The following is a 57671-nucleotide window of genomic DNA, read 5'->3' as shown; positions in this document are numbered from 1 at the left end:
GTCCGCTGGCCGCGCCCGGCGGTGATGCGGTTGACCCGTCGGCCGGGGTCGTTGTGGGCGGACATCTTCCGCTCGATCTTCGCGCCGCCCCATTGGGCTCCTCCGGAACGCCCTCCGAAGGACACCGCGCTGGCGACCTTGCCGATCAAAGCGCCCAGAGCGAGCACAAGGAACACGGTGAGGGCGTAGAACAGCCAGGGGGGCGGGGCCGGCTGGTAGACGGAGCCGGGGCCCTTGGCCAGGGCCGAAATCACCGTGACGGGAACGCTGTCCGAACTGCCGACCCAGCCGTTGCCGGACAGCAGTCCGGCGAGCGGTCCGGCGAGCAGGACGGAGCCGCCGACGGTGACGACGAGGCCCGCGCCGTACGCGGCGAGCAGCGTGTTGTCGTCGAGTCCGGCGGCGGAGGGCCCGCGCTCGGACATGTCAGATCACCATCCTCTCGTCGGTCTCGAACAACCGTTCCTCGGTGCGGGAGAGCATCAGCTGGACCGCGTGGCCGCCACCGCGGCCGACTTTCCACAGGGCGCGGCCGCGCTGGCCGGCGCCCCAGGAGCCGATGAGGTTGCATTCGGAGTCGGTGAGTCCGATGGCCTCGCGGGTGATCTGGAGCGGCCGGGTGTCCTGGGCGAGCTGGATGCGGGTCTCGCAGGAGGCGATCAGGTCGCGGGCGATGGCGACGGCCTCCGAGCCGGCCGCCCCGACGCTCTCGAAGTCGGAGAGGCGGTGGGTGGCCAGGACCTGGATGGTGCCGGTCGCCCGGGACAGCCGGAGGTCGCTGTCGATCTTCTTCACCATGGTGGCCCCGCCGGAGCGCATCTGGCGCCACAGCTCGTCTCGGACGACGATCCACGGCTTCTGTCCGGGCTGGTCGATGGCCGACTGCGCCCATGTCGAGACGCAGGAGAGCACCATAGCGACGGTTTCGTCGCCGTACTCCTGCAGGGCGGAGATGTCGACGGACTGGATGGGGGCGTCCCAGTCCAGGTCGATGGAGGTCGCCTCGTCGAAGAGGCCGCCGAGGTGGCCGGTGACCATACCGCCGAGGGCGGAGCGGATGGAGGCCATCTGCTCGCGGGCTCGCTGGACTTCCCCGTCGCGGATGCGCAGCTCTCGGGCCATCGCGTCAGTGGGGTCACGCAGTCGGTCGTAGACAAGCGGGATGGTGGGCACGGCGAGGCGGGTGGTGCCGTGAAGTTCGCCGGTGACCTCGCGTACGGCGACGTCGAGTGCCTCCTCCTCCTCGGGCTGCAGGGTGCGCCGCAGTTGGAGTTCGAGCAGGGCCTTGAGCAGGGTCAGGCGGCGGCGGTGGATCTCGGTGAGGCGGGACTTGAGCTCGGCCGGGTCCTTGATGAGGTCCAGGCCGACACCGAGCGGGCCCGCGTCCAGCGGGTTCAGGCGCCCGGGCAGGCCGGGGCCGAGCCGGACGGGTTCCACGCCCAGGTGGCGGCACAGTGCCTGATACTCGCCCTTGACGTCCCCGGCGATCAGCGTGCGGTGGCCGAAGGCCATCAGCCTCAGGGACAGGGCTTTGATGTGGGCGGACTTACCCGAGCCGGGGATTCCCGTGATCATGACGTTGGGGTTGGTGCACAGGCCTTCCTTCACCCACACCGCAGGGTGGGCGCTGAAGGCTTCCGTGGTCAGGACGTTGCGGCCGATGTACGCGCCGATCGGCGGCAGGCTCGCGGCGTGCAGGAACGGGTAGAGGCCGGCGGCGTTCGCGGTGTCGGCCCGCACCACTTCGGTACGGGGCACGGAGGCGGCCCGGCCGGCGAACGGGTGCGTCCACCCCTTCCTCGGGGCGACGCGCATCGCGGTGGCGGGGTCCTCCAGCAGGCGGGCGCGCCGCTGTTCGCGGGCGGTCCGCTGCTTCGGAAGGGCCACGGGCGGGCGGTCGGCGATGCCGGCGGCCTCGTCGATGCCGATGGCCTCCAGCAGGGTGTCGCCAGCCTGGCGGCGGGAGAACAGGCCCATCAGAATCCCATCCTGCGGTCGGGGAGGCCCTGGCCGAGGGGGAGAGCACCGGTGGCGAAGCCCGTGTCCTGCGCGCCCCACATGCGGCGTAACTCCAGCCCGGATGCGGCGGCGTCGGCCTGGAGTTCAGCGCATGCCGTCTCCAGCTCGGCAAGTTCGGTGACGGTGAGGGTGAGGACGGCGGTCATCCGCATGACGCCCTGGCCTGAGGCGCGCGCGGCGTCCTGCTGACGGGAGATGGCCTCCTCGCGGCGCTCGTCCTCGCTCTCGTCGCGGCCGGACTTGGCGCGCAGGTGGCGGGCGGAGGACCGCTTGGCCTTGTCCCGGGCCAGTTCCTGGCGGGCGCGGCGCGGGCCGATCGGCTCGTAGAGCAGGCTCATCGCACGGCGTGCGTTCTGCCGAGGTCGCATCAGCGGCTGGAGGATCGTCGCGTACACGGCGGCCTGGGGCCAGGTGCGGACCTGGTAGGACACCGACCATGCGCCGTCGTGCCGGTAGACGCCCCACGCCGTCTCGGTGGCGGCGGGGCCGGCCAGGTCGGGGTCGACACCGGGGGCGGTGCCGGTCCAGTCGGGGGCCTGTGCGGCCGCGTTGCGGGTGGCGAGGGCCTGCTGGGCCTCAGGGTCGTAGGCGGTCCGTACGGTCTGGGCCACCTTGCGCGGCGGGAGCCACTCGACGACCTGCAGGCTTGCCGTCGACAGGCCCTGGCCCATCGCGTGCAGTTCGCGTACGAGGACGGCCGCGGCGCCGACCTGCCCGCCGCCGGCTCCCTTGATGGCGAGGCGGGCCCGGGCGGCGGAGAGCGTCACCGTCAGGTACGTCTCGCGCGAGGCGGCGGCCGGGCCGGCGCCGTCCATCAGCTCGGTGAGCGCGGTCACGGCGGCGGCCGGTGCGTCGGCGGTGACGTAGCGGGCCGTCCAAGAGGCGAGGGCGGCGCCGTCGTCGGGCAGGCACCGCTGGTGTACGGCGATCCGTACGACCGGGGAGTCCTCGGTGCAGTAGCCGCGCAGGAACTGCGCCCAAGTGGCCACGCGGGCGGCCTGCTTGTCGGTGTCGACGAGGGCGAGGCCGGGGAAGGTGACGCGGGCGATGGCGCTGTAGGTGCCTGCTACGGGGTCGTGGACGACGCCGAGCTGGCCGCCGAGCCCGTCGGGGGCCTCCAGGATCCGCAGGCGGGCCAGGATCCCGGGCAGGTCCATGGGCTGTCGGCCGGTTGCGGCCGAGCGCGGGGCGAATGCGCCGGAGAAGAAGAGGTTGCGTCGGGTAGCCACGGAGAACTGGTGCCTTACTGCGAGAGAGATCCATTCGTCGGCGCTGAGCCCTGACACCCGCCCGAAGGCGAGAGCGAGCAGGAGCAGTGCGACCGGTACGCACACGAAGCTGGCCTGCCAGCCGACGTTGAACGGCAGGAGCGCGAGCAGGGAGGCGGCGGCGACCATCGCGAAGCCGGGCCCGGACAGCCGGCCCATGAAGCCGGTCGTCTCGGACTGCCAGCCTCCGTAGGAGACGGGCTGGGACATGTCATCCCTCCCTTCGGGGGGCCTGTGCGGGCTGCGGATCGAGGGTCGGTGCCTCGGTCGGCGCTCCGACCGGAGCAGGTGCGGAGGACTGCTGCCGGCGCGGCGGGATGACCACGTGCCGGCCCCCGCCCCCGCCCTGGTCAAGGCCGGCGTGGGCGGCCGTGCTGCCCAGACCGGACTCCAGGGAGTCCTTGCCGACCGCCGCGACTTGCAGGCCGAAGGCCGCCACTCCCAGAGCCCGGCCGCCGAAACGCCCCGCGGACTTCCCGGCCCCGCCCGCGCCGGCCGTGCCCGCGGGTGAGGAAGCCGCGGAGGTCGTTGAGTTCTCCGACTCCAGCGCCTTGGTGTAACCGGAGCCGCCGCCGACCGCTCCGGCGCCGCTGGGGTCGGGACGGTAGCCGCCGGTCATGGAGGAGGCGGAGGAGCCCGCGGAGCTGAGCCATCCCGAGGCCATGGCGGCGCCCGAGCCGTTGGTTGTGAACGTCATGAACTTCGCCAGGGCCGGCCAGCACAGCGCGGCGGCGAGGAACATGACGAAGCCGACGAGCATGTTCTGCACGCCCTTGCCCTCGGACATGGCGAAGACGCCGATGGAAAAGCAGGCAACGATCGAGGGCTTCATCAGGACCAGGGAGACGAAGGCGTTGCGGGCCTTGGGCCACCACTCGGACGTGGAATCGGAGAGCTGCCCGGCCAGGGTGATCGGCATCGTCGCGACGATGAGCATGATGCCGACCTGGCGCATCAGGATCTCTACCCACAGGGCTGCGATGACCAGGATGCAGACGATGCCAACGACGATGACGACGCCGACTGCGGAGGCGGTCACGGTCTCGCCGGCGATGAGCGCGCCTCCGGCGGTGGCGGCGCCGCCGCCACCGGTGATCAAACCGCCGAAGAGGGTGCCGAGCTGCTTCTGCATGGCCTGCGTCGCGGCACCCTCGCCGCTGCCGCCACCCTCGAACGTCTTGTTGATGATCCAGGTCGACACCTCGTCCGACCACGCGAGCGCGGTCTGAGCCACGCCCCAGTACACGGAGGAGATGACGGCCCACTTCGCGAGGCCGATCAGCGCTGTCGCGGCCGGTCCGCCGTTGTGGCTGACCGCGACCTTCCCGAACTGGATCAGCAGGAGGAAGACGGCCAGGACCGCGGAGAGCGAGGTCATCATCAGCGTGAACTTGGCGATTCCTGTGCCGTTCAGGTTGATGGTCGAGTTGTCGGTGAAGAGCGTCGCGAACTCCGACAGCAGCCAGACGACCGACTTGCCGATGTAGGAGGCGGCCTCCTTCAGTGCATTGCTGGCGAACTCCGAGAACTTCCCCGCAACCCACTCCAGCGGCCCCTTGGCGGGCACGCCGTACTCCCCCTCCCCTTCGTTCCTGCACACGCTGAAGGGCCGTCCGTCCTGCACGACGCAGTCGGTGATGAACTTGTCGAGGGCCTCGTAGTTCTTCCACTGCTTGTCGGGGAAGTCCTTGCGCCACTGCTCCAGGCGCCGGATTTCGGCTTCCTTCTGGTCCTCCGGGTTGCACTCCGCAGCCCCGTTGCCGTCCGCGCCCTCACAGGGCTTGGTGTGGCCGGGAAACGGCGGATCGTCCGGGCCGGGCAAGTGGCAGATCTTGTAGTCGCCGATCTGGTCGACCATGCAGTACTTGCCTCGGGTGTCGAGGCCGATGCTCCACTGTTCGGCGTCCCATTCCTTGGGGATGGGATCGGGCGGGCCTACGGAGGCGTGGTACTTCGGATCATCGGCGGCGACGGCGATCGACATGGTGGCGCCCGCACTGAAGAAGGCGAGCAGGGCGCAGACCAGGACGAGGGCTCGCGAGGCCCTCTGGAAACGGTCAGCCATGGAGTACCTGAGCCCAGCCGTCAGTCCAGGCGAAGCGGCTGGTCGGTTCGTAGGCGACCGGGAAGTCGCCCAGGGCGTCGTACTGGTCAGTGAAGCGCCAGGCCCCGTCCTCCCACTTCACGACGAAGGCGATGGTGTCTCCGCGCAGCGGATTCTGGTCCGGGCCGCCCTTCGGCCCGGTGGCAAAGCGGTCGTAGGAGAGCCAGACCTGCATGACCTCGCCGACGGGCAAGCCGGGCACCTTGAGGGATTTGGCCCGTGCGGCGGTGACGGCGGTGGTGAAGGAGATGTCGGCCGGGATCCCGCCCGAGGGAGGAAGCCCGACGGCCTCGCGCATCTTGCGGATCTCGGAGACGTGCTTGTCGACGTAGTCGGGCGCGCCCTTGGATGCCACTGCGGTGAGCTGCTGGGTGGCTTTCTCGTCGTCGAGCCAGGCGTACTCCTCCCAGAAGTACACGGCGGCGCTGATCCCGCCGACCGGGGAGGCCGGGAAGCCGATGGCGACGCCGTCCTTGTGCCCGGTGGGCTTGGACAGCGTGATCTTCTTGCCCTTCTCCGGGGTCATGGGACCCTCGGAGGACGCGCTGCCTGTCGGCGCAGGACTGGCTGAGGCAGAGGGACCGGCCTCCGCCTGCGACTTGCTGTCCTTGGCATCGTCCTGCATCAGCCTGGCCGCGGCGAACCCGCCCGCGGCCAGGAGCGCCGCTAACGCGACGACGATCGCGGCCAAGACGAGTCGGGCTCTGCGGGCCTTGAGCCCGTTCGAGGAGTCCACGCTCAGGCGCTCGTCATGGTGAAGACGGCCAGGACCAGTGAGGACGTCAGTCCGATACCGCCCGCGCCGATCAGGCTCCACAGCACACTCTGCTTGCCGCGGGCCGCCAGCGCCGCGCGCTCGGTGTTATGGCCGACCGCTACCAGGGCCCAGCCGCTGAGGCCGCCGAGCACCGCCAGCGCGAGACCCCCGCCGGCCGTCCAGGCCAGGATCGTCTTGACCGGGGTGTTGACCGCGGTGGGCAGCGACGGGTCGAAGTCGGGCACCGGGCCGACGCCATCGGCCAGGACGATCAGGCCGGGGTCGCTCGCGAGGGTGTGGAGGGTCGTCAGGATCTGGCTCATGTTCGGTGGTTCCTCGTCAGACGGCGGTGACTGCAACGGCAGGGAGCGGTGCGGGCTGCGGAGCATCGGGCAGCGGGTCGCCGAAGGCTTCACGGGCGGCGGCAAGCACGGCGGTGGCCAGCTCACGGGCCGCCTGCCGGGTGCGCGTACGGATCCGGGCCGGCTGGGCCTGGAGTCCGTTGGCGCGGATGTCCGCGTCGTGGGGCAGGTGGACCACGGCGGCGGCGCGGGCGGAGAGCATCGTGGCCGCGGCCCGGACCACGGCGGGTGGCCGTCCATTGGCTGTGCCAGCCAGGACGACCACGGAGCGGTGCAGCGGCAGGCCTTCGGCATGCAGCACCATCACGGCCTGATGAAGGGTCTGAATGCCCTCGGCGGTGGCCTGCGCGCACAGGACCGGCACGCTGAAGGGCAGGTCGCACCAGGCGCGGGTGAGGCTCGGAGATCCTTCACACCGGGCCAGGAGGATGTCGTGCGCCACGAGGTGGGCGGTGTCCGCGACCAGGGCCTGCCAGCCGCCAGCGGCCGCCAGTTGGTACCACGCTGCGGGCGGGGCGGGCAGGGCCAGCGGGGCCGCATGCCATTCGCGCCCGTCGGTCAGCACACGCCAGTCGCCCTCGGCCGCGCGCCGTACGGCGGCGGCGCCGCGGATCCGGGCCCGGGTCAGCGGGCGGTCATGCGGCAGCGCGGCGAGGCCTTCCGCCTCCGTGCCGCCGTTCCATGTCGGCCAGGGGGAGGCGAGGCGCGGTGCCAGGTCGAACACCACGGTGTCGGCTGCGGCAGCCAGCGCATCGGCGAGGACGTGCGCGACGGTCGAGCGCGCGCTGCCGCCGGTCGCTGCCATCACGGGCACGACGAGGCGCGCGGTCTCCGGTAACGACGCCAACGGCGCCGAGTTGCTCCCTTTACTCATGAGTCCCCCCGATAACGCGCTGCGAAGAGCCATAGCTAATGTGAATTTCACACGTTTTGCCAGCTCCTTCGCAGTGAAAGGCATCGGCACTTTACACCGGGATGCGGCAACAGCTGATGGCCTCTCACCAGCCCCTCGCTCAAGCCGAAATAGCATAGTGTCACGATCCGTCACGCAATCGCAGCGAGATCACTCCCGGCCACCGTGGCCGAATTGCATCTTCGTGGGCGCAAATCAGAGGGACTTTCGAGGGGGGCAGGTGGGGGCGGCGAAGCGGTGGCTGGGGGTGGCCGCTGCGGGCGCGGCGGCTGCCCCTGTGGCGCTGGGAGTGGGGATCGTCATGCTCATCGCCACGCTTGCAGAGGACGACAGCAAGGGACGCGACGTCGGCACGTGGCCGACCGCGAGCACCCTCAGGATCGGCGGGGCCGACGGCGTACCGGCCCAGTACGCTCCGCTCATCCTGGCTGCGGCCGCCGCGTGCGATCAGGGGCTCCCCCCGGCGATCCTGGCGGCCCAGCTGTGGCGCGAGAGCAACTTCGACCCCACGGCGATCTCCAGGGATTCCGCCGACAGGCCGATCGCGTACGGGATCTCACAGTTCATTCCGGAGACCTGGGCCCGTCAGGGGGTCGATGGTGACGATGACGGCGACAAGGACGTCATGGACCCGAAGGACGCCATCCCCGCGCAGGGGCGCATGATGTGCGACCTGCTGAAGACGGCCAAGGCGCACCCCGAGTACAGCGGTTCCCCCGTCGAGAAGGCCCTGGCCGGCTACAACGCGGGCTGGGGCCGGGTCGAACATTTCGGCGGCGTACCGCCCGCGAGTTTCGCCGAGGGGCAGACGTACGACTACGTCAAGGCGATCCTGGCCCGGTCGGTGAAGTACACCGCGTCGGGGAGCGGCGGCGGCCCGGTCGAGCTGCCGACCGGCTTCGAGCTTCCGCCGGACGCCCCGCCCCAGGTCCGCACCGCCGTGGCCTGGGCCCTGGCCCAGAGGGGCGGCTGGTACCAGCTCGGCGGCGACTGCACCAACGCCCTGGGCTCCAACCCGCAGCACTGGTGCGACTGCTCCTCCCTCGTGCAGCAGGCGTACATGGCGGCCGGGATCACGATCCCGCGCGTCACCTTCGACCAGATCAAGCTGCCCCTCCAGGTCGGCCTGGACAGCCCGAAACCCGGCGACCTGGTCTTCAACGCCGGATCCGACGGCTCGGCGGCCAGCCCGGGGCACGTCGGCATGTACATCGGCTCGGGCCTGCTGATCGAGTCCCCGCGGACCGGGGTCCGCACGCGGATCGTCCCGTACAGCAGCTGGCGCAACTCGACGAACTACATGACCCGGGCGACGGGGATCCGCCGGGTGGTGGCCTGGTGACCGACACGAGCGCAGGGGCTCCGATGCACGATCATTCCTTCTTCCGCCCCTGGGGCGTGGTCGACCCGGCGTTCTGGGCGGGCGCGGAGGCCGAGCAGCCCCTCGCCCCCGACGAGACCTCCCCTCCTCCCGAGGTCGCCGCCAGCACCGTGAGCGGCGACCTCGCGGACCGGCTGGCCGCCATCCAGGAGGCCGCGTCCCTCGACCTCGCGCGCGCGAACGCGCTGGCCGAGGAGCTCGACGCGAAAACCACGGCCGCGCATGGCGAGGAGCACATCGAGACGGTACGGGTCCGCGAGGTCCGCGCCTACCTCGTGCTCCTGACCGGACATCACGAGACTGCGGCGGCCTGGTACCTCCACGTGGTCCGCCTGCACGTCGGCCTCCACGGTCCGCACCACACCGAGACGGCTCTCGCGGTGCGCCGGGCGTACAGCATGTGGAAGGCACTGCCGGCCCCAGATGCGGTCCGCCTCGCAGGGAGTCTGATGGCAACCTTCTCCGAGCTGGAGGGCGCGGGGAAGGAAGCCGTCCCCCGTATGCGCGAGCACCTTCGGCAGCTTCAGGAGTCCGGAGCCCAGCTCGCCGCGCCGATGCCCGCGACATGAACTGGAGCCGCAGGTAGGTGGTCTGCGAATCGATCGCCAGCCTGGTTCTGCCGACCGCGGCTCGTGGCCGACCTGAGCGGCGGGGTTCTCTCGTTGGGAGGCAGACGCAGCCCAGTGCGCCGCTCATCGGCGTTCCAGGATCAGGCCGCCGGACTGCCGCAGGCGGCACCGGAGGCGTCCTGGACGGCCAGCGGGCGGTGGTCGGGGGCATCCCCGCCAGCGCGGGGAGCAGTCGGACAGGCGCCGCAGCGCCATCTTGATCGTGGGCTCATCCCCACGGGCGCGGGGAACAGTTGATCACCGCCTCGTTGCCGAAGGGGCCGAACGGGGCATCCCCGCGGTGCGGGGAGGAGCACTCTTCCAGTCGGTTGACTGCCCAGGTGACGGGTTCATCCCCACGGGCGCAGGAAGCAGATCGCCACTTCGGTCCCGAGCATGCGGCCCTCGGGGTCATCCCCGCAGGCGCGGGGGCAGGAAACCGGATTCGTCCGAGGCCTGCTCTGCCGGGGGTCATCCCTGCGGGCGCAGGAAGCAGCAACCGTCACAAGCGAGCCGGACTTCCCATACGGGGTCATCCCCGCGGCCGCGGAGAGCAACGCGGGTCGCACTTTTCGTCGTCCGCGCACTGGGGGTCATCCCCGCGGGCGCGCGGAGCAGACGGTGAGGCGTGACCGGTTCACAGCCTGGCCGGGGTCATCCCCGCGGGCGCGGGGAGCAGACGTGGCCTCGGCATCCGTCGGGCCCGTTTCGGGGGTCATCCCCGCGGGCGCGGGGAGCAGCGTGACGCTGCAGGCTTCGTCGCCTTGGTGCTCGGGGTCATCCCCGCGGGCGCGGGGAGCAGGCTGCGCTGTCTCCGTGCGAGGTTCTGCGCCAGGGGTCATCCCCGCGGGCGCGGGGAGCAGACTTTCTGACCTGCCACTTTAGAGGGACAAGTGGTCGCGCCACGGCACTTTCGCCGAAACCGACATCCAGCGCATCTCACCCCTCTGCCAGTCCCAAGCGCCGCAGCTGCCTGTCGACATACCTCTCTCGGCGCCTGCGTCGGACAAGCGAACGGGCGCCGCTCCAGCAGGGCAGGGCAGGCTGCCGGACTGCACGACTCGTAGCGGGGACTCCTTCGGCGCCCACCACAGCGAGGAGTTATCCACACCGCAGGGCCTGTCCACAGGCAAGCCCGCCGGCCTCGTCCGAGGTGGGACGATCACCACGTTCCGCGACGAAGGAGGGGATGGCGATGTCCGCAACCGTGATCAACGTGCTCGACGCACAGCTCGATTCCGAAGACACAGCCGCGTCACTGGCTGCCGCCTGGGACGTCCTAGGGATGACCGCCGAGCTCTGCGATGCCATCACGTTCGACGAACACAGCGACGAACTGCAGGCGATGGTCGCCGCACAGAAGTGCTCGGAGGCCCGGGATCTCCTCCCGCTCCCGACGACCGGCAGGCCGACCACGGCTCCGCCTCCGGAACCAGGGGCCGCGGGCCTTGTCCCGTACGTACGGCTCCTCGAGCACGTCGGCGCTGCGCTGGCCCGGCTGGCTGCGGGGCTGTCGGGGGCCGAGGCCCAAGCCCTGGGACGAGCCGGGGAGCTGGCGGCCGGCGCGGCCGCGGCGCTGGCCGTGGTCCGGGGGCAGTGAGGTGACCACCCTGGGAGAGCTGTTCGACGTCGCGATCGCCCGGCTCGAGGAGGTCGCCCAGACTCCGCTCGCGTCGGTCGCCGCCGATGAGCGTGCGGCACTGGCCGCCGAGCTCGACGGCTTACTGCAGCAGGTGCAGAAAGGGCTCGGCCCGCGCGCGTACACCCCGGTCCCGACGGCCGAGGAGCGGAAGCTGACCCCGGCGGAGCAGAACCTGGACAACTACCTGGGCGATGCGCGGAAGTCGCTCGGTACAGCGAGCCGGTACCTGTCGCCGCAGCAGGGGGAGCCTGGGCCGACCGGCGAGCGTATCGCTGTGGCGACGCGGGCCGTGGGAGCCGTACGCGACACGATCAGCAGCCATCTGGGCCCGGACCGGGCCCCCTTGACCCCGTACGCCTACCTCCTTCGACACCGGAAGGCCTTCGACTACCTCGCCCGGCGCTATTCAGTGGTCGCCTGGGCGGCTGGCCACGTGGTGCACCGGCTCTCGCAGGGCGCCGAGCATCCCGGCGCGGTCGACGCCTTCCACGAGGCCCGGAACTCCCTCGACAACGCCTCCGTCTACGCACGGGGGCTCTACGAACGCGCGAGGACCGGCGACGACGATCACGACCTGGCCGCCTTCCCGACGGCCCTGCCCGTCGAACCGGTCCAGGCCACGGCCGCGGACCCGACCACCGCGGTGGTCGGGCGCCTCTCCGAGGACAGCGAACGGCTCTCCCGCGCCGCGTACGCCGCCCTGCACGACCGTGCGGAGCAGCGGATGAGCGGCTCGGACCTCCAGCAGATCTCCCGCTGGAACGCCATGGGCCGACTACTGGCGGGACGGGTGCTCCTGCACGTCGCGGAGGACACTGCGGACGCCTCGGTGCGCGAGAGCCTCAAGGCGGCGGCTGGGGAGTTGAGGGAGTCCTCCCGGGCGTGGAAGGCCGCGGCAGAGGCCTGGCAACGCGTCGTGGACACCGGGGACCCGCGAGAACACCCGCAGCTGCCCCCGCCGGGGTACGCGCAGGCCAAGCAGGGCAAGTCCGTACCGATGCCGTCAACCGATCCCCACCCGGCGGTGGTGATCTCCCGTACGAGCGTCGTACGGCTGGGCCAGCTGCTGTTCGGTTCGCAGTGGACGCCGGAGCAGCCGCCCGGAGCCGCGCGGCCGGCTGCCGAACTTCTCGCGGACTCCGGCGGGGCGGGCACTCTGGCGGCCTCCGCGTACCGCCTCTCCGCCACCGGCTGGCAAATGGCCGCGGCGGCCCCGTGGGTCGTCCGCCGCTCCGAGGCCGGACTGGTGACCGACGCCCCCGACTACCGTCCGGCCGGCCTCGACCGGGACCGTCGCTTCTACCCCGTCCATCCCCGCCAGATCGAGACACTGACGGGGGCATACGGGGCGGTCATGGCCGCCGAACAGAAAAGCGCGGCCGCCCTCCTGACCACCGCGCAACGCGCGGGCACCCCCGTACCGCGGGCCATGCTGGACGCGGCCGCGCACCGAACGATCGCCCAGGAACAGCAATGGGTCACGGCGAAACCGAACCAGGCTCCGCCCCGACCCCTACCCCGAGCCCACGTCCCAACCGACCTGGTCCTCGGCCGCCGCCCGGGCATGCGCCGGTGATCCCTCTGCGTGGCGTACTCCCGCTCGAGGCCTCGCGCGGCCGCCCTATTAGGGTTCATCCCCGCACGCGCGGGAAGCAGGACGCAACCCTTGCCGCGGACCCGGAGGTGGTGGGTTCATCCCCGCACGCGCGGGAAGCAGGACGCAACCCTTGCCGCGGACCCGGAGGTGGTGGGTTCATCCCCGCACGCGCGGGGAGCAGGACGCAACCCTTGCCGCGGACCCGGAGGTGGTGGGTTCATCCCCGCACGCGCGGGGAGCAGGTGGGCTCCCCGGAATCGGTGAGACCGCGTGGGGGTTCATCCCCGCACGCGCGGGGAGCAGCAGCCGTCCGCGCGGCCCTCGGTGCCCCAGATGGGTTCATCACCGCACGCGCGGAGAGTAGAAGCAACTCGGCCTGCGCGGTCACCGCGGCCTGGGTTCATCCCCGCAGGCGCGGGGAGCAGGCCACGGCGAAGGCGCTACCGCTGGTGACCCCGGGTTCATCCCCGCGCACGCGGGGAGCAGCACCATGTGCTGGAAGTCGGCTCGAACACCGGGGGTTCATCCCCGCGCACGCGGGGAGCAGATGGCTTGAAGCGCCGCTTGCGCGGCCGCGGAGGGTTCATCCCCGCGCACGCGGGGAGCAGCCGTGGTCGGAGGCCTCGGCCCCGGAGAGCGAGGGTTCATCCCCGCGCACGCGGGGAGCAGACGGTGACGCCGGTGATCCGCCGGTCGATGCTGGGTTCATCCCCGCGCACGCGGGGAGCAGGGCACGGCGAACCTCCGTACAGTGCAGACTCGGGGTTCATCCCCGCGCACGCGGGGAGCAGGAAGACCTCCGTGACGGATAGCTGTTGGAGATGGGTTCATCCCCGCGCACGCGGGGAGCAGCGCAGCCCCGCCTCCGCGGCGCGCGCCGCCCAGGGTTCATCCCCGCGCACGCGGGAAGCAGTCGATTCCTGAGGGTGCCGAGGGCGACGCCTGGGGTTCATCCCCGCGCACGCGGGAAGCAGGCTTACCGACCTGCCACTTTAGGCAGCGAGATGGATGATCTGAAGCGGTTTCACCCAACTCGACAATTCCGTCATTTCGCGCAACCCGCGATCGACAATTGCCCAAAGGGTACGGGCTCCTTGTCGACCCAGTCAGCACTGAGGACCGTCCGCCCGATCACCCCAAGCAGCGCTCAAGCGACCCACCAGCCTTCCCCGCCGAAACATCAGCCACAGAAGGTGTGCCCAGCCGAAAGCCGCACGCGGTATGCGGTGTACGGGCGCTACTCCGCACCACAGGGAGCCTCAGCCACGAATCTGTTTTGTTCGGCACAGGCGCGGCGCTGTGTGATGGGAATGATGACAAGCGCTGGTGGTATCGCTGGTGCCGGAGGACGAGGACTCGCCAGAGGTCACCATGCGGTCGGCGCTGGCGACCCGATGCAACACGGTGCGGTCGTCCCTGTGCTGCCGGGTGAGCCGGAGGCGCTGGGGTAGCGACGGGGCAGGAAGCGGGTCCCCGCGCTGTCTCGGGAGGCGCGTAGAAGACAAGCCGCTGCTGACGCCTGATGTGGACGACAAACCGGTGCCGCCGACGTGGCGCAAAGCGGTGTACGCCAATCCGGAGCTTCCGCCGCGGCACGCGCCGAGCAGGCTGCGGTCGGCTGACTGGCCCCCACGCTGGCCAGCTGGCCAGCTGGCCAAGAGCAGCTGACCAGCCTGGCCTCATGACCTGCTTCGTTCTCCGAGTCCTCGCGGTCCGTTCGAGGCCGTCCTGCCGACCCCGAACCCGTAGTTGCGGATGGTGTTCAGGCAGCCGAGCGGTCCGAACACAGCGCTTGAACGGGCGGGTACCCGCAAGACGGAGAAGCTGTACGTTCGTGAAGATCCATCCGGCGCCCAGCCTGCATGAGTCCAGTTGGAGGCCTTCCCGCGGGTGTCCCAATTCGCTGGTGCGGATTACCCGTCAAAAGTGCAACGTGGTAAGACTGTTCGATTATTTGATCGCACCCGAACCACGGGGGAACGGGGGTCGCATGTCTGTCACGGTGCCCGACTGGGCCGACACACTGCTGGACCTGATCGGTGTGGCCTGGCCGAATGTGGACGAGGACGCCTACCGGGAGATGGCCGACTCGCTCCGCGAGTTCGCCGACGACCTGCTCGACGACGGCCAGCTCGCCAACAACCACGTCGAACGCCTGCTGTCCGCCAGCAAGGGCGAATCGATCGAGGCCCTGAACCAGCACTGGGACAAGGTCAAGGGCCAGCACTTCAAGGACATCGCGGGCGCCGCCCGCGTCATCGCCGGCGCCATGGACCTGGCGGCCGACGCGGTGGTGGGCATGAAGACGGCCGCCCTGGTCCAGCTCGGCTACCTCGCCACCGAAGCCGGGATCGCCCTCTCCCTCATCCCCGTCACCGGCGGCCTGTCGATGCTGATCGGCGCAGGCGCCATGCGCGCGACCCAGGAGGTCATCAAGCGCCTCATCAAGGAATGTGTCGAGGAGGCCGTCGGCTACATCGTCTCCGCGATGACCGAACCGGCCGTCGCAGCCCTGGAGGGCATGGCCGCCGACCTCGTCGTCCAGCTCGGCTCCATGGCCCTCGGCCTCCAGGACGGCGTCGACCTCGACCAGACCAAGAACGCGGGCAAGGACGGCTTCAACGACGGCGTCCAGTCCGGCAAGGAATCCCTCCACCTCGCCTCCGCAGGCGGCACCGGGGGCGGAGGGGGCGGCACCGGCCTGGTCGACCTCCACATCGAGCACTCCGAACACGCCCTCGCGGGCACCAACCTGGGCAACGTCAGCACCAACATCCACGGCAAGACCACCTCCAAACTCACCAAGGCCAAGCACCACCACGGCCGCACCCGAGGCCGCGACTCCATCGCCCAGGCCATCGACCCCGTAGCCGACAAAGCCATGGCAGCCCTCACCAAAGCCACCAAGGCCATGGGCGACCACGTCGGCAAAACCCTCCCCAAAGCCGTCAAACAGATATCCACCGACCACAAGAAGAACGACCAGGCCATCCACGACGACTTCAACCGCCTGAAACGCAAAAACTCCGGTGAGGGCGGCCGAAAAGACGGCAACCACGCCACAGGCGACCGCAAGGGTGACCACGGGGACAGCAACAATCCCCGGACGAAGCCAAACGGCCTGCGCGACGCCCGCGACGACGCACGCCGCAACTCCATCCCCTTGGACCGCAAGACGTGCAAGTCCGACCCCGTCGACATCGCGACGGGAGAGATGACCCTGCCGCAGGTCGACCTCTCCCTACCCGGGGTGCTTCCGCTCGTCGTGGACCGTACCCACCTGTCGGCGTACCGCTACGGCCACTGGTTCGGCCGCAGCTGGGCCTCGCTGTTCGACGAGCGCCTGGAAGCCGACCCCGTGGGGCCGGGCGTCGTCTGGGCGCGCAGCGACGGTTCGTGCCTCGTCTATCCCCGCCTCCCGCAGCCCGGCGACGACCGGGTCTGGCCCACGGAGGGACCGCGGATCGCCCTTGCCCATGGCGGCGTGCACGAGGACGAGACCACCTACACCCTGTCCGAGCCCGACTCCGGGCTCACCCGCTCGTTTACCGGAAGTCCGTATCGCACCTCCACGGCCTGCTGGCTCGCCGAGCTCAGGGACCGTCACGACAACACCATCAGCCTGGCCCGTCGACCGGACGGAGCGCCCTCCGCCGTGTCCCACAGCGGCGGCTACAGGCTCCAGGTGGATGTCGCCGACGAGCGGATCACCGCCCTGCGTCTGCACAGCCCGCAGGGCCCGGTCACCGTCATGTCGTACGGATATGACCCCGACGGCAACCTTGATTCCGTCACCAACTCCTCCGGCACGGCGACCCGCTTCACCTACGACACCGCCGGCCGCATGACCTCGTGGACCGACCGCAACCGCTCCACCTACCTGTATTTCTACGACGCGGCCGGCCGCGTGGTTCAGACCGTGGGGCCCGACGGCTTCCTGTCCTCGCGGTTCTCCTACGACAGCGAGGCGGGCATCACCCGCTACACCGACTCCACCGGTGCCACCAGTGTCTTCCTTCTGAACCATCTCCTGCAGGTCGTCGCCGAGACCGATCCCCTGGGCAACACGGTCAGCCAGGTCTGGGACCGCTACGACCGTCTCCTGAGCCGCACCGACAGCCAGGGCCGCACCGTCACCTACACCTGGGACGAGGACGGCAACCCCACTTCCGTACGCGAACCGGACGGCTCCCTCGCCACCACGCAGTACGACGAGCGGGGACTGCCCACAGTCGTGACCGCCGCCGACGGAAGCGTGTGGCGCCGTACCTATGACGACCGCGGCAACAACATCACCCTGACCACCCCGGACGGGGCCACCACCTGCTACGCCTACGACCCGAACGGCGCGCTCGCCGCGTTCACCGACCCGCTGGGCAGCCGGCAGACCTACCGCTCGGACGACGCCGGTATGGTCCTTTCCCACACCGACGCCCAAGGCAGGACGACCACCCTGGTCCGCGACGCGTTCGGCCGACCCTTTTCCGTCACGGACGCCGACGGCGCCACCACCACGTGCAGGTGGAGCGTCGAGGGGCACCTCACCTCACACACCCGTCCCGACGGCGCCACCCAGCGGTGGACCTATGACGGGGAGGGCAACTGCCTCACCGAGACCGACGCCAACGGCGGCATCACCCGCTACGAGTACACCCACTTCGACCAGCCGGCCTCCCGCACCACTCCCGACGGAGCCCGCTACGAGTTCCGCTACGACACCGAACTCCGCCTGGCCGAGGTCCACAACGCTGCCGGACTCACCTGGACCTACGCGTACGACGCCGTAGGGCGTCTGGTCTCCGAGACCGACTTCGACGGCCGAACCCTGCACTACGCCTACGACCCATCGGGCCGCGCGCGCTCCCGCACCAACCCGCTGGGCCAGAGGGTCACCACCCACCTGGACGACGCCGGCCGCATCACCGCCCGCGACGTCGACGGCGCCATCACCACATACGCCTACGACCGGTCCGGACGCCTCACCGAGGCACACTCCGCCAACTCCGGCCTCGTCCTGGAATGGGACTCCATGGGCCGCACCGTCGCCGAGACCGTCGACGGGCGCACCAGCCGGTTCAGCTACGACGCCCTCTCCCGCCGGACCCGTCGGGTCACTCCCAGCGGCGCCACCACCCACCTCACCCACGACGAGGCGGGCAACCGCACTCACGTGGACCTCGCCGGCCACGGCATCACGTTCGCCCACGACGCCGGCGGCCGGGAGGTGGCCCGGTCCTTCGGCAGCCCCGGGCAGCCCGTGGTCCTCGGCACCGCCTACGACACCGCGGGCCGGGTCCGGGAGCACCGCCTCACCGCCCAGAACCGGACCGTGAGCTCCCGCCTCTACGCCTACCGTGCCGACGACCGGCTCGAGACCGTCACCGACGGGGTATCCGGCAACCGCAGGCACTACGAACTCGACCCGGCGGGACGACCCCTGCGTGTCGAGGCCCACGGCTGGACGGAAACGTACGCCTACGACAGCGAGGGAAACCAGACCTCCGCGCACTGGCCCGACAAGGCCCCCCACCCCGAGTCCCGCGGCGCGCGCGCGTACAGCGGAAACCGGCTGACATCTGCCGGAGCCCTCCACTACACCTACGATGCGGCCGGCCGCATCGTCGAACGGCGCAAGAAGCGAATATCCCGCAAGCCCGACGTCTGGCGCTACGAATGGGACGCCGCAGACCGGCTGACCGCGTGCACCACACCCGACGGCACCCGGTGGACGTACCGCTACGACCCGCTCGGCCGCCGCACCGCCAAGCTGCAGCACGCCCCCGACGGGACCGTCGTCGCCCAGACCCTCTTCAGCTGGGACGGCAGTCGCCTGGCAGAACAGACCGACTCGGCCACCGGCACCACCCTGACCTGGGAGTACGACGATCACCGTCCGATCGCCCAGGCCGAGCACCGCACGACGCAGGACGCCGCCGACGGCCAGGAGTCCGTCGACTCCCGCTTCTTCGCGATCGTCACCGACCTGGTCGGCACACCGACCGAGCTCGTCGACCACACGGGCGCCACCGCCTGGCACAGCCGGGCCACCCAGTGGGGCGCCACCGCCTGGAACCGGGACGCCGACGCCCACACCCCTCTGCGTTTCCCCGGCCAGTACGCGGACCCCGAAACCGGTCTGCACTACAACTTCTTCCGCCACTACGACCCCGAGGCCGGCCGCTACGTCAGCCCCGACCCCCTCGGCCTGGACCCCGCCCCCAACCCCGCCGCCTACGTCGCCAACCCGGCCACCGAGGCCGACCCCCTCGGCCTGGCGCCCTGCATGCAGGGCCTGGAGGACATGGCACACAAGATCTCCCAGGTCCTGCCCAACAAGCGGCAACGGGAGGGACAGACCGTCGCGATCATCGCCACCCGCCACAAGGGCAAGGACGTCCTCATCGTCGCCGGAACCAGCAAGAGCAAGCTGACCCCCGCCCAGCGGAAGCTGGCCGAGGAGATGGGCCTCTACCCGCTCCCGAACGACCAATACCTCCCCCCGACACCTCCCAAGGTCCCTGGCGGGCATGCAGAGCAGAACATCCTCCACTACCTCAGCCGCCTGCACAGCAAGGGCTCGGATGACTGGCTTCCCACCCACGGCGCGGCCATGCGCAGCGTCTGCCCGGATTTCTGCGCCCCCATCATCCGCATCGAGGGCATGCTGGCGGGGCCGACGTATGGTGACGACAAGCCCACCCACCGGCGGCAGTTCTACTGGCCCAGCCGCTACACCCCGGACACGAATTAGGACGAGCACATGAATTACCCTCAAGTCCCCGTACGGCTGCTCGCCCACGAGTCCCTGCCCGGTATCACCGACGCCCTCGGAGCCATGGACGGCTGGCTCCTGCGCGACGGGGCACACTGGCTCATGACCCGGCACGAAGGCGTGATCACCGGCGGCCGGGTCTCCGCCGATCCGTCCCGGGTTCTCGCAGACCGCGCCGTGTGGACCGACCCGGCACCGGACGGCTCCGACACGTACTGCTCGCCGCTGCCCGGCGGCGCCCTGGCCGTCAGCAGCCGGGGGGCCGTCACTGTCCATGAGGCCGACGGCACCGTCCGCTGGGAGCACCGCCACCGTGACTGGGAGCATTCGCCCGAAGCCGCCGGTGCGTGCACCGCCGACCCGGCCGGGCGGGTCCTTCTGGCGACCATGGCCGGTCCCCTCGGGCCCGACGGGCTCTCCGCGGGCGACATCTGCCGCGCCCTGGACCTGGCCACCGGCGAGGTGCTGGCCGAGCACGTCCTGCCGTCCTTCTCAGCGACGTACGCCTTCCAGCAGTTCCCAGACGCACGCCCCCAGGTCCTGCTCACCGCCTCCATGGGCCAGGACGGCACCCACTGCCTCCTCGTCACCTGCGCGGCCGGCGGGCTCGATGTCCGTGCGGCGGGCACGGCCGAGGAACCCTACGTGGGCCTCGGGGGGGACGGCGTCCTGGTCAGCCAGGACGTCGGCGGCGGATACCTCTGCCGCACGCAGGACGGCGCCGACGACGTCATCATCGAAGCCCGCAACGTCCTGCCCGATGAGTGGGTCTTCGTCGGCTACACCCCGGGATTCATCGACAACAACCGGATCCTGGTCGTGACGGCCGAGGAACAGTGGGCGGAGGAAGGCACCCACCTCCTCCTCGACGGACGCACACTCCAGCCGGTGGCCGAACTCGACTACCCCCAGGCTCCGGGAGTTGCTGCCGTGCCGCTCGGCGACGGTACATGGCTCACTCACGACGAAGAGACAGTGCAGCGCTGGACGACAGCCTGACCCGAAGACGAAACGGATCTTCGGCCTCTCCCGTGGGACTTGAGCCGTGGGACTGCTCCAAGGACGGACGGCTCAGACGCAGGCCCTGACCCACACCGGAGCATCATCTTGGGAAATCCCTTCCGCCCCCTGGCCTGGTGGGCGCCTGAAGGTGCTGGGCGACGGGAGTAGTCCATGTCGGCTGCGGTGGGGGCATCCGGCCCTGAGGTCCTCGCCGGGTGGCGGCGGCGCGCTCGTCGGTTTCGCGGGCGTGCCGGACGGGGGCCGTGGCGCGCATCTCCTCGCGTAGGGCGGTCTCCTGACTCATCCCGTCGGCGGTCGCCCGGTGTCCCGTGGCCGCCGCCCGCTGGGCAGCTTCGTCGGCCCGTAGCCGCTCGATGTCCTCGGCGAGCCGGGCGTCGAGGCGGGCGGCCAGTACGGGTACGCGCCGGCGCATCGCCTCGAGGAGCAGGTCCATCGCCCGGACGTCCCCGGGTGGGGTCAGGGCCGCCCCACCCTGCGCGAGCAGGGAGGTGTGCGGGTGGGCGGCGAGGGCCTGCCAGCCCTCGCGCAGTGCCTGGGCGGAGGCGCGGGAGGCCCGCTGGGCCTCGTCGGCCGCGGCCGCGCGCTGCTGTTCGTACTGGGTGGCCAGCGCCGCGGTCTCCTTGCGGCTGGTGCCGGCCAGTCGGAGTGCGAGCCGGCCCTTCTGCGCGGACTGCTCGATCCGCTCCAGGACGTGCCGCATCGACTCGGCGTGCCGCAGCGCCGCCGCGTGGCGCTCCGCTTCCTCCCGTGCCCGCTGCGTCCAGGCGCCGGCACGGGACAGGACCTCGTACGCCTCGGCGGCGAAGGCTCCGCCCGGGGTGACGGGCGCGTCCAGGCGGCTCTGCTGAACGCCGGCCTGGCGCTCGTGCTCGGCGGCCATATCCTCCGCGCGCTGCGCGGCGGCGCCCGCCTCGGCCGCGCGGGCGGTCAGGTGTTGCGCGGGCAGGTGCCCGTACGGGCGCTGCTGCCATGGGGTGTACGCGGGCTCTTCCCTGACCAGGGTCCGGGCGGCCGGGACTCGGACGCGGGTGAGCTCGTCGGTGACCATGATGCCGTCGGCAACGGCGTCGGCCTGGAGGATGCGTCCGTAGGCGGCAACTGCCCGGTCCAGGCGGTCGGCATCCGTGCGGACCGGTCCGAGAGCGGCGCGGGTGGGGTGGTCCTCCAACTCGTCGAGCGGGAGGTGGAGGTGGCTCTCCCGGCGGGCTCGGGACAGGGCCGGGTAGAGGCTGTGGGAGTCGGCGTGCAGGCCGTAGGCGATGGTGACCGCGGCGGTGAGGCCCTGGGCCGAGCCGATCGTCATCGCGTAGGCGTGGGTGAGGCGCCCCTCTGCAATGTCGCGGGCCGACATCCAGGCCTCGTACATCGCGAACCCGCCGGTCGGACGGGGGCGGCGCCACTGGACGAGTACGCCTCTGCGCTCGTCCAGCGCCAGGACCACGCCCCGGAACCCGTTGAGGACATCGACCGCGGCCTCGTCCCGCCGACTGCGGTAGTCGTTGCGGCGGATGTGGACCAGGTCCCCGGCCGCGAAGTCGATCCGTCCGCCGCCCGCGACCGCGTACGTACGCCCCTGCTCCAGCTCGCCGGAGGCGACCAGGGCGGCGCGGGCGCCCGCGTTGAGGACGGCGACGTCCGCTCGGCGGGCGGCGAGCAGCAGGAGTTCGCAGACCTGGCCGTGCGGGTCACCGGCCCAGCGGGCGCGTGCTTCGTTCCAGGCGGCCAGCATCGAGGTCAAGGCCTCGGTGGCGGTGTCCTCGGCGTGCACACGGCCGTGGTCGGCGAACGCGGCGAGTGCGCTCGTACGGGCGCCGCTGCGCCAGTCCTGCAGGGCGGCCCGCTCGACGACATCGCGCTGACGGCGGTTCTCGGTGAGCTGCAGGCCGTCGACGATGCGGTGGATGCGGGCGAAGCCGCCGCCGATGCCGACCGCGCGGAGCTGGAGCGGGTCGCCGACGGCCACGACCTTGGTGCCGGTGCCGTCCGCGTGCCGCAGGAGCGCGGCGAGCGCCCGGTCGTCGACCATCGCGGCCTCGTCGATGACCAGTACGCCGACCCCGTGCAGGCCGCGGCCGCCGCTGACCTCGTGGGTCCACGCGGCGATGGTCCGGGACTCGATCCCCGCCTCGGCGGCCAGGTTCGCGGCGGCCACGGCGGCGGTGGAGGCGCCCACGACGCGCAGGCCCGCGGCCTCCCAACCGGTACGGGCGGCCTGCATGAGGGTGGTCTTGCCGGCGCCGGCGACTCCGATGACCGCGTCGACCGCGTGACCGGCGGTCAGCAACCGCATCACCACGGCGCGCTGCTCGGCGCTGAACGTGAAGGGGCGGTCGGCGGTGGAGTTGGCGACCTCGACGGAGGCGAGCGTCATCTCGGCGGCCTCGGTGGTCAGCTGGGCCAGGTGCTGGTCCAGGCCGGCCGCGGCGCACTCGATGATGTCCTGCTCGGCAGCCACGACCGTGGTGTGCGTGTACCGCTGCCGGTGAGTGTGGTGCCCGCGGTTGGAGTCGGCCAGGCGGACCGCGTGGCCGCCCACCGCGAGGACTTCGTCCGTCAGGGCGGTCAGCTGCTGCGTCGACAGCAGGTAGGGCAACGTCTTGGCGACGGCCGCCATCACGTGCGTGTGGGAAACGGTCTTGCGGGACGCGGTCAGCCCGTGCTCGGCGTCCCAGATCTGAGCTGCGATCTCGGCCGGGCTCGGCATCTGCGGGCCACCTCCCGCAGACAGCGGCGGAGCCGATCCGCCCCATCCGGGCAGCGCTGCCGCGACCATGGCGTTGACCGCCGCCTCGCCGCCGCCGAGCACGGCGGCCGCCCGGGTGCGCCAGGCCTCCCTCGGCGCGCCCGGGCCGGCGTCCTCCTTGGCCTCCGCGCTCTTACGGGCAGCCGCCTTCTGCTGCTCGCGTGAGGCGCCCTCGCCCGCCAGGTCGATGACCTGCCGGTGGCGGCGGGAGAACGCACCGCGCAGTCCTTCGTCGACTCCCGCGAGTTCCCACGCCCCCGTGGTCCCAGAGCGCTCGAAACGGGCCCCGAACGTCTCCGCCAGCCTCGCCCTCAGCCGTCCCTCGGCGATCTCGTTGACCAGGTGGGCGTAGCGGTGGAGGTCCTCGCCGCCGCCCGCGATCGTGCGCCACTTGCCGTCCACGCACTTCGCCATGTGCGCGATGTTCACGTGGACGTGCAGGTGCGGGTCGCCGGGCGAACCGTCCACCGGGCGCGCGGAACGGTGCAGCGTCGTCCAGCCGATCAGCCCGGACGTCTCCACCCGCTCGGCCTGCCGGCCGTCCCCGTGGTGGCCGGCCATCCCGTACGCCGCCCACTCCTCCAGCGCGTGCACGGCCTCGGTGACGGACGCCAGCCAGTCCTCCTCGATCCGCCCGGCGAGCTCGGCACCGGCCAGCCCGTAGGCCACCGAGATGCTCTTCGGCAGGTCCAGGGTGATGTCCACGCCGCGCAGGCCGACATCGACGCGGTGCCCCATCCACTTGCGGGCCTCGGCCACCGTGTCCGTGCCGTACAGCTCGTCGAGGGCGAGCCCGGCGGCCGCGGCCAGGCGCTCGGCGTCGGCCAGCGGCAGCAGGTGCGTCTCACCGTCGCGCAGGATGCCGCGCTCGGCCTGCCCGAACCGCTTGGCCAACGCGGGCCGACCCAAGTACTCCGAAACCGTTTTCCCTGCGGTGGCCGCGGCCTCGGCGAGAGCGTCCACAACCACCCGCGCGATCACCTTCCCCCGCGGATCGAGGGCCTGCTTCCGCGCGACCAACTGCTCGCCGGTACGCCAGTCCCGACCGTCCATCAGCGCGCGAGCGGCGCCCGGATCGACGCGCCCGCCGGCGACCAGACCCAGCTCGGCCAGACCGCCGCCGATCCACCGAAGGGTGCTCTCCCCGGCGAGCCGGTACTCGACCTGAGCGTCCTCGGCCCGGTCGCATCCGCAGTCTTCGCTCAGCCGGTACTCGACCTGCTCGGGGGCGTAGATGGGTGTCGCGTACCCCACCTTCCCACCCCCTCATCTGGCGCGCCCCTGCATCACGGTCCATGATCGCGTATCAAAGATACCTGGAGTGCTAAAGATCATTCAAAGTCGGAACATCGCCGACTGCAAACACCCCAGCTCCCACATCCGCGGGCCCCTCTTGGCTGCTGGTCCAGGACAGGGCACGGCGCTGGCGCGAGGTGATCGAGCGGCCGGAATCAGGCTGTCGGACGACAGCTGGATGTCAGCGGCTGGCGACATGACGTGTCAGTGGTCGGCGACACGAGGGCTGTCAGTAGGGATTGACGTCGTCGGTGTCGATGGCGCGGAGGCTGTACTGGACGGCGTCGGCCAGGACGGTGTCGCCCTCGGTGGTGACGGTGAGGTATCCCGCGTCGATGAGGCCGGCAACGGCATAGGACCAAGGGCCGCCCCTGCCGGCGCTAACGGAGCCGTCGTGCCAGGCCTGGTAGAGGACTTCGGCGTCGAGGTCGCTGAGGACGTCGTACTGGAGGGGCCGGCGGTGTGATCCGTCAGGCTTCCGCCAAGTCGCGGTGTGGTTGCCGGGGTGGATCGCGTTCATCTGGTCGTCGGTGAGGACGTCCATACGTGGGGCGAGGGTGAAGTGCGCGGGGGCGACCCGGCGCAGGGCGTACGGCCCTCCGAGGCCGGGGTTGGCCCAGGCGTGGTCGAGTGCCTCGATGGTTCGGTCGGTGTCCCAGTGCAAGCAGTCGGCGAGGTAGTCGGCGGTAAGCGGGCGTCCGGCGTACGCGAGAGCGCCGAGGACGGCGGTCGCGTCGGCTTCGGCTGCGGGGTCGTGCGGTTGCTGGACCTGGTGGTGACGCGGCAGGCGGTAGACCTCTTCGGCGAACGGGGCGAGGTCGGCGGGATGGAGGTCCAGGAGCCTGGCTAGTTCGAGGACGACGTGCAGCGGCTGGTTGGGCAGTGCGTCGAGCCGGATGTCGTTCTCGTGGACGCCGAGGAGGTCGGCGAGTTCCCAGCTGGTCATGCCGGCGCTGTGGAGGCGGCGGCGGATTTCGGTTCCCCAGCCGCGGGGCTGCCGCCTGCGCGGCGGTGCCTGGTACCAGCAGTTCACAGGTCTCCGCCCTGGTCGTCGAGGACGGTGACGGTGAGGCGGCGGGCGGTCATCCAGTCGGTGTGGGGGGTGGGGCCGGCGCCGATCTGTCCGTCCTCGCGGCACGCGCCGCGGTGGAGCCAGTGGGGGTGGATGCCGATCCGGCGGCAGGTGCGCAGGATCAGCTCGGTCAGGGTGCGTTCGGAGGCCGCCGTTGCCGGGTCCTGGTAGTTGACGAAGAGGTGGCCGCGGGTTCCGGAGCCTTCGGCGCGGCGGTGGGCGAGTTGGGCGGCGAGGATCTCGGCGGCGTACGGGGGCAGGGGTGTCTTGCCGGTGGTGTGTCCGTAGCTGGGGCACTCGTCGTCCTCGTTGTGGTCGAGTTCGGCGGCCCAGTCGGTACGTAGGTAGACGGCGTTGTCGCTGAAGGTCGGCAGGTACAGGTAGTGGCCGTCCTCGTCGACGTTGCGGCACAGCACGTGGGCGAACCGGTCGGGGGCGGCCGACAGGTGCAGGGACAGGACGGTGACGGCCGCCGCGTCGGTGGCGACAGTGGCACGCAGGGCCCGGCAGACGGTGGGGGTGAGCCAGGTCGGTAGGCGGTCGGCGGGGTCGTTCGCGGCCCAGGCGTTCGGCCTCGGCGCGGGCGTGGGCGCGGAACGCTTCGGTCTGCTCGGGAGTGAGCTGCCCGGTCGGGTACGCGGTGCACACGTGCTCGGCACCGGCGTAGACCTCGATCTGCCGGTCGTCGTGCGGCATGTACCGGATCTGTACCCGCTGGCCGCCGCGCCCGTACAGCTCGGGGGCTACGTAGGTCAGGGAGCGGAAGCTGATGCCGTCCTTCTGGATCGTGCGGTCGGTGGCGGCGAGCATCAGGTGGCGGAAGTCGAGCGGGAGTTCATCCACGAACGGACCCTGACCGGCCTGGATACCGCCGCCGAGAAGGGCAACCACGGCGGCCGCCCGCCAGCCGTCGACGGCGACATGCTCGCCGTCGCGCTACGGCGCCGCGACGCCAACGAATCCGTCACCTCGATCGCCCGGCACCTCGGCGTCGGCCGCTCAACCCTCTACCGGACCCTGGCCGCGTACGACGGAGCCATCGCCACCCGAGAGAGCCCGTAAACCGAAGCCGACCGAATAGCCGCTAAAGGCCGGGCTCGCTCAACATGGTTGGCTGCCAGCGCGGAGCCTCGTCGTCCGGAGTGTCCGGACTCGCGAAATGGAAGGGAACCGAAAGGTGGGCGGCCAGACCGCTACCAGCCCTTTCAGCGGCAGTCGCCGCCGGATGACGTGGGCTACCGTCCTCGTCCTCGCCTAGGTACCGCTTGCCCGTGCTCGCGTAGATGGTGGCCAGCAGATGGTCTTCCGCGGGTTCGGCGGTGATGGCCAGCAGTCTCACAAACCAGTCGTGGACGGTGTCGCCGTCCCAGATCGCCTCGATCGCCACGATGCGGCCAGCGGCGCCGCCAGCACGGTAGGCCAAGGACTCCAGGTCTAGCGGACTGTGCGGGGCACGGGCGATCCTGTCGCCGTAGTGGGCGTAGCGGTCGCCGACGATGAGCTGAGCAGTACCGACCCCCACATCATCACGGACCAGGCCGACATCGACGACGACACGGATCGCCGCGAGCATGGCGTCCTGAAGGACGTACCCGTCGATCTGGTCGCGGATCCCCGCCGGCAGCTGCTCCCACCGGGCGGTCCGGTCCGGTTTCCGCATCATGCAGAGCCTGCCTGTTCCCCACGCGGCCCTCACCGCAGGGCCCCGCGCGTCACTGTACGTCCAGCACCGCGTTCACCACAGCACGAAGATCCAGAGAGGCCCCAGAGCTGCCACACGCCACGCCGCCGACCACTGACTCTCTCCCGTCGCCCGACACCAGGGCGCAGTCTTTGATGCTGGAAGCGTCTGCTTTGATCAGCCCTATGACGGACTGGTCTCAGCTCACCCATGCCTACGGCACCGCCGAAGACGTGCCCGGCCTCCTCAAGGCAGCCGGGCCCGATCCGGAGAGTCCCGCGTGGAACGAGCTCTGGTCCCGCCTGTGCCACCAAGGAACGGTCTACCCCGCGAGCTACGCCGCCCTGCCCGCGCTCGCCGAGAAGGCGCGCCAGTTGACGGCTACAGACCGAACCATGCCCTTGCTCTTGGCCGCTTCCATCGTTGCCAGCACCGACCGGCCCTACGGGACGCCTGATCCAAAAGATGCCTACGCTGCCGAGATCGCTGAGCTGATCGAGCTGGTGGAGCGGGCACTGCGCCATCCGTCGCTGACCGGCAGTCCAGATCGCTATGTGGAACTGCTGGAAGCCCTGCTGGCTTTCGAGGGAGTCGAGGTGTGGGGGGAGGAACTGCACGGTCTCAGCGGTGAGGAGTTCGAGGTTCCCTGCCCTGTGTGCGAGGCCGAGAACTTCGTGGTGTTCGGCGAGTACGGCTACTTCTCAACGACCGACGGCTCCTACATGAACGAGGCTGCTGGGCACCGTAGGGAGTTGCAGCCCGCAGACCCCTCCTCCTTGGAAGGGATGGCCAAGCGGCTTCACGCGCGTGCTCTCGCCGATGGTCAGCACGAAGTCGCGAGCAAGCTGACCTACGTCTTCGGCAGTGCGTACTGCGCGGAGTGCGACGTTCTCTTCCGCGTCAATCACGCCATCGTGGCCCGCTGGAGCAGTTGACCTGCGACGCGCCACTTACGAAACCCTGCGCCGCACTGACATCTACTCTGCGCCCGACAGTCACGGAGCCGTCGTTCCATGCCTGCAGCGGGTGCGGTGTCAGACCCGCCCTATACCCTCCGGCCGTGACGGACATCCAGACCTCTCAGTCGCCCGCTCCCATCATGGTCGGCAAGACATGCACGGCGTTCCCGCCAGGGTCCTCCCTGTACCCGCCATGTGAACGGCCTATGCGCTCCAACAAGCTCTGCGACGCTCACAATCAGCAGCGCGCGGCCGGCAAGGACCTGCGCCCGATCCGGCAGCGGCGGCGGACCATGCCGGAGTTTTGCACCGGGCCGGGGCCGGAAGAATCCAACGCACCGTGCGGTCTGCCCACGGTCGGCAGGGGGCTGTGCAACGCCCACTACCAGCAGGACGATCGAGGCCGCGAGCTGGTGCCCCTGTTCACCCTGCGGATCAGCCAGGATGAGGCGAATTTGCTGCTGGAAGCCGGCCTGAAGCGGTGCCCCGCTTGCAAGGACGTCAAGCCCCTCGCAGAGTTCGGCCGCTCGTCGCCCCAGCTTGGCGGACGGTCGACCTACTGCGCCACTTGTCAGCCGGACTACGTGCTCATGAAGCGGTTCAAGTTCCCGTCGATGGAGGCAGTCCGAGAGTTCCGTGAGTCCCGTGACCACCGCTGCGACATCTGCAAGCGGCAGTGGCAGGAAGGGGACAACGCCTTTCACATCGACCATGACAGCGCCTGCTGCCCATCCCGCGGCCCCTCATGCGGGAAGTGCGTCCGCGGCTACCTATGCCAGCTGTGCAACACGCAAGGGCTGTCCTGGTACGAGCTTGTCGGCCGCAGCGTCACCAACGTGCCGGTTTTCGAGGACTACCTCCGGAGGTACGAGCGTCGCCGCGAGGAGTCCCTTCTGCAAGATGCCACTGACGCGCTCGATGTCGCGGGCCACTGACATTCCCATGTCGCCCGACAGCACAGGTTGTCGCTGTGGAGCCAGTAAGGCAGCCAGCTGCATCCGCATCCACGTCGAGAAGATCGGCACCAGGGAGAAGATCCGCCCCGAGTACATCGCCGCGCTCGCCGACCTGCGCCCGGCCGACACGCTCACCATCACCATGCTCGACCGGCTCGGCCGCAACATGGTCGAGCTGATCACCTCCGCGCAGGACTTGGCGGAGCGCGACCACCGCTTGGAGATCCTCGCCGGCCCGCTCTCCGGCCTGTACGACCCGCAGGGCGCCGGCAAGGTGCTGTTCATGGCCTTCGCCGCGATAGAGGAAGTCGAGCGGGAGTTCATCCACGAGCGGACCCTGATCGGCCTGGACACTGCCGCGGCCGACGGCAACCACGGCGGCCGCCCACCCGCGGTCGACGGAGACAAGCTCGCAGTCGCCCTCCGCCGCCGCGACGCGACGCGAACGAATCCGTTACCGCCATCGCCCACCATCTCGGCGTCGGCCGCTCCACCCTCTCCCGCACCCTCGCCGCGTACGACGAAGCCACCGCCACCCCGGAGGGCCCGTAACAGCAGTCGAACATAAGCGCGTTAAATGCCGGTCTCACTCGGCTTGGGCAGCTGCCAGCGCGGAGCTTCGTCGTCTGGAGTGCCCGGACTGGCGAAGTGAAACGGAACTGAAAGGTGGGTGGCCAGGGCGCTGCCCGCCCTTTCAGCGGCCACCCCCGCCGGGTGCAGCTCGCCACGGTCGACATCTTCACCAAAGTGCCGTTTGGCCGTGCTCGTGTAGATGGTGGCCAACGGGTGCTCCTCTTCGGGGTCAGTGGTGATGGCCAGCAGCCTCACGAACCACTCGCGGACGGCGTCGCCCTCCCAAATCGCCTCGATCGCCAGGATGCGACCAGCAGCGCCGTCGGCGCGGTAGGCCAAAGACTCCAGATCGAGGGGGCTGCCCGGGGCACGGGCGATCCTGTCGCCGTAGTGGGCGTAACGGTCACCAACGATCAACTGAGCAGTACCGATCCCGATGTCATCACGGACGAGGCCGACATCGACGACGACGTGGATCGCCGAGTGCCTGTCGTCTCGAAGGACGTACCCGTCGATCTCGCCACGGATCCCCGCCGGCAGTTGCTCCCACCACTCGGTCCGAGCCGATTTCTTCATGCTGGAGCCTGCCTGTCTCACGTACGGCCCCGCAGGGCCTCGCGCGTCACTGTATGTCCGCACTGCCTTGGCGGCAGCACGAAGACCCAAGGGGGCAGGTCCACCACTGCCACCCGTCATGTCGCCGGCCCCTGACTCTCTCGTGTTGCACGACAACTGCCAGCCACCGAAGGGGATCATCCCGGCGAGTGCGGGGAGCAGGTTGAGTTCACCAATAAGGGCGCGGCTCGTGGCCGGGTCATCCCCGCGGGGGCAGGGAGCAGCGAGCGCGTGCCTGGCAGACATTGCACGCCATGGGGTCATCCCCGCGGGTGCGGGGAACAGGCTTCGTGACCTGCAGGTTCAAGAGCCATGTGGCCGGTCTTTCAGCACTTCTACGGAGTCTGACATTTAGGGTAGGCCGCTCTCTAACAGCCCGCTGAAGCTGCGGCGTTTGGCTGCCTCGCTCCAGCCCGGCGTCACCGGTGGTGGCGATTGGGGGGTGCGGTCCGTGGGGCGACGGATCAATGTAACGCCCTCCCGGTCGACCGGTTGCCACTTGTGGTCGTGGGTCTCGAAGGCGAGTCCTTGTTCGTTGCTGCTGGTGTACGCGAGTAGGGCGCGCCCGTTGCCGGCGTACCGCTTGACCTCCTCCGACAACGTCGCACCCGTGCCGATGGCCTCCGCCGAAGACGCCAGGCGAGATCTCGAGGAGCCAGCGGGTCAGGAACCCGCGGAGGCCAGCCGGGCACTGGGTGAGGATCATGACCGTCACCAGGTGACCTCGTCAGTGTCCGCGTAGTTGCGGTCGGCGGGGACTGCGATACCGCGGCCCGACACGACATTGCGCAGGGCGTACCGACGGCACGCCGGGTCGAAGCTCAGGGGCTGGTCCCGGAGCGTGGTGCCGAGCTGGTCGCCTTATGCAGGCAGGCGAAAAGGAGTCACCCCTGCGGGCCCTCGAAACCAGCGCCTGAGGCTCGCGCAGCGGCCGCCGCCTCCAGAAGGGGCCAGCCGTCGACCTCCACCGCCCGCCGCTCCCCCGGCTGCCACCCGCCGGCCAGCACCACGTCGAGCAGCGCCCGGACCGCGCCCGGTTCGTGCAGGTTCAGGTCTGCGCCCTGGGTGAAGCCCACGTCCCCGGAGCCGAAGGGGGCCCCGCCTGGGACGTACCGGCCTGGCCCGTCGGCAAAGACAATGCGCAGCGGGCCGCCGGTGCCGGCCGGCTGCGGGGTCAGGGTGAGGACTTGGCGGCAGTCCACGGACCGGCCGTCGTGGTCCTTTTGGTGGTTGTGGCGCATCGTCCACATGTACACGCGCCCGTCGGCGACCAGGCGGCGGGGCTTCTTCGAATGGCGAGGCACGCAGCCGAGGGTACGCGGCCCGGGCCACAAGGCGCCCCTGGCGATGATCAAGGTTGGATGAGGCGAACAGGATGGCCATCCGAGGCCGGCGAAAGCGGTCACGGTCCGATGAGACGGGACCTCCAGACACCGATGGCCAGCCTGCCGGAAGGATGCACGGCACGGCCCCGACTTTTGTCCGCGGACAAAAGTCGGGCCTCCCAGGCAGCTTGTGCTCACCAGGGGAGTGAGATGGTCCCGTCCGCTTCGAGCCCGTACTGATAGAGCTGCTCTATGTCCGGGCCCACGTCCTTCCTTCTGCCCAGTTGATGCAGCAGGGAGCTTTCTCCCGCGTCCGCGTTCCGTCGCGCCAGGTGTTCTGCCATCACCAGCTGCTCGGGTGAGGGCGGACGGCCGTGGCTCGGCTTGTCCACCGAGCGCGGATGGCTGGGACCCCAGGTTCTACGCATGAGGCGGACCAGCGGAGCGGCCGCCATGGTGTCGCCGGCATCGGATGCCTGCTGGTAGAGGTGTGCTGCCCGGTCCTCCTCTCCCTCCTTTTCGAAGGCGAAGGCGAGGATGCACAACGGGCTGGTGTCTCCGGCGCGCGCGAGCTCCGCGGCGATGTCTTCAGCCTGTTGCCACTGTTTGGCCTCGATCCGCAGCCGAAGGAGCTGGTGTGTCTGCCCACCGGCCAACTGATGCAGACGCTCCGCCTCGTGCATGTTGCCGGCACGTTCTTCCATCATGGCCAGGTCTCGGAGGGCCTGCGGCTGCATACTTCTCTGCTGAAAAACGTGCGCCAACTCTTGCCGCAGCGCAGCATCCTTGATGAACGGCAGCAGCCTGCGCCGCAAGTGGGCGTTTCTGGCTTCTGCGGCCCGCCGGTACAGCTGAGCGGCTTCCTCGAGCTCTCCGTCGTCCTCCCGTCGTCGGGCGATGTAGCGCAAGGCGTCCGGATCCCCGGTCTCGGCGGCAACTTCGTAGAGGCGTTCCGCTTCCTCGAGATCGCCCGCATCGGCCCGAGAGCGGGCCAGCTCCTGCAAGGGCCCACGGCCTGCTGGCCAGCGCGGACGCTCGTCCCTGCTCAAGCCCCCCTGGAACACCTGGGACACTACTGCGGCCTGCAGGGCGAGATCCTCGGCTTCGTCGTGTCTGCCGGCCTCCTCGCAGAGCAAAGAGAGATCGCGCAGGGCGAGCGTGGAGCCGGCGTCCACCGCGATCCGGTACAGGCGTTCCGCCTCTGCCGGGTAGCCCTCCTCGTGCCAGCGTCTGGCCAGCTCCCGTTGCAGTTGGTGTCGGCCGGTGTCTGCAGCGATCTGCATCAGGTGCGCGGTCGTGTCCGCGTCGAGCGGTGTGTCCGGTCCGAGCAGACAGTCCACGGCCTCTGGATGCCCTGCCCCTGCGGCCTGCCGGGCAACGTCCTCCGCTCCCGCCACACCGTTCTCCTGGAGCTCCAGCAGCACCAGTTCCTCCCAGGCCTGACTGCTGCCTGCGTCGGCCGCAAGGCGGTACAGGCGTGCCGCCTCCAGAGGTGCACCAATCTTCTTCGCACGCTTGGCGGCCACGATGAGGGCGGCCGGGTCACCGGCGTCGGCGGCCCGCTGGTAGAGCCGTTCTACCTCCTCGTGGTTCTTCGTCTGTTGGCGCAGCCGAGCGAGAGCGGTGAGAGCCCGGCTGCTGCCGCCGCCTTCCGCGGCTTGCTCGTATAGCTGAAAGGCCCGGCGGAGACGCCACCGGTCCTCCGCCGCCCCGGCCAGGGCGAGCAGGTCCTGGGTGCTGATGGACTGGGCGTGGTGCAGGACCGCGTCCCAGAAGCTGTCCGGTGGGACCTGGAACCGCCGCGAGGAGCGGGCGTGGTGATCCAAGTAGTCCGCAAGGGTGCATACGCCCGGCAGCGCGCCCATGCCAGTGGGGCGCGGGACGTGTTCGAGGGCTGCGGCAACGCCTTTGACCTTGGTACGGGCGTACGCCAGTGCGTCCGTGAACCAGTCGTCGGAGGCAGCGGCACGTTCCTGGCTGTTGAGATAGCCCGGGGCGGCTTCCTCCAGAAGGGCCAGAGGTAGAGCAGAGGTGCAGCCCAGCCGGCGGGCGTCCATGGCGGCGGTGATGAGCGCGCTGCCGTAGCGGCCGGCAGGTCCGGCGGGATGCTGCCAGTGGGCGATCAGTTGGGGGCCGGCGGCCAGGGTCTGGGTGACCCGTGCGCCGACACTGGTCCGACCGGCCACCCTCAGTGATGGATCGTCTGAGACGCGCAGCCGCGTCAGGGCCTCCGCCGTGAATTCAGGAGGTACATCGACCGCAGCCACAGCCGTCAGGAGGGCGCGCGCGTGCGGATGGGGATCCTCGGCATGGGAGAGGGGGCCGGAGGTGAGGGTCTGGTGGTACTCGGGCCACAGTGTCGCCATCACCACCACAGGCCCGGGCTGCTCCAGCCTGCGGCGCAGCGCCGCCGCGGCGGCTTCCCCGGCCGGGCCCAGCAGGAACTCCTGCGCCTCGTTCATCCACAGCACCGTGCGGGGGCCCAGGGCGTCGGCTGCCAGGAGGGCCAGCAGGCTGTCGGCCCCCTTCGGGAAGACGAGGCGCCAGTCGGGCAGGGTCCTCTTCACGGCCTCGTACGCGGTGCGGGTCTTGCCTGCGCACGACGGTCCGCGCACCACCACCATGACGGAGTCGGCCCCGTCGGCCGCGGACGCCAGATGGGCGCGTAGCTCCGCGTCGTGCGGTCGGTCGACGTAGGCCGGCAGTACGAACCCGGCCGTGACAGCCGCACCGCCCGCGACGGCGGCGTGGACACCCAGCTGCGCGGCAGTCCATTGGTCAAGCGGCCGAGGTTTGTCCGGCAGCGCCGCGGCGCGTGCGCGCAGTTCCTCCTGGCCCAGGGCGGCAGCGGACTGGGCACGGCGCACGCCTTCGCGCACGGTGTGGGTGCGGTGCGCGTGAAGGGCTGCCTGGCGTTGGCGCCAGGCGTCGGCGTCGAGCAGGTCAGGTGGGTCGGGGAGTGCGATACCGGCTGCCGCCGCACAGCTGGACAGGTGACCGATCAGCTCGAGGAGGCGTTCGGGTTGTTGGGGAGCCTGTGCGCCCTCGAGCCATTTTCCGACGGTGGTCGGAGACGCGTTCAGGTGGCGTGCCAGGGCTCGTACGGAGGGCAGCCGTTCCCGGTGCGCACCATGCCAGTCACCGAGTGCGCGCAGAGCCTGCAGGAACGACTGTTCAGGGTCTCTTTCCTGCTGCGGCACGGTGAACGTCATGTGCTCCTCCCCACTGTTCGGTGTCCACCTGGTCATGGGTGGACACCTGCGCAGCCTAGGGCGGGCACCTGCTCCCCGGCAGGGCAACTGTCCAACCTGCGACGGAAGGCAGACGGACACCCGGGCGGACGGCCACGGTCATGACCACTGCTCCGGGTGCATCGGTCCCGGACGCGGCCTTCACCGATCTTCTTCCTCCAGGAGGTTTCCGTGCACTTCGCCGACATCGTCCAGCTGGTGGGCAATGCCGCGCCCCCGCTGACCGCTCTCGTCGTAGCCGCGTTCGTTCTCGTGTTTCTGGGCGTCGTGCTGCCCGCCGTCTGGTCTCGCCACGCCTGGCGCCGCACTGCGGCACACCGCACGCTGGGTGTCCTGCTGCGTGCCACGCGCAGGGCGCGCAGGACGCCGTGAGCGTCACCCTGCCGGTGAGACCCCGGTCCGACGGACCGGGCTCCGCTCCGCAGGTACGCGAGGGGGCGATGACGCGGACCCTTACGACCGCCGCTGGTGCCATCCGAACCACATCCGACAGAGCGTGGTTCGGCTGTCGTCGGCCACAGCGTAGTCACGTGATCGGGCCGAACACGTCCCGGTCGGCGGGGCTCGATCGTGCGTGTGATGTCGGCTGCGTTCGTGGCAGGATGACAGCATGTTGATCAGAAAGGGCGATGCCGCGTAGGCGCCCGAAGGCCGTCCGTGCTGAGCGGTGGCGGCCTCGCAGACACGTCGTAGTTCGGCGGATCCGGGACGTTTCCGCGAGGACTCGTGCAGCTGTCCGCCGCGTCGAGGATGAGCGGATGTGGCCCGGCGCGGTTGCTGACGCGGTCGCCCGTTTCGAGTGGGCGTTCAGGCAACGTGGCCGCTATCTGAACGCATCCCAGGTCTGGCAGCCCGGACTGGAGGTCGAGTATGCCCGCGATGATCTGGAAGAGGTCATGCTTCACCTCCCTGGCGGTGCCCGGCGCGACCTCGGCAGGCTGATTGCTCGCATCGACGATGAGTTCGAGCGTCGCACCCTGCCGAATCCTGGGCCGGTGAACGCCTTCACGGCGGGCGGCTGGTGGTGGTCGAGGAGCCGTGAGCACTGAGGATGCTCACGAAGCCTCGTGCGACTACTCACCAACAAAGCCAGGATCGATGTCTGCCAGGACCTCGTGCAGCCGACGGGCCCCCAGGGCCACGCGATCGTCGGGGTCCAGCAGCATTTCCTCGCAGAGGCGTAGCGCCTCCTCCAGGTCCGCGGAGAAGATGCTGCATACGTCGACGACCGCGGTGTGGATCCAATCGCTGTGGTTCGGTTCGGCCACCGCCAGGGCGGACGCGACGATCGACAGCCCTGCTCTGTCGTTTCGCCGCAGCAAGCCCTGTGCGGTGCGCCGGGTGACAAAGGTGTCGCCGGGGTCGAGCACAAGCTCCAGCAGTGGCCCCAGGGCCTCCGGCATCTCGGCGTACCCTGCCAGGCTGTGGCCGGCATCTGCCCGGTCACGCCAGTCAGCGCTTCGTCCCAGTTCGCTGAGCGCCGCCACAGCCGCGCTCCGCAGGTCACTGCCCACGTGCCGGCCCCCCTTCCGGAATCCCGAGGCAAGGTAACACCGAGGCGCCCTGCCCGATGATCGCCAGGACAGGTCACAGCGGTTCTGCTTGGCGGGTGATCCTCATCCGCCAAGCTGCCCGTCCCCTCCGAGCCTGGCGGAAGAGGTAGGGCCCCAACCGGGCTTCCCCGGAACTTCACCGGAAACCCCGCCATTCCCGTCCTGAGCAGCGCACTTGGCGGGCTGCGGGCCGTCCGGACATCGCCGGACAGTCTCCGGACGCTGCATACCTGTGGGACCGAAGCCCGGCGGGACAAGACCACCGGGCGACTCTCCCGAGGGGGATCCGCATGTCCGTCCTGCCGTCAGTAATCCACGACGCGGCCACGCTGACCGCCGCCACCGGCCTGGCCTACACCGCCGCCATGGTCACGGTGGCCGCGGCCTCCGTCCTCTCCCGCAGCCCGGAGCGCCGGCGCGACGCCCGGGCGACGCTGACGATCCTGATGCGGCGCCGCGGCCCGCGCTGAGGACGTCGGCGGGGGCCGGGGATGTACCCCGCCCCCGCCGGCGGCTCGCCTCCTGTGTCGGACCCCCGTGCCACACTGCGGTCCATGTCTCTCGCCGAACTCACGCTCGACCAGTGGCGGTCCGCCGACCTGCCCACCGCCCGCCGCATCGCCCAGCAGGCGGCAGACCTGGTGGAAGGCCGCGTGACCTCCGTCGAGACCGTCGAGCACCTCGGTGCCCCGCTGCACCGGGTCCGGATTGAGCGTGCCGGTGAGGAGTTTGCCTTGATACCCGGCGGCACAGTGACCCTCGGGTTCGATCTGGACAGCTGGCGGCCGACGCCGGAACAGACCGCCGACTACGAGGCAAGCCTGGAGCAGGACTTCGGGTACGGCCCCGACCTACGGGCCCACCTGGCGGAGGTTCTCAGCCCGTACCGGACCGCCACCCTGGCGACGGTGCTGATGGCCGTGGAGACCGAGGACCTGACCGAGCTCCCCGCCGACATGCCGACCGTGCTGGCGGCGCGCGGCCTGCGGGTGCCCACCTCCGACGAGTGGGAGCACGCGTGCGGAGCAGGCGCTGCCACCCTCTTCCGGTGGGGCGACGACTGCCCGCTCGACCGTATCCCCTATGGCGATCTGACCGGACCGCACAGCAAACCCAACGCGTTCGGCCTGCACATCGCCTACGACACCTACAGCATGGAGCTGACCAGCGACGTTACGGCGGTGCACGGCGGGGACGGCGGCGAGTCGGTGTGCGGCGGGTACGGCAACCTCCTGGCATGGCTCCCCCTGGCCACTGCCAACCGCAACCCCTTCACGGCCGAGTTCGTCTACAGCCCGGACGGCGAGGGCCTCTACGAGGACTTCTCCACCCGGCCGGTACTACCGCTCTGAACCCCTCGACTTTTGTCCGCGGACAAAAGTCGGGGCCTCGGAAGCCCCACGCGTGGGAACAGGACTTCAGGCGCGGGAGTCACACTGGGGCCATGACCTCGGATGACCTCGCCCCTGCGAAACCACCGCTGCTCGACCCGCCGAGGCCGGCTCTTCCCGACATGGCCGCAGCTCGGCGGCGTGGTCCGGCCGAGACGGTGGAGGCGGCGTGGCAGGCGCTTCCATTGGTGTGGCAATGGACGCTCGAGCGGCACTCCCTGCGCAACCCCGGGGCCGCGTTTCCGGGCATCCTCCCTCTCCTTTCGGCAGCTGGGGCAGAACCCCGACTGCGGCAGCTCTACCCATTCACCAGCCACTGGGCCTTGCTCTTCAGCTGCTGCACCAGCTACCCCTGGGACATCCAGGTGCCGTTCGTCGAGCCTCTCCACAACGGACGGTTCCGCGTCCGCAGTCGCCGCCCCAGGGGCACTGTGATCGGCGAGACGGAAACTGCAGACGAAGCAGTGGCCCTCGTCATGGCCCACTTCCCCCCGGAGGTCGGACCTGCCGTGGCAGGCTCGGCCGGCGCTGCGGAGGGGTGATCACTCCCCCAGGCACCAGACATGCGCAGAGTCCGACGCAGAAGGCCCCACCGCGTTCGTCGTACGCGGTGGGGCCCTGGGCGGGGGCTCCGACTTTTGTCCGCGGACAAAAGTCGGAGCGGTTGGCTGCTAGCTGTCCTGGTTCTCGTCCATCAGGAGCAGAGCCAGCTCCTCGCGGTGCTCGGCCGACATGTTGAGGCGGATCGCCTCGTAGACCGCCTTCGGGTCCTTCCACGCCAGCGGGCCGGCCGCCTCCGTGCTCCGCGCCTGGGACGGGATGACGCCCTCCGGCTCCGGCGCGCTCGGCGTCACCGGAACAGGTGCCGGAGCAGAGGCCGGAGCAGGCGCCGCCACCGTCGCCCGCACCGGCTCGGCACTCTCGGGGGCGGGCTGAGCGGGCGCCGCCGGGGGTGCCTCGGGCTCCCGACTTTTGTCCGCGGACAAAAGTCGGGCCGGCTGCGGATCCGGCTCGGGCGTCTGCGCCACTCCCCCGGCCGGCGCCGGCTCGGCCGCCGCGCGGGCCGGTGCGGGCTCCTGTGCCTCCCGCAGGATCTCCCGCTGCACCGCCTTGACCTGGGCTTCCTGGACCTTCGTCGCGTCCAGCAGGGTCAGGAGTTCGGCCGCGCCGGCGCCCGGGCGGTCCTTCGCCGCGCGGGCGAGCGCCCGGCCGTCCCGCTCCGGCATCTCCCCCGCGCTGAGCATCGCCTGGATCTCATCCGGAAGCTCCAGCAGCACCAGCTGGTTCGTCACCCACGACGGCGACTTGCCCAGCCGCTCCGCCGCCCGCGACTTCGCGCCGTGTTCCTTGCCCTGCTCCGCGCAGGTGTCGACGAGCTGCTGCACACCGCGGGCGCGCTCGATGACGTCGAAGTCCTCCCGCTCCAGGTTCTCGGCGAGGAGGTGGTCGATGAAGTCCGTACGGGAGGCCGCGAGGTCGTCCCGTACGACGAAGTCCAGCGACTCCAGCCCCACGTGCAGGGCGCTGCGGAACCGGCGCTCGCCGTTGATCAGGACATACGCGGCCGCCCCGATGCGGGAGTCGTGCTCGGGCCACAGGCCGAGGTACGCGTTCCGGCTGACCACGACACACGCGGACAGCTGCGCCTGCCGCAGCTCCTCGCCGAAGCGCGTCATCTCCTCGTCCGTGCCGAAGTTGCGGCGCGGGTTGAGGGGAGTGGGGGAGACTTGGTCGAGGGGCACCCGGATGAGTTCGTACGCCGGCACGTCGCCCTGGGCGATGGCCTTGGCCCGGCCGCGCTCGCTGCGGCCGCCGGTGCGGCGGGCGTTGCTGAAGGCGGCGCCGGTGCCGAGGAGGTCGCTCTTGCTCATGCCGCGATCCTCCGGGCGATCTCGCGCATGGCTTCGGACTGCTCGCAGTCCGGCGCGTAGTGCAGCAGCGGCAGCTTGACCCGTACCGCTTCGCGCTGCTCCTTCAGGTCGGAGATCACGGTGATGACCGGCGGGTCCCCGAACTCCTTCCAGCTGTTGAGGGAGGAGGTGACGACGTAGCCCTTGCGGCTGTCGTAGAGGTTGACGACGAAGCCGAGCTGCGCGATGTCGATGTCGAGGTCGTCGACCAGGTCCTCGATCTGCTCGCTGAGCATGTCGTACGCGTCGGCGGAGGTGTCCTCGGCCTGGACGGGCACGATGATGCCTGAGGTCTTGGGGGCCTCGCCCTCGCGCGTACGGGCGTAGTAGAGCGCGGTGTCCATGGTGTAGCCGAGGCTGGGCGGGCAGTCGACGACGATGTAGTCGAACTCCTCCTCCAGGTCCTCCAGGGCCTTCTCCAGCGCGGTCTCCTTCGTCCGGACGTGGCGCGTGGTGGCCAGCCGGGCGTCGAGGAGGAAGGCGTCCTTGCAGGAGGGCAGGAGGAAGAGGCGGCCGGCGAACACCCCGTGCTCGATGGGGACGAGGAGCTCACGGACCCGGCCCTCGATCTCGCCGAGCATGTGCTTGGCGAGGCTCGGCTCCTTGATGCCGAGCATCTCGGCGCCGAGGTGGCGGGTGAGGTGGCCCTGGGGGTCGAAATCGATGACGCAGACGCGGGCACCGGTCTCGGCGAGGGCCTGGGAGAGCCCGTTGCTGATGGCGCTCTTGCCGACGCCGCCCTTCTGATTGCAGACCACGATCCGGCGTGCGCCCTCGTGGGACGGACGGCGTCGCCCGGCGGGGGAGGGGTGGGTGTCGAGCCACAGCCGGATGGACTGGGCGAGGCCCTGGTTGTACGGGACCTCCCGTACCCGGCAGTCCTCCTTGAACTCCCCGTAGAGGCCGGTGGGGAGGTAGGTGGAGAAGGAGGAGGCGCCGGAGGTGTCCACGGGGGTGGCCGCGGAGGCGTCGGCACGCCAGGCGTGGACGCCCTCGGTGACGGCGTCCTGGATGTCCACGCCCAACTGGGCGGCGCGGACCTTGAGTTCCTGCCGCAGGGAGGCGGGCAGCTTGGCGACTACCTTTTCCCTGACTTCCGGATCGTATGGAGCGGTCATGCGGGTACCTTACTAACCTTCTTGGGGGAAGGCGAAGAGGCACACCGAAACATCTCAGCTGTGTATGGAAGTTGTTGTCCCGAATTGACCTATTGGCGGTGGCGACCTGCCGGCGCGAGAGGCCATCACTTCCCGACGACCACTGCTCGATCCGGGCTCTTGTCCATTTCCTCCTGACCACCGTGAATCCCAGGGGCCAGCCCCTGGACCCCGCCAGCGCCTAGGCCGCGCTGGACCGGCCGCAGCATGGGGGGCTACTCGCCCCCCAGACCCCCTCGCCAGGCGCTCAGGCGCCCTGGACCCGCTCCCCCTCACGGCCTGCCCCGCCTCCCTGACGGTCGGCGGTGCACCCCTCGGGCGCTGGGCGCCCTCACTGGCCATGAGGGCCAGGAGCAGCAGTGGTTGATACCGGCCGGGGCTGAGGTGCGGGTGCTGAGGCTGTCGGAAGACTGCGGCTCGCGTGAGGTGAAGGTGCGTCGGCTGGTGTGTCAGTCGGGTCCGGTGAGGAGTGTCCCGAAGAGTGTCGGGGAGTCAGGAAGTGGACGAAGTCGGATAATTGTCAAAACAAGGCGGCTGGACCAAGGCCGTCCGTCACCTTGCTCTTTAGTAAGAGGGCGCCGCCGCCGCAGGGCTGTGACCTGCATGTTTGTCGGAGGGGATGTGTCCCCCAGGACACATTTCGGCTCCCAAAATGTGTACCTAGAGAGCACATTTCGCGGAAAACTCAAGCACCAGTTGAGTTTTCGGGGAGCCCAACCGGCTTGGGAACGCCGCAGGTCAGCGCGTTGGGCCGAGGCGCTCGAAGAGCCCGTCCACATCCGTGGCATCTACACGAATGTGACGTCATCACGGCAACCTAAATCAAGGAGTCGTGTACTTTCGGGGCTTGGAGGCGAGAAAACTTCACGTACTGTGTACTTTCCGCGCGCCGTTCGAACAGACCCGGGATCCGGGGCCCTCCGCGACGCGCCGAACCGCCAAAAGACAAGCACTGCTTGATTTTTTGGATAGTCTCGGACCGCCTGAGTAACAAGGAGGTCCTGTGACATCTGATCCGCCCGCCCGTCGCCGGCGCGGGCCCCGGGCTGTACCCGCCCCCACCGCTGCCGGCAACGACGCCGAGTACGGAGACATCCTGGCCGTCCTCGGCCAGCAGCTGGGGGAGAAGGTCGCCGAAGCGGCCGACCCCGGCGGCCGCCGCAAGCTCAAGGGAGTCACCTTCGAGTACGCGGCCGATCCGCGCACCGTCCACGACATGGCCGGGGGCGCCGGGTACAGCCTGGCCAGCAACTGGTTCACGCAACTGCTGGCGCAGCTGGCCGTCGCGAACAGCATCACCAAGTCCCAGCTGTGCGTCTTCCTGTTCGTCGCGGGAGGACAGGTGCCGGGGACCGGCATCACCCAGTACACGCAGCAGGAGATCACGGACGGCCTGAACAAGATTGCCGCGCAGAAGGGCGGCAAGATGATCACGCGGTCCACGGTCAACCGGGCCGTCCAGGCGCTGTGCGGCTACAACTGGGTGGAGAAGGCCGGCAACGGCCGGATCCAGATCAACGTGCGCCTGTGGTTCCACGGCAACAGCACGTCCCAGCAGGAAGTGCTGGCCGACATCGCCGACCGGCACGACCACGACGCCGAGGTGTTCCCCTACGCGGTGGGGCCGGAAGGCGCGCACCAGGAGGAGCTGGACCTCGGCATCGTGCCCGAGGAGAGCTATCGCGCGAGGAGACGTACCGGGTGATAGTTCTGCCATGCCCCTGCGCGGGCGCCCGCTCACGAGGAAGGCTGTTCCATGGCTAACGTCATGTCTCCGATCATCGCGGAGCGCATCTGGGCGCTGCCGTTGTCCGGGTCCGCCGTCAAGTTCCTCCAGTACCTCGTCTCGCGCAGCGAGTTCGGGGGGACGCTGCCGGTGCGGCAGAAGGACATGGCGGCCGAGTACGGGGTCACGCCCCAGGCCGTCAGCGGACTCATGGCGCCGCTGTGCGAGCTGAACATCGTGCTCCGGCCGCGCAGTGAGGAGCGCACCGGCAACTCGTACCGGCTGCACCCGCTGGCGGCGAAGTACGAGACCCCGGAGTCCATGGAGGCGGCTTTCCGCGCCGCCCTCGCCCGCATCCAGGCGGGGGACCTCCCCAACCTGAAGCTCCCGACGTACCACCAGGCCCCGCCGGCCTCGACGGGCCGCCCGAAGCTCCAGGTCGCCTGAGCAGGCGGAACAGCGCACAGACAGAAGGCCCCCCACCGAGGTGGGGGGCCTTCCGCGCCTGAGTAACAGTTGGTGCCCCGAGTATATCCGCCGAGTCCCGGCTCAGGGCAGCTGGATTACGCCGAGCCCGGCGACCGTGTCCCGCTCGAAGCGGTGCAGGCGTCACCGCCGATGCCGACGTGTGACGCAGCAGGGCAGCCGATATGCGCGTCATCCCGGAAATGTCGGATTCCATGAAACTACTCAGAAGCCAGCCTCTTCGGCCATAGAGTTGCAGCTCACGAAGTCTGCTCCCCGCACACGCGGGGATGACCCCGGGATCTCCAGGTACTTCGCGCTGCGCCCCGGCTGCTCCCCGCGCACGCGGGGATGACCCCATGCCGGTCTGGATCGCGGCGAATACCAGGAACTGCTCCCCGCGCACGCGGGGGTGGACCTCCGGAGGGGCGATGAGATTGTCTCGTCCACCACCTCTTCCCTTTGCGGGGAGCGCGGTGGGAGGCGAGCAGTCCGTGCCTACTGCTGTGACCGCGAATGCCGGGTTGACCGTGGCCGAGGTCGCCAAAGCCGCCAACGTCTCGACGATGACGGTCTTCAACCACTTTCCGCGCAAGGAGGATCTCTTCCTCGATCGGATCCCCGAGGCCGTCGAGTTGTTCTCCGCAGCGGTGAGGGACCGCGGGCAGGGCGCGTCCCCGCTCACCGGCTTGCGCGCGCTGCTCCTCCGGCTTCTCGACGAGCGCCACCCGCTGGCGGCCGTCGGCGACACCTTCCCGCACTTCTGGCAGATCGTGCTCGACTCCCCGGCACTTCGAGCGCGGGCACGCGAAGGCGTGGAGGAGGAGAACGCCCTGGCCGACGCGATCGGCGGCCCCGACGCCCGCCTAACGGCGGCTCTGACCGTCGCCGCGTACCGGGCCGCCTACGTCACCACCGCCGGCCGGCAGCTCGCCGGAGAGCGTGCGGCGGACGTGGCCGAAGACCACCGCGCGCTGGTGAACGCGGCGTTCGACGCCCTGGAGCGAGCCCTTGTCCCCGGTCTCTGAGCCCGCACCGCAGCCCTCACTTACGGGTGTCGGAGATGGTTCCGGCGGTGCACTCGCTGTCGAGCAAAGCGGTTTCCGTGAGCCAGGTGGCAACCGTGCGGACAATGTGCAGCCACACGTCGTCGAAGCGGAGGCGCCGCTATGGCGGCCCGGTCGAAGGCCCCCGAGGTGAAGCGCGATCCATCTCCGCCGTCGGCGCTCGTCCCCCGCCCCGCCCATGCGCCTACTCCCCGCCTCGATGATCACTGCGGCCACCTTGTGGCGGTACGAGGGGCGGGTCAGGCGCTTGCGACGTACGGCAGTTGGTCGCTGTATGCCCCGGTCGGTGCGGTCCGTGCTGCGCGGGTGCGGTCGGCCGGGAGGTATGACGGAATTGCCGGATTCGGCGAAAGTGCTCGCGAACGCCCCTCGGCCCGCCTAGAGTCCCAGGTCAATGAGCCTGCTCCCCGCGCACGCGGGGATGACCCCGACGACCAGCTGCCCGGGCTGAAGACCACCGGCTGCTCCCCGCGCACGCGGGGATGACCCCCACCGCCCCGAGGTCGGCACCGGCGGCTTCGCCTGCTCCCCGCGCACGCGGGGATGACCCCAGTCCCACAGCCAGCAGACCGCGCGCCCAATCCTGCTCCCCGCGCACGCGGGGATGACCCTCGTCATGTTGATCACTCCCACTAGCCGCGGTGCTGCTCCCCGCGCACGCGGGGATGACCCCAGGTTGTAGGCCATCAGCACGAGAGCCGAGGTCTGCTCCCCGCGCACGCGGGGATGACCCCGACGGCTTGGCCACGGCCATCAAGCGGCGGGACTGCTCCCCGCGCACGCGGGGATGACCCCAACCCGGAGGGTTCAGGCTCAGGCGGGGCCTCCTGCTCCCCGCGCACGCGGGGATGACCCCGACGTCCAGCGGGCGATGAGCGAGGCCACCAGCTGCTCCCCGCGCACGCGGGGATGACCCCCAGGGATCTCGGATCAAGGTGAGCGGGAACATCTGCTCCCCGCGCACGCGGGGATGACCCCTCCGGCCGGGGTCGTTCTGTTAGGCACGGGCCCTGCTCCCCGCACGCGGGGATGACCCCGAGACTCTGGCCTGGGGAATGCCGGTGCTGCTCTGCTCCCCGCATACGCGGGGATGACCCCACATGGGTGATCGGCGCCTCCTCCGAGGAGGACTGCTCCCCACGCACGCGGGGGATGACCCCGTGATCAGCAGCATGCTGCGCGACCGGTCCGTCTGCTCCCCGCACGCGTGGGGATGACCCAAGTGCCCCGGCCAGCTGGCCCCCTCGGGGCGGGCCTCCCTCTCGGTACCGCTGCCTCAGCGGCCAGGCTGACCGCCGAGACGCCGGGGCTCGATCACCAGGTCGCGGGCCTGCCTGACGAAACTCGACGCTGGGATGATGCGGCCGCCCATGTGGATTCCGGACGAGAGCCGGCAGTCGCGGCCGATCGCCAGGCCGGGGCCCAGGGTGAGGGTGCTGCCCGTCTGGGTGCGGTCGCCGATCAGGGCGCCGAAGGCGGGGGCCTTGCAGCGGTACGGCTCGTCGTCCCCCTCGGCCCGCAGGACGATTTCCGTGATCGGGTGCCGCATGTCCGTGTTGAGCAGGCTGATGGCTGCCACGACGACCTGCGCCGACATGTGGGCGCCGGCGCCGATGACGGAGTGGCCGACGCCGACGGAGTGTCCCAGCCGGGCTCCTTCGCCGACGAACGTCTGCGTCACCTCGCATCCGAACCCGACCGAGGCCCCGGCGCACAGCACCGAGCCCTTGCGCACGGTCGAGAACTCGTGGACCCGTACACCCGGTCCGACGATCACGTCCGGTCCGATGTTCGCCGTGGGGTGGATGACCGCCGAGGGATGGATCCGGTCCGGGAGCGTGAGGAGAGCGTCCTCGTGGATCGCCTTCCAGTCGCCGAGGAACGCGGACAGCTCGTAGTCCTCCAGCCTGCCGTAGGCGGTGTGCGGCAGACCGGCCTGCTCGGGGCTGCTGACGTAGTCGCCGATGCGGATCGCGGTGGGCATGTGCTGCTCCTTCATCGTCGTAGGTGGGGGTGGGCGGGACGGTCGGCGGGCGGGCTAGCATCGGCTGCATTCGTCACGAAATGGGAGGGCAGCCGTGTCCGGTCCGCCGCGTCTCGGTGTTGCCGTCATCACGATGGGGACCCGTCCCGCCGAACTGCTCGCCCTGCTCGACTCCGTGCGCGCCCAGCACGGCGAGCCGGTACGGATCGTCGTCGTCGGGAACGGGTGCCGGCTCGAGGAGGGAGGGCTTGGGCCGGGCGTCGAGACGGTGGAACTGCCGGAGAACCTCGGGGTGTCCGGCGGGCGGAACGTGGCGTGGGAGACGCTGCGGGCACACGGCGACGTCGATGTGGTCGTCGACCTCGACGACGACGGACTGCTGCCCGATCCGGACACCTTCGCCCTGCTGCGCAAGGCACTGACCGACCCGGCCGTAGGGATCGTGAGCTTCCGGATCGCCGACGAGACCGGCTTCACGCAGCGACGGCACGTCCCGCGGCTCCGGGCCGCCGACCCGATGGCGGCCGGCGAGGTGACCACGTTCCTGGGCGGCGGCCATGCCATCCGGGCCGAGGTCTTCGAGCAGGTCGGGGGATGGCCGACGGAGTTCTTCTTCGGGCACGAGGAGACCGATCTCGCCTGGCGGGCCATCGACGCCGGGTGGCAGGTCCGGTACGAGCCCCGGCTGCTGCTCCAACACCCCCGGACGAGTCCGGCCCGTCACGCGGTGTACTTCCGCACGAACGCCCGCAACCGCGTCTGGCTGGCGAAGCGGCACCTGCCCGCCCCCCTCGTCCCGGTGTACCTCGGTGTCTGGACGGTGCTGACCCTCGTACGCCGGCCCCCGCTCGAAGGGTTGAAGGCGTGGCTCGGCGGCTTCGCCGAGGGCGTCCGCACGCCCTGCGGGCCTCGCAAGCCGATGCGCTGGCGCACGGTGGCCCGTATGGCGCGCCTCGGGCGCCCGCCGGTGATCTAACCGGGCCCGCTAGGCGATGTCGGCGCGGTACCGCGCGGCCTCCTCGCGGAGGAAGTCGGGCAGCGCGCCGGGCGTCTGGTCCAGCCAGGCGACGTAGCGGGCCACTCCCTGCTCGACGGAGATCCGCGGCTCCCAGCCGAGCGCGGCTGACATGCGGGTGGTGTCGGCGTAGCCGCCGAGCGGGTCGCCCTCGGGCAGCGGACGGGTCTCGACCGGGGCGTCCGGGTAGTGCTGGACGACCATGTCCGCGATCTCGCGGATCGAGGTCGCCCGGCCGGTGCCCACGTTCAGCACCTGCTGGTGAGCCGCCGGGGCGAGCATGGCGCGGATGGTGGCCTCGGCGACGTCGTCGACGTGCACGAAGTCGCGGACTTGGAGGCCGCCGCCGTTGAGGAGCAGCGGGAGTCCGAGCTTCGCGCGCATCGCCAGCCACGCCACCACCCAGGAGTGACTGTGCTCCTTCACGGTCTGCGGTTCGCCGTAGACGCTGAAGTAGCGCACGGTGGCGTGGGAGACGTTCGCGGCGTTCGTCATCAGCGCGGTCTGGTGCTCGCCCCACACCTTCGTGTTGGCGTACACGGAGAGCGGCGCGAGGGGCTGCTCCTCGTGCCAGGAGCGGACCTCCTGCCGCTTGGGATCGCCGTTGCCGTAGACGGCCGCGGACGACACGAACACGAACCGCCGGACCTTGGCGTTGTGTGCCCGTACCGCTCCCAGCAGGACTTGCGTCCCGTGGACGTTGGTCTCCAGCGCGGCGAGCGGGTTGCGGGTGCAGGAGGCGACGTCGGCGACCGCCGCGGCGTGGATGACGTAGTCGCTCTGCCTGACCATGGCGTTCATCAGGGTTTCGTCGGCGATGTCGCCCACGACGGTGTCGCGGTCGCCGGCGTGGACGCCGAAGAGCTCGCTGTAGACGCGGGCCGGGTAGGCGTCGAGCCGGCCGACGGCGATGACGCGGGCACCGGCGCTCCGGAGGCGGCTGGTGATCCGGCTGCCGACGAGCCCGCCGCCGCCGGTGACCATGACCGTGGCGCCGGATACGGCGGAGCGCAGGTCGTCGTCCGTGTGTGGATCCGTGTGTGGAGAGGGCATGGTGAATCTCCCGTCGTAGGGGCGATGGTGAGGGTCGTCCGGGCTTCGCGCGGGGTGGCCGGGCGGGTCGAGTACGGGCCGTTGCTCCGTATGCGCAGGAGCTGGCGGGCCACACCCGCGAGGAGCGTGAGCTGGGCGGCGGGGCTGCGCATGGAGCCGGCGTCGGCTTGGAGGAGTACCGAGCGGCTGTGGGCGATGGTCGCGCGCAGGATGTCCGCCGTACGGTCGTCGGGCGCTCCGGCCAGCACGGCTTCGGCTGCTGGGAGCAAGCCCCTGACCTGCCGGATGAGCTGGACGGTGACCTGCCGTACGGGCTCCCTGGCCAGGCAGCCCGCGGCCTGCGGGGCCTGTCTGGCGAGCAGTTCGGCGCGTTCCGCGGCAGCCAGAACCGCGGCGGCCGACACCCCGACATGGGCGTCCTGCCTCGCGGACAGCGACCCGGGACTCTTGCGTCGATTCACTTCGATCACGGTCATGGCGTCTCCTCCGTGGGTCGGGCAAGGGCCGGCCAGGGCATGGCGAATCGCCTGGCCGGTGCTCCGCGCGCCGGGCGTGGCGCGTCTTCAACCGTCAGTGGGAAAAGCCCCTTTGAGGCGTTGACGTGCCGAACCTACGGCCGGTGCAATGGCCGGAACACTCACTGTGAGTACGAGATGCGATGCCGGAGCGCGATCGGGGAGTGCCATGGCAGCCAGCACCCGGGGCATGGGGCTCATCGCGGGCTTCGTGCTCCGCACCGCGCGGGAGAGCATCCCCCGTTCGCAGGAGGAGATGGCCGAGCTCCTCGGCGTCGGCGTGGGCACGTACCAGGGGTGGGAGTCGGGCCGTCGGCCGCTCTCGAACATGCGCAGCGGGGATCTGCTGGACCTGCGCCGCCGGTTACCCGCGCTCGGCGCGGATCCGGAGGTCGTCGTCCTCCTGGACGCCGCGATGGACGCGGACCGCGTCATCGAGCGGGCTCTGGGACCCGCCAGGCCGGGTGTGCCCCACCCGCTCTCCGAGTGGGTCCACACCAGGGACACCGCACACATGATCGCGTGGGCGGTCAACGGTTCCGCCCCGCCCGCCCTCCGCCGCCGGCCCGTCCCCGCCCGCCGGGGTCCGGTAGCCACGGCTCCCCGGCTCGCCCCGGGGGAGCGGACCACCTTCTTCGCCCACCTTCGCGACAGCGCAGAGGCCGCCGTACGCAGGGGAGGCGAGGGAGCCCTCCTGCACCGCCAGGCCCTGTACTTGACCTCCTACGACCACGGCCCCGACGCCGCATCGTGGACCGCCCACGCCCTCCACTCCCGCCGCGGAGTCCTTGTAGGACGCGGCTGGACGCCGCACTGGGCGGAGGCGCGTTCCACCGCCACGGCCCTGGCCCGGCTGGGCGATCCGCAGCCGCTGTGGGACTTCATCGAGCGCTCGATGGCGGACAGCGACGACGGCGAGGTCGCCAACCTCAACTACTGGGCCCTGTGGCTCGGCGCGATCCGGCGACCGCAGGCCAGCGACGCCTTCATGCGCGACCGCGCCATGGCGGACTGGGACCCGGTCACGCTGCTGCGCGGCCTGGTGTACGGCCTCCACCCGGCCCCCGGCTTCGTCGACCTCTACGCGCACACCGTGTGGGCCCTGCTGGAGGCCCACGCGTGGCTCCCGCTGGCGGCCGGAGACCTGACCCGGATTCTCGCGGCCCGCACCACCCAACTACTCGACGGAAATGCCTTGTCGGAAAGATCCAGGCGCGAGCTCAGCACCGTGCACTACCGTCTAGGCGAGCACGACTGATCACCTCGGAGGGCACCACATGGCAGACGAGACGGCCCATGCAGAGGGCACCGCGGGTTTCCTGTTCGAGCTCGGCGTTCTGAAGCGCGAGCGCCGGTCGGGGTGGTGGCACACCGGGGTCCGGGATCCGGAGAGCATCGCGGAGCACAGCTTCCGCGTCGCTGCGATCGGAGCCGTCCTGGCCATGATGGAGGGCGCGGACGCCGCCCGGGTCACGCTCATGTGCGTCATGCACGACACCCAGGAGACCCGCATCGGCGACATCCCCCACATCGGCCGCCGCTACCTGAAGGCCGCCCCGAACGAGGAAATCACCGCGGACCAGCTCGCGACGGCGCACCCCGCTGTCGCCGCCGGCATCCAGGCCGTCGTCGAGGACTACGAGAACGGCACCGACCCCGAGGTCGTCATCGCCCACGACGCGGACAAGCTGGAATGCCTGATCCAGGCCGTCGAGTACCGCGAACAGGGCAACGCGAACGTGCAGAACTGGATCGACTCCAGCCTGGGCTCCCTGAAGACGACCTCGGCGAAAGCCCTGGCCGAGGCCGCCCTGAACATGTCGTCACTGACCTGGCGCGAGACCTTCCTGCCGCGCTGACGGGACGGTCCTTCGCCGCTCCCGCTCCCCGCGCCTGCGGGGATGACCCCCACAAGCCGAAGTTCCGTGGCCAGGACGAAGGCTGCTCCCCGCTCCCGCGGGGATGACCCTCAGGTCAAAGGGGGCCTCTGAGAGAAGCCCGAGTACTCCTCGCATGTGCGGGGATGAACGTCCGGTTGCACCGGGCCGGGCCGGTCTCCGGTCGTGCGTTCCCAGTGCACCGCGCCGTCGGGGATGAACCTATCTGGACCGGGCTGATGTACACGCCAGGGTCCTGCTCTCCGCCGCACGCGGGGATGGACTTTGGGCGGCTGCCAGATGGTGTCCGGAAGCGGGGTAGGCGTCCTCGACCGGCGACTCGTGCGCGGAACCCGCGGGCCCTGCCTGCCCCTGCTGGCTGCGTAGGTGAGAACGAAGGAACGGATGTCGGCGGGTTCCAGGATCATCGGCTGTTGGGCCCGCTCTGGAATGTTGCCGAGTTCTGGGAACACCTCACTGATCCGTGTCGGGCATCGGGTCCGGGGCAGTGCAGCATTAGAACGTGCAATCGATAGCATCCCGTCGCGACGTTGTGGTGGCCTGACGAGGTGGGGAAGCTATGAGCGAGGACGTCCTGTCGATCATTCCGAGTGATCCGCAGTGGCAGCCGGATCGCGACGCGGTTGATCACGTCATCGCGCTCGTCGAGCAGCTGACGCCCGGAGTTGCCGACGGCGTGGACGTGGAGATCGACGTGACGTGGCACGACGTGGTGACCGCTGTTGACTGCGGGGCCAACCTGGAAAGGATCGGCTGCCCCTTGTGCCAGGCAGCCATCGACAAGGAGTGGTGGGGCGACCTCCTTGAGGCCCACTGCGACGACGGATTCACCACGCTCGCGATCGAGGTCCCGTGCTGTGGCGGATCAACCACTCTGGATGTGCTGGATTACGACTGGCCGTGCGGATTCGCCCGCTTCGAGATCGCCATCTGGAACCCCGAACACCTCTGGTTCAGCGAGGACGAGCTGACGGCGCTGGCGGACCGCCTGGGCCATCCGGTGAAGCAAATCCGGGCCCACATCTGAACCTCGGCAGCTCAGGCGGTGGCCTGTTGCTCGGCGCGGGCTCGGGTGCTGGCGAGTCGGTAGGAGTCTGCGTGGGCCTGGACGCAAACTTGGTGGGAGCGGCTGAGGGGGTTCCGCTGCTGCCGCGAACCCGCCGCGCCGAAGCCCCATCGCACCGAATTTTCGGCGCCTGTCCGAATCCGCACAAACGCTTCGAAGTGAACTGTCAGCTGCCTAAAGTGGTAGATCGATGAGTCTGCCCTCCCGCGCCCGCGGGGATGAGCCCTGGGACTACCCCAACGAACTCGGACCTTACGACTGCTCCCCGCTCCTGCGGGGATGGCCCCGTCAATACGGTCAACGCGAAGGTTGGCCCGGATTGCTTCCCGCACCCGTGGGAATGAACCTCAGTCCGTGGTTTGGAAGGCGTACTACAAGAGCCGCTCCCTGCTCCCGCGGGGATGACCCACCCACGGCTCCATCCCGGTATGTCCCTGTTGCTGCTCCCCGCCCATGCGGGGATGACCCATGCATGGTGTTGACCGAGGGGTTCGATGCCTCCTGCCTCCTGCCGCCTGCTCCTACGGGGACGGCTCAGAGCACGCGCCGGCGCGGAGCTGCACTTCCACTTCCGGGTCAAGTCCGGTCATCACTGCGGATGTTGAGATTTCCGGAACCTTCCTTATTGCGCCTGTTCGCCTGCTAGCGTCCTGCCTCATTCCAGCAAGGAACCGTTATGAGCAGAGAGCGAACGATGCAACTTGGCTGAATCACGCACTCCGCGCGACGGGGCGATACGCCCCCGGTGGGATCCACGGCAGCAGCCATGCGTACCGGCCCTGACCCTCGACGACCGGCTCGTCGAGCTGAGCCTTGTCGACGTGCTTCACGATGCCGACGGCCTCCGCAGCGTGGAAGGCGCCACGCCGGGGGAGAAGGTCGCCGTCATCGAGTTCTTGCTGGCCATCTGCTACGCGTCCGGCACCTACCCGGCCTCCGCCGCCGCGTGGCCGGCCTGGGTGGACGAGAAGGACGCCCTGCGGCCCGCCGCCGAGTGGCTCGCGCGGCGTCCCGAGGGCGAGGTCTGGGACCTGTTCCACCCCACCGAGCCGCTCGGGCAGAATGCGCTCCTCGCGCCCTTCCTCGACCGGCACGGGGCCGGACCGGCGCAGCTGGTGATCGAGCAGGTCGGCGACTACAACCAGTTCTTCGATCACCACCACCTCGAACACCCCCGCCCGTTGCCGGTCGCGCAGGCCTTCCGGGCCATGCTCACGCAGCACGTGTACGGGCCGGCCGGCCGGGCCCGGATCTCCGGCAAGGAGACGCTCGGCCCCACCATCACCAATCTCGCCGCCACCCGCCTCGGCACCCGGATCCGCGTCATCGCGCTCGGCGAGACCCTCGGTGAAACCCTCCGGCTGAACCTCGCCCCCGTCTCCGGACCGCCCGGCGAGCTGAACCGCTCCTGGACCGCGGGCAAGGAACGCCGCGGCTTCAAGGCCAAGCCCAGCGGCGGCCGCCCGGTCAGCGGCCCCGCGGACCTGCACAGCTATCTCGGCCGCTCGGTCCTCCTCCGCCCGACCCCCGAGGGCGACGCCGTGGACCGGGTGCTCCTCGGCGCCGGCGAACTGCTCGCGCTGACGGACGAGCACCTCCAGGACGCGGTCCTCGCGAAGAAGGCGGACGGCACCACCAAGCCGCTGTGGGCCTCGGCGACCCGCGCCGTGTGGCGCGACGCCCACTCCCTCTACGCCGCCGTGGACACGGCCCGTTCCTCCGGCGGCGCGAACGTCGGCGCGACCCTGTACCAGCGGCTCGCGCTCTTCCCCCCGGAGGACGTCGCCCCCGAGCCCGGCCAGCAGCCGGCCCGCCGCGTCGAACTGTGGACGGTCGGACTCGTGGCCAAGCAGACCACCGCCATCACGTGGGTCGACGGGACCTTCCCCTTCGCCCCGGGCCTGGAGGCGCGGCTCTACCTCGCCTCCTTCCGCGGTTCGGAGATCGCCGAGTACGTGGCCTCGGCCCTGAGCAAGGCGGCGTACGCGGCCTGGACCGTCGCCTATCCGAACCCCAAACCGGCCGACAAGAGCGGCCAGATCGCACGCTTCGACGCGCGCGGCATGCACTGGGCGGCGACGCGGGAACCGTTCGACCTCCTGATGGACGAGACCACCATCGGCGAGCCCGTCCCCGAGTGCCTGCTCGACTACGCCGCCACGGTGGCCGCCTCCGCCCGCAGGTTCCTCACCGCCTGTCTCGACTCGCTGCCGAGGAACGCGCAGGGCGCCAAGGCGCAGGCCGCAGCCCTGAAGCGGTTCGACGACGAGCTGGCCTCGCCGAAGGCACCGGCCGAAATCCGAGGGGAAATGGCATGACCACCCAAGCCGAGTCCAGGCCCGGACCCGAGGCCAGCGAGAGCAGCGCCGCCCTGACCGCCTGGCTCGCCAGCCTCGTGCACAACCACAACTACGGAGCCCTCGCCGACCTCCGGCGCCTCCGCGTCCGCAAGGAACCCCACTTCCGGGCCATCTGGTACAGCCCCAGCCAGGAGCAGGAGGAGATCTACGAGCAGGTCGCCTTCCTGTTCGCGGTCTACCACCAGGGCCGCCACGAACCCGTATACGGCTACGGCAACCTCGGGGAGGCCGCCCGCCGCATCGGCAGCGGAGCCGGCCGGGGCCCGGACGATCCGGGTGCGGCCCGGCTCGTCGACCGGATCGTCTCCAGCCGCCGCATTCCGTGGCGCCACCTCCAGCACACCGTCGCCCGGCTGCGCGCCTGCGGGGAGAAGCCGCCCTCCTGGGCCCGGCTCGCTGACGACCTGAGCCAGTGGAACGACCGCAAGGCCCGCATCTCCTACGAATGGGCCGTGTCCTTCCACATGTCCCGCTCCCGGGCCGCCGGTGCCCGCACCGGCACGACCGCCGCCGACACGATCCAGAAGGGCACCACCACGTGACCAGCAACGCGTCCTCCGCCGGCAGCCAGTTCCTGTCCCTGCACCTCCTGGAGACCTTGGTCGCCGTGCTGCCCGTGCGCGACGAGAACGGCTCTCCCAAGTCCATCGTCTACGGCGGCACCGAGCGGCACATGATCACGAGCCAGGCGCGCCGCCGCGCGGAACGGGTCCACACCCGCGACCGCGCCAACGCGGGCATCGGCGCCCTGGCCGGCCGGAGCACGGGCGTCCGTACCCGCGAATGGGCGCTGATCACCGGCCGTGAACTGACCTCCGCGCACGGCTGGGACGCGGACGAGGCCATCCGTACGGCCCGCGCCGTCATCGAGGCCACCGGGCTGAAGTTCGGCGACCCGGCCAAGAAGAACGTCGCGAACCTGACCAGGGTGCTCCTCTTCGCCCCCTCCGACGCGGGCCAGCGCATCGCCGCCCACATCCACGAGGAGGCCGGGGAACTCCGGCCCTGGACGGCGGAGTACCTGGCGGCGCAGGCGGCGGCCACGTCCAAGACCAAGAAGGGCGGCCGCAAGAGCGCCGACCAGGAGGCGGCCGAAGCGGAAGAGGCCGCGGAGGGGACAGGCGGCCCGGCCGACGCCAAGCTGCCCGCGCTGCCGCCCGCGACCCGCGCCGCTGTGCTCACCGCGCTCGCCCCGCGCGACGCCATCGACATCGCCCTGTACGGCCGCTTCCTCGCCGAGATCGCCGACTCCCCGAACGTCGACGGCGCAGTCCAGAGCAGCCACGCCTTCACCGTGCACGAGGCGGAGCAGGTCGACGACTTCTACGCCGCCGCCGACGACGCGAAGCTCGACCGCAAGAAGAACGCCCTGGACTTCCTCGATGCCGCCGACGACGCGGGAGCCGGCATGACCGGCTACCAGTCCCTGATCACCGGCACGTTCTACCGGCATGCCGTCCTCGACCGCCTGAAGCTGCGCAGGAACCTGCGGGCCGCGGGCATGACGGTCGAGGAGGCCGAGGAGGCATCCGTCGCGGCCGAGGCGGAGTTCGTCACCGCCTTCGTGGACGCCTTCCCCGAGGCGAAGAAGAACTCGACCGCCTCCACCGGCTCGCTGCCCGCCCTGGTCCTCGCCTTCGAGGGCGAGCGCCCGTACAACTACGCGGCGGCGTTCCAGGCCCCGATCGACGAGAATCCTCTCGACAAGGGCGGCGAGGGCCCGGCCGGGCCGGCCGCGGTCAAGCGGCTGCTGAAGCACCACGCCTTCGTCAGCAAGCGCCGCCCCGACATCACCTCCGGCCGCGTCCTCACCTACGACCCCCAGATCGACGAGCTCCTGGGCACCCTCAACGCCCACGGCGCGACGCCCGTCACCTCCGCCGAGGAGCTGACGGCGTGACGCACGTCCTGCTCGTACGGCTCGCCGCCCCCCTGCAGTCCTGGGGGGCGGTGTCCCGCTTCTCCCACCGCGACACCCACAGCCGGCCCACCAAGTCGGCGGTGATCGGACTGTGCGCGGCGGCCCTCGGCCGGGACCGCACCGATCCCGTGGACGACCTCGCCGGACTCGTCTTCGGCGTCCGCGCGGACCATCCCGGCACCCCGGTACGCGACTACCACACCGTCGGCGCGGGGAAGTACCCGCTGCGCCCGCGGGACGTCATCACCGATCACCGGCGGGCAGCGGCGGTGGCCAGGAGCATGGAGGCCACCGAAGGACCCGGCTTCGGGCACCACGAACTGGCCGGGTGGTACGGGGCCCCGAAGAAGATCGCGGCCGATCCCGTCTCCGGAGCCCTGGTCTCCGGGGAGCTCTCCCGTACGGCGTTGATCACCGAGCGCTGGTACCTGTCGGACGCGGCGTTCGTCGTGGGGCTCCAGCACGCGGACCGGGCGCTGCTGGAGGAGGTCGGGCACGCCCTGGAGCACCCGAAGCAGCTGCTGTGGCTCGGCCGGAAGTCCTGCCCGCCCTCCGGCACGCTGGCCGCCGGGATCCTGCCCGGCACGCTCGCCGAGGCGTTCGCGGCCAAGCGGCTGCTGCCGGGCCCGGAGGGACCCGACACCTCGGGCCGCCGTCCCTGGGCGTGGCTCCAGGCGACGTCGGGTGCGCGGGGGGCCTCACCGGTCAACGACCAGCCGGTCAGCTTCGATCCGGCCCGCCGGGCCCACGCCACGCGCTGGGAGACCCGTATGCGCGTCACCATCGCTCCGACCGCCACCGAATGGGACATCATCCCGTGAACACCGTGAACCCCGTGAACACCGTGCAGACCGGGGACGGCACACGCGCTTCCACGGCGCGCTTCGTCGCGACCCACTCCGTCCTGTCCCTGAACGCCCGCCACCCGCTCGTCGCCAAGTCGCTGGTCGACGCCCAGGAGATGCACCGCACCGTGATGAGCGGGTTCCGCGGCTGGGTCGAGGACGGCGATCCGGACGCCCGCTCCCAGATGGGCGTCCTGTCGACCTGGTCGGTGGACCTCAAGGCGGCGGCGCTCGTGCTGGTCGTGCAGTCCAGGATCCCGGGGGACTGGGCCCGGATACCGCGAGCGGCCTTCACCGCCGCCCCGCACATCATCACCGTCGACCGCACCTTCAAGGCGGGCGAGGTGGTCGGCTTCCGTACGGTCGTCAACCCGACCCACAGCAGGCCGGCCGCCGGGCCCGCGGCGGACCGCGGGGCGGAGAAGACCCGCGGAACGCGGACCGCCCACACCACGCCGGAGCACGTCAAGCGCTGGTTCGCGCGCCGCCTCCAGGCCGACGGCGACCCGGCGACGGCCGAGGACGGCGTGGTCCGCATCGGCGCCACCACCGACCCGGACACCCTGGGGATCCGCATGCTGCCGACCGTCTCCAGCGCCCATCGCCGCAAGCCCGTGCGCATCGGCCGCGCCGAGATCCGCGGCTCCCTGACGGTCACCGACCCGGAAACCCTGGTCGGAGTCCTCTCCAACGGCCTCGGCCACGCCCGCGCGTACAGCTGCGGGCTGATCCTGACCCGCTGAGGGACGCGGTGTTCCGGGGGGGGGGGGGTGTTGGGGGGGGGTTGGGGCGGGGGGGGGGGTGGGGGGGGGGTGGGGGGGGGGGGGG

At 70.5% G+C, this 57671-nt stretch carries 47 protein-coding genes, 2 pseudogenes and 2 CRISPR repeat arrays (1 of these 51 running past the window's edge); of the genes and pseudogenes, 29 read left to right on the top strand and 20 right to left on the bottom strand.

Going from position 1 to position 57671, the window contains the following annotated elements; genetic code table 11:
* The 7 genes in view from ACFTXQ_RS16710 to ACFTXQ_RS16680 are tightly spaced (at most 16 nt apart) and all read right to left on the bottom strand, a layout consistent with a single transcriptional unit that may run on beyond the window.
* Window positions 1-425: the start of a type IV secretory system conjugative DNA transfer family protein gene (locus ACFTXQ_RS16710; RefSeq protein ID WP_382641338.1), read on the bottom strand. It extends 1255 nt beyond the left edge of the window; 425 of the gene's 1680 nt are visible here — the first part of the coding sequence; its start codon is at window positions 423-425; the stop codon falls past the left edge of the window.
* 1 nt (window position 426) lies between these two features.
* Complete coding sequence (locus ACFTXQ_RS16705; protein ID WP_382641336.1) at window positions 427-1977, bottom strand: type VI secretion protein; 1551 nt, start codon at window positions 1975-1977, stop codon at window positions 427-429.
* Entirely contained in the window at window positions 1977-3497 is a 1521-nt protein-coding gene (locus ACFTXQ_RS16700; protein ID WP_382641334.1) for an SCO6880 family protein, read from the bottom strand. The genes ACFTXQ_RS16705 and ACFTXQ_RS16700 overlap by 1 nt, the downstream gene beginning before the upstream one ends.
* Window position 3498: 1 nt before the next feature.
* Window positions 3499-5352 carry a hypothetical protein gene (locus tag ACFTXQ_RS16695; RefSeq protein ID WP_382641332.1) on the bottom strand — a complete coding sequence of 618 codons (1854 nt, stop codon included), beginning with the start codon at window positions 5350-5352 and terminating at the stop codon, window positions 3499-3501.
* Window positions 5345-6127 (bottom strand): hypothetical protein, encoded by a 783-nt coding sequence (locus tag ACFTXQ_RS16690; protein WP_382641330.1) that lies wholly within the window; start codon window positions 6125-6127, stop codon window positions 5345-5347. The genes ACFTXQ_RS16695 and ACFTXQ_RS16690 overlap by 8 nt, the downstream gene beginning before the upstream one ends.
* Window positions 6128-6129: 2 nt before the next feature.
* Entirely contained in the window at window positions 6130-6471 is a 342-nt protein-coding gene (locus ACFTXQ_RS16685) for a hypothetical protein (RefSeq protein ID WP_382641328.1), read from the bottom strand.
* 16 nt (window positions 6472-6487) lie between these two features.
* Window positions 6488-7357: a hypothetical protein gene (locus tag ACFTXQ_RS16680; RefSeq protein ID WP_382641326.1), complete on the bottom strand. Its 870-nt coding sequence runs from the start codon at window positions 7355-7357 to the stop codon at window positions 6488-6490.
* Between the two features lie 367 nt (window positions 7358-7724).
* Here ACFTXQ_RS16680 and ACFTXQ_RS16675 point away from each other — a divergent pair, with 367 nt between their 5' ends.
* The 6 genes from ACFTXQ_RS16675 to ACFTXQ_RS16650 all read left to right on the top strand — a co-directional run bounded on the left by ACFTXQ_RS16675 (window position 7725) and on the right by ACFTXQ_RS16650 (window position 20422).
* The gene (locus ACFTXQ_RS16675; RefSeq protein WP_382641324.1) at window positions 7725-8765 is read left to right on the top strand and encodes an NlpC/P60 family protein; all 1041 of its coding nucleotides are present in this window, start codon (window positions 7725-7727) and stop codon (window positions 8763-8765) included.
* A gap of 23 nt (window positions 8766-8788) precedes the next feature.
* Complete coding sequence (locus ACFTXQ_RS16670; RefSeq protein WP_382641322.1) at window positions 8789-9373, top strand: hypothetical protein; 585 nt, start codon at window positions 8789-8791, stop codon at window positions 9371-9373.
* Between the two features lie 1234 nt (window positions 9374-10607).
* Complete coding sequence (locus ACFTXQ_RS16665) at window positions 10608-11012, top strand: hypothetical protein (protein ID WP_382641320.1); 405 nt, start codon at window positions 10608-10610, stop codon at window positions 11010-11012.
* 1 nt (window position 11013) lies between these two features.
* Window positions 11014-12630, top strand: a complete 1617-nt coding sequence (locus ACFTXQ_RS16660; RefSeq protein ID WP_382641318.1) for a hypothetical protein — start codon at window positions 11014-11016, stop codon at window positions 12628-12630.
* A 51-nt stretch (window positions 12631-12681) separates the two neighbouring features.
* A CRISPR array of direct repeats spans window positions 12682-13625; the repeat unit is 29 nt; unit sequence GGGTTCATCCCCGCGCACGCGGGGAGCAG.
* Window positions 13626-14641: 1016 nt separating this feature from the next.
* Window positions 14642-19402, top strand: a complete 4761-nt coding sequence (locus ACFTXQ_RS16655; RefSeq protein ID WP_382641316.1) for an RHS repeat-associated core domain-containing protein — start codon at window positions 14642-14644, stop codon at window positions 19400-19402.
* 9 nt (window positions 19403-19411) lie between these two features.
* A complete protein-coding gene (locus tag ACFTXQ_RS16650) occupies window positions 19412-20422 on the top strand; it encodes a hypothetical protein (RefSeq protein WP_382641314.1) in 1011 nt (336 codons plus the stop codon).
* Between the two features lie 103 nt (window positions 20423-20525).
* Here ACFTXQ_RS16650 and mobF read toward each other — a convergent pair whose 3' ends face one another.
* On the bottom strand, window positions 20526-24443 hold the full coding sequence (gene mobF / locus ACFTXQ_RS16645) for a MobF family relaxase (RefSeq protein WP_382641312.1): 3918 nt from the start codon (window positions 24441-24443) through the stop codon (window positions 20526-20528).
* A 67-nt stretch (window positions 24444-24510) separates the two neighbouring features.
* Between mobF and ACFTXQ_RS16640 the strand changes: the two genes are divergently transcribed.
* Both ACFTXQ_RS16640 and ACFTXQ_RS16635 read left to right on the top strand, forming a co-directional pair.
* Entirely contained in the window at window positions 24511-24951 is a 441-nt protein-coding gene (locus tag ACFTXQ_RS16640) for a hypothetical protein (RefSeq protein ID WP_382641310.1), read from the top strand.
* Between the two features lie 192 nt (window positions 24952-25143).
* Complete coding sequence (locus ACFTXQ_RS16635) at window positions 25144-25335, top strand: hypothetical protein (RefSeq protein WP_382641308.1); 192 nt, start codon at window positions 25144-25146, stop codon at window positions 25333-25335.
* Window positions 25336-25514: 179 nt separating this feature from the next.
* On the opposite strand, the gene ACFTXQ_RS16630 is transcribed toward ACFTXQ_RS16635, so the two are convergent.
* Both ACFTXQ_RS16630 and ACFTXQ_RS16625 read right to left on the bottom strand, forming a co-directional pair.
* On the bottom strand, window positions 25515-26216 hold the full coding sequence (locus tag ACFTXQ_RS16630; protein ID WP_382641307.1) for a hypothetical protein: 702 nt from the start codon (window positions 26214-26216) through the stop codon (window positions 25515-25517).
* 40 nt (window positions 26217-26256) lie between these two features.
* Window positions 26257-26367 (bottom strand): annotated as a pseudogene (locus ACFTXQ_RS16625) (Mu transposase C-terminal domain-containing protein); the annotation flags it as partial.
* 3 nt (window positions 26368-26370) lie between these two features.
* Between ACFTXQ_RS16625 and ACFTXQ_RS16620 the strand changes: the two are divergent.
* The gene (locus ACFTXQ_RS16620; protein ID WP_382641416.1) at window positions 26371-26619 is read left to right on the top strand and encodes a recombinase family protein; all 249 of its coding nucleotides are present in this window, start codon (window positions 26371-26373) and stop codon (window positions 26617-26619) included.
* Between the two features lie 22 nt (window positions 26620-26641).
* Here ACFTXQ_RS16620 and ACFTXQ_RS16615 read toward each other — a convergent pair whose 3' ends face one another.
* Entirely contained in the window at window positions 26642-27220 is a 579-nt protein-coding gene (locus ACFTXQ_RS16615; RefSeq protein ID WP_382641305.1) for a hypothetical protein, read from the bottom strand.
* Between the two features lie 203 nt (window positions 27221-27423).
* Between ACFTXQ_RS16615 and ACFTXQ_RS16610 the strand changes: the two genes are divergently transcribed.
* The 3 genes from ACFTXQ_RS16610 to ACFTXQ_RS16600 all read left to right on the top strand — a co-directional run bounded on the left by ACFTXQ_RS16610 (window position 27424) and on the right by ACFTXQ_RS16600 (window position 29721).
* On the top strand, window positions 27424-28173 hold the full coding sequence (locus tag ACFTXQ_RS16610; RefSeq protein ID WP_382641303.1) for a hypothetical protein: 750 nt from the start codon (window positions 27424-27426) through the stop codon (window positions 28171-28173).
* 125 nt (window positions 28174-28298) lie between these two features.
* Window positions 28299-29132, top strand: a complete 834-nt coding sequence (locus ACFTXQ_RS16605; protein WP_382641301.1) for an endonuclease domain-containing protein — start codon at window positions 28299-28301, stop codon at window positions 29130-29132.
* A gap of 7 nt (window positions 29133-29139) precedes the next feature.
* The gene (locus ACFTXQ_RS16600; RefSeq protein ID WP_382641299.1) at window positions 29140-29721 is read left to right on the top strand and encodes a recombinase family protein; all 582 of its coding nucleotides are present in this window, start codon (window positions 29140-29142) and stop codon (window positions 29719-29721) included.
* 5 nt (window positions 29722-29726) lie between these two features.
* On the opposite strand, the gene ACFTXQ_RS16595 is transcribed toward ACFTXQ_RS16600, so the two are convergent.
* The 4 genes and pseudogenes from ACFTXQ_RS16595 to ACFTXQ_RS16580 form a co-directional block, all read right to left on the bottom strand.
* The gene (locus ACFTXQ_RS16595) at window positions 29727-30302 is read right to left on the bottom strand and encodes a hypothetical protein (RefSeq protein ID WP_382641297.1); all 576 of its coding nucleotides are present in this window, start codon (window positions 30300-30302) and stop codon (window positions 29727-29729) included.
* 390 nt (window positions 30303-30692) lie between these two features.
* Window positions 30693-31056 (bottom strand): annotated as a pseudogene (gene cas2e, locus ACFTXQ_RS16590) (type I-E CRISPR-associated endoribonuclease Cas2e).
* A gap of 169 nt (window positions 31057-31225) precedes the next feature.
* Window positions 31226-31645, bottom strand: coding sequence for a hypothetical protein (locus ACFTXQ_RS16585; protein ID WP_382641295.1), 420 nt, complete (start codon window positions 31643-31645; stop codon window positions 31226-31228).
* Between the two features lie 215 nt (window positions 31646-31860).
* Window positions 31861-34878, bottom strand: coding sequence for a sel1 repeat family protein (locus ACFTXQ_RS16580; RefSeq protein ID WP_382641293.1), 3018 nt, complete (start codon window positions 34876-34878; stop codon window positions 31861-31863).
* 210 nt (window positions 34879-35088) lie between these two features.
* Between ACFTXQ_RS16580 and ACFTXQ_RS16575 the strand changes: the two genes are divergently transcribed.
* On the top strand, window positions 35089-35289 hold the full coding sequence (locus ACFTXQ_RS16575; protein WP_382641291.1) for a hypothetical protein: 201 nt from the start codon (window positions 35089-35091) through the stop codon (window positions 35287-35289).
* A gap of 386 nt (window positions 35290-35675) precedes the next feature.
* On the top strand, window positions 35676-35966 hold the full coding sequence (locus ACFTXQ_RS16570; RefSeq protein WP_382641289.1) for a hypothetical protein: 291 nt from the start codon (window positions 35676-35678) through the stop codon (window positions 35964-35966).
* Window positions 35967-35990: 24 nt separating this feature from the next.
* On the opposite strand, the gene ACFTXQ_RS16565 is transcribed toward ACFTXQ_RS16570, so the two are convergent.
* Window positions 35991-36431 carry a hypothetical protein gene (locus ACFTXQ_RS16565; RefSeq protein ID WP_382641287.1) on the bottom strand — a complete coding sequence of 147 codons (441 nt, stop codon included), beginning with the start codon at window positions 36429-36431 and terminating at the stop codon, window positions 35991-35993.
* Window positions 36432-36760: 329 nt separating this feature from the next.
* Between ACFTXQ_RS16565 and ACFTXQ_RS16560 the strand changes: the two genes are divergently transcribed.
* The 3 genes from ACFTXQ_RS16560 to ACFTXQ_RS16550 all read left to right on the top strand — a co-directional run bounded on the left by ACFTXQ_RS16560 (window position 36761) and on the right by ACFTXQ_RS16550 (window position 38403).
* On the top strand, window positions 36761-36940 hold the full coding sequence (locus ACFTXQ_RS16560) for a hypothetical protein (RefSeq protein WP_382641285.1): 180 nt from the start codon (window positions 36761-36763) through the stop codon (window positions 36938-36940).
* A gap of 84 nt (window positions 36941-37024) precedes the next feature.
* A complete protein-coding gene (locus tag ACFTXQ_RS16555) occupies window positions 37025-37822 on the top strand; it encodes a hypothetical protein (RefSeq protein ID WP_382641283.1) in 798 nt (265 codons plus the stop codon).
* Window positions 37708-38403 (top strand): DUF6193 family natural product biosynthesis protein, encoded by a 696-nt coding sequence (locus ACFTXQ_RS16550; RefSeq protein ID WP_382641281.1) that lies wholly within the window; start codon window positions 37708-37710, stop codon window positions 38401-38403. The genes ACFTXQ_RS16555 and ACFTXQ_RS16550 overlap by 115 nt, the downstream gene beginning before the upstream one ends.
* A gap of 129 nt (window positions 38404-38532) precedes the next feature.
* Here the strand turns inward: ACFTXQ_RS16550 and ACFTXQ_RS16545 are convergent, their stop codons facing one another.
* The gene (locus tag ACFTXQ_RS16545; protein WP_382641279.1) at window positions 38533-39732 is read right to left on the bottom strand and encodes a ParB/RepB/Spo0J family partition protein; all 1200 of its coding nucleotides are present in this window, start codon (window positions 39730-39732) and stop codon (window positions 38533-38535) included.
* A complete protein-coding gene (locus ACFTXQ_RS16540) occupies window positions 39729-40889 on the bottom strand; it encodes a ParA family protein (protein ID WP_382641278.1) in 1161 nt (386 codons plus the stop codon). Before ACFTXQ_RS16540 ends, ACFTXQ_RS16545 begins: the two co-directional genes overlap by 4 nt.
* A 1042-nt stretch (window positions 40890-41931) precedes the next feature.
* Between ACFTXQ_RS16540 and ACFTXQ_RS16535 the strand changes: the two genes are divergently transcribed.
* The 3 genes from ACFTXQ_RS16535 to ACFTXQ_RS16525 all read left to right on the top strand — a co-directional run bounded on the left by ACFTXQ_RS16535 (window position 41932) and on the right by ACFTXQ_RS16525 (window position 44147).
* On the top strand, window positions 41932-42633 hold the full coding sequence (locus ACFTXQ_RS16535; protein WP_382641276.1) for a hypothetical protein: 702 nt from the start codon (window positions 41932-41934) through the stop codon (window positions 42631-42633).
* Between the two features lie 51 nt (window positions 42634-42684).
* Entirely contained in the window at window positions 42685-43101 is a 417-nt protein-coding gene (locus ACFTXQ_RS16530) for a hypothetical protein (RefSeq protein WP_382641274.1), read from the top strand.
* A gap of 512 nt (window positions 43102-43613) precedes the next feature.
* Complete coding sequence (locus tag ACFTXQ_RS16525) at window positions 43614-44147, top strand: TetR/AcrR family transcriptional regulator (RefSeq protein WP_382641272.1); 534 nt, start codon at window positions 43614-43616, stop codon at window positions 44145-44147.
* 439 nt (window positions 44148-44586) lie between these two features.
* Window positions 44587-45407: direct repeats of the CRISPR family, unit length 29 nt; unit sequence CTGCTCCCCGCGCACGCGGGGATGACCCC.
* A 55-nt stretch (window positions 45408-45462) separates the two neighbouring features.
* On the opposite strand, the gene ACFTXQ_RS16520 is transcribed toward ACFTXQ_RS16525, so the two are convergent.
* On the bottom strand, window positions 45463-46170 hold the full coding sequence (locus ACFTXQ_RS16520; protein ID WP_382641270.1) for a transferase: 708 nt from the start codon (window positions 46168-46170) through the stop codon (window positions 45463-45465).
* Window positions 46171-46264: 94 nt separating this feature from the next.
* On the opposite strand from ACFTXQ_RS16520, the gene ACFTXQ_RS16515 reads away from it, so the two are divergent.
* Entirely contained in the window at window positions 46265-47146 is an 882-nt protein-coding gene (locus tag ACFTXQ_RS16515) for a glycosyltransferase family 2 protein (protein ID WP_382641268.1), read from the top strand.
* 9 nt (window positions 47147-47155) lie between these two features.
* Here the strand turns inward: ACFTXQ_RS16515 and ACFTXQ_RS16510 are convergent, their stop codons facing one another.
* Window positions 47156-48238 carry an NAD-dependent epimerase/dehydratase family protein gene (locus tag ACFTXQ_RS16510; RefSeq protein ID WP_382641266.1) on the bottom strand — a complete coding sequence of 361 codons (1083 nt, stop codon included), beginning with the start codon at window positions 48236-48238 and terminating at the stop codon, window positions 47156-47158.
* 684 nt (window positions 48239-48922) lie between these two features.
* Between ACFTXQ_RS16510 and ACFTXQ_RS16505 the strand changes: the two genes are divergently transcribed.
* From ACFTXQ_RS16505 to ACFTXQ_RS16470, 8 genes are all read left to right on the top strand, one after another.
* The gene (locus ACFTXQ_RS16505; RefSeq protein ID WP_382641264.1) at window positions 48923-50011 is read left to right on the top strand and encodes a helix-turn-helix domain-containing protein; all 1089 of its coding nucleotides are present in this window, start codon (window positions 48923-48925) and stop codon (window positions 50009-50011) included.
* A 19-nt stretch (window positions 50012-50030) separates the two neighbouring features.
* Window positions 50031-50612, top strand: a complete 582-nt coding sequence (locus ACFTXQ_RS16500) for an HD family hydrolase (RefSeq protein WP_382641262.1) — start codon at window positions 50031-50033, stop codon at window positions 50610-50612.
* Window positions 50613-51210: 598 nt separating this feature from the next.
* Window positions 51211-51678 (top strand): hypothetical protein, encoded by a 468-nt coding sequence (locus ACFTXQ_RS16495; RefSeq protein ID WP_382641260.1) that lies wholly within the window; start codon window positions 51211-51213, stop codon window positions 51676-51678.
* A gap of 740 nt (window positions 51679-52418) precedes the next feature.
* Window positions 52419-54035 (top strand): type I-E CRISPR-associated protein Cse1/CasA, encoded by a 1617-nt coding sequence (locus tag ACFTXQ_RS16490; RefSeq protein ID WP_382641258.1) that lies wholly within the window; start codon window positions 52419-52421, stop codon window positions 54033-54035.
* Complete coding sequence (gene casB, locus ACFTXQ_RS16485) at window positions 54032-54619, top strand: type I-E CRISPR-associated protein Cse2/CasB (RefSeq protein WP_382641256.1); 588 nt, start codon at window positions 54032-54034, stop codon at window positions 54617-54619. Before ACFTXQ_RS16490 ends, casB begins: the two co-directional genes overlap by 4 nt.
* Complete coding sequence (locus ACFTXQ_RS16480) at window positions 54616-55977, top strand: type I-E CRISPR-associated protein Cas7/Cse4/CasC (RefSeq protein ID WP_382641254.1); 1362 nt, start codon at window positions 54616-54618, stop codon at window positions 55975-55977. Before casB ends, ACFTXQ_RS16480 begins: the two co-directional genes overlap by 4 nt.
* Complete coding sequence (gene cas5e / locus ACFTXQ_RS16475) at window positions 55974-56819, top strand: type I-E CRISPR-associated protein Cas5/CasD (protein WP_382641253.1); 846 nt, start codon at window positions 55974-55976, stop codon at window positions 56817-56819. The genes ACFTXQ_RS16480 and cas5e overlap by 4 nt, the downstream gene beginning before the upstream one ends.
* 14 nt (window positions 56820-56833) lie before the next feature.
* Complete coding sequence (locus ACFTXQ_RS16470; protein ID WP_382641251.1) at window positions 56834-57586, top strand: type I-E CRISPR-associated protein Cas6/Cse3/CasE; 753 nt, start codon at window positions 56834-56836, stop codon at window positions 57584-57586.
* The last annotated feature ends 85 nt before the right edge of the window (window positions 57587-57671 follow it).

This window comes from Streptomyces sp. NPDC057010, assembly GCF_042673805.1.
Lineage (GTDB): Bacteria > Actinomycetota > Actinomycetes > Streptomycetales > Streptomycetaceae > Streptomyces.
Note: the sequence above shows the minus strand (reverse complement) of the source record. Positions and strands in the feature narration are given on the sequence as shown.

What these genes read in the sequence shown, in the direction of transcription:
- ACFTXQ_RS16705 (WP_382641336.1), bottom strand. Translation starts at nt 1,977, where the DNA reads ATGGGCCTGTTCTCCCGCCGCCAGGCTGGCGACACCCTGCTGGAGGCC.
- ACFTXQ_RS16700 (WP_382641334.1), bottom strand. Translation starts at nt 3,497, where the DNA reads ATGTCCCAGCCCGTCTCCTACGGAGGCTGGCAGTCCGAGACGACCGGC.
- ACFTXQ_RS16695 (WP_382641332.1), bottom strand. Translation starts at nt 5,352, where the DNA reads ATGGCTGACCGTTTCCAGAGGGCCTCGCGAGCCCTCGTCCTGGTCTGC.
- ACFTXQ_RS16685 (WP_382641328.1), bottom strand. Translation starts at nt 6,471, where the DNA reads ATGAGCCAGATCCTGACGACCCTCCACACCCTCGCGAGCGACCCCGGC.
- ACFTXQ_RS16675 (WP_382641324.1), top strand. Translation starts at nt 7,725, where the DNA reads ATGCTCATCGCCACGCTTGCAGAGGACGACAGCAAGGGACGCGACGTC.
- ACFTXQ_RS16670 (WP_382641322.1), top strand. Translation starts at nt 8,789, where the DNA reads ATGCACGATCATTCCTTCTTCCGCCCCTGGGGCGTGGTCGACCCGGCG.
- ACFTXQ_RS16665 (WP_382641320.1), top strand. Translation starts at nt 10,608, where the DNA reads ATGTCCGCAACCGTGATCAACGTGCTCGACGCACAGCTCGATTCCGAA.
- ACFTXQ_RS16655 (WP_382641316.1), top strand. Translation starts at nt 14,642, where the DNA reads ATGTCTGTCACGGTGCCCGACTGGGCCGACACACTGCTGGACCTGATC.
- ACFTXQ_RS16650 (WP_382641314.1), top strand. Translation starts at nt 19,412, where the DNA reads ATGAATTACCCTCAAGTCCCCGTACGGCTGCTCGCCCACGAGTCCCTG.
- ACFTXQ_RS16615 (WP_382641305.1), bottom strand. Translation starts at nt 27,220, where the DNA reads ATGATGCGGAAACCGGACCGGACCGCCCGGTGGGAGCAGCTGCCGGCG.
- ACFTXQ_RS16610 (WP_382641303.1), top strand. Translation starts at nt 27,424, where the DNA reads ATGACGGACTGGTCTCAGCTCACCCATGCCTACGGCACCGCCGAAGAC.
- ACFTXQ_RS16600 (WP_382641299.1), top strand. Translation starts at nt 29,140, where the DNA reads ATGTCGCCCGACAGCACAGGTTGTCGCTGTGGAGCCAGTAAGGCAGCC.
- ACFTXQ_RS16595 (WP_382641297.1), bottom strand. Translation starts at nt 30,302, where the DNA reads ATGAAGAAATCGGCTCGGACCGAGTGGTGGGAGCAACTGCCGGCGGGG.
- ACFTXQ_RS16580 (WP_382641293.1), bottom strand. Translation starts at nt 34,878, where the DNA reads ATGACGTTCACCGTGCCGCAGCAGGAAAGAGACCCTGAACAGTCGTTC.
- ACFTXQ_RS16570 (WP_382641289.1), top strand. Translation starts at nt 35,676, where the DNA reads ATGTGGCCCGGCGCGGTTGCTGACGCGGTCGCCCGTTTCGAGTGGGCG.
- ACFTXQ_RS16560 (WP_382641285.1), top strand. Translation starts at nt 36,761, where the DNA reads ATGTCCGTCCTGCCGTCAGTAATCCACGACGCGGCCACGCTGACCGCC.
- ACFTXQ_RS16555 (WP_382641283.1), top strand. Translation starts at nt 37,025, where the DNA reads ATGTCTCTCGCCGAACTCACGCTCGACCAGTGGCGGTCCGCCGACCTG.
- ACFTXQ_RS16550 (WP_382641281.1), top strand. Translation starts at nt 37,708, where the DNA reads ATGGCTCCCCCTGGCCACTGCCAACCGCAACCCCTTCACGGCCGAGTT.
- ACFTXQ_RS16545 (WP_382641279.1), bottom strand. Translation starts at nt 39,732, where the DNA reads ATGAGCAAGAGCGACCTCCTCGGCACCGGCGCCGCCTTCAGCAACGCC.
- ACFTXQ_RS16540 (WP_382641278.1), bottom strand. Translation starts at nt 40,889, where the DNA reads ATGACCGCTCCATACGATCCGGAAGTCAGGGAAAAGGTAGTCGCCAAG.
- ACFTXQ_RS16530 (WP_382641274.1), top strand. Translation starts at nt 42,685, where the DNA reads ATGGCTAACGTCATGTCTCCGATCATCGCGGAGCGCATCTGGGCGCTG.
- ACFTXQ_RS16520 (WP_382641270.1), bottom strand. Translation starts at nt 46,170, where the DNA reads ATGCCCACCGCGATCCGCATCGGCGACTACGTCAGCAGCCCCGAGCAG.
- ACFTXQ_RS16510 (WP_382641266.1), bottom strand. Translation starts at nt 48,238, where the DNA reads ATGCCCTCTCCACACACGGATCCACACACGGACGACGACCTGCGCTCC.
- ACFTXQ_RS16505 (WP_382641264.1), top strand. Translation starts at nt 48,923, where the DNA reads ATGGCAGCCAGCACCCGGGGCATGGGGCTCATCGCGGGCTTCGTGCTC.
- ACFTXQ_RS16500 (WP_382641262.1), top strand. Translation starts at nt 50,031, where the DNA reads ATGGCAGACGAGACGGCCCATGCAGAGGGCACCGCGGGTTTCCTGTTC.
- ACFTXQ_RS16495 (WP_382641260.1), top strand. Translation starts at nt 51,211, where the DNA reads ATGAGCGAGGACGTCCTGTCGATCATTCCGAGTGATCCGCAGTGGCAG.
- casB (WP_382641256.1), top strand. Translation starts at nt 54,032, where the DNA reads ATGACCACCCAAGCCGAGTCCAGGCCCGGACCCGAGGCCAGCGAGAGC.